At 66.7% G+C, this 57295-nt stretch carries 53 protein-coding genes (2 of these 53 only partly in view); 13 read left to right on the top strand and 40 right to left on the bottom strand.

Going from position 1 to position 57295, the window contains the following annotated elements; all coding sequences use genetic code 11:
- On the top strand, positions 1 to 48 hold the 3' end of the coding sequence (locus PO78_RS13930) for a bifunctional metallophosphatase/5'-nucleotidase (protein ID WP_043744500.1). It extends 1830 nt beyond the left edge of the window; 48 of the gene's 1878 nt are visible here — the last part of the coding sequence; its start codon lies off the left edge, out of view; its stop codon occupies positions 46 to 48.
- Positions 49 to 718: 670 nt separating this feature from the next.
- Here the strand turns inward: PO78_RS13930 and vapC are convergent.
- The 29 genes from vapC to PO78_RS22905 form a co-directional block, all read right to left on the bottom strand.
- Positions 719 to 1135 (bottom strand): type II toxin-antitoxin system tRNA(fMet)-specific endonuclease VapC, encoded by a 417-nt coding sequence (gene vapC, locus PO78_RS13925; protein ID WP_043744499.1) that lies wholly within the window; start codon positions 1133 to 1135, stop codon positions 719 to 721.
- Entirely contained in the window at positions 1135 to 1374 is a 240-nt protein-coding gene (vapB, locus tag PO78_RS13920) for a type II toxin-antitoxin system VapB family antitoxin (RefSeq protein ID WP_043744496.1), read from the bottom strand. The genes vapC and vapB overlap by 1 nt, the downstream gene beginning before the upstream one ends.
- Before the next feature lie 364 nt (positions 1375 to 1738).
- Complete coding sequence (locus tag PO78_RS13915; protein WP_043744493.1) at positions 1739 to 1999, bottom strand: toxin-antitoxin system HicB family antitoxin; 261 nt, start codon at positions 1997 to 1999, stop codon at positions 1739 to 1741.
- A complete protein-coding gene (locus PO78_RS13910; RefSeq protein ID WP_052484422.1) occupies positions 1996 to 2457 on the bottom strand; it encodes a putative toxin-antitoxin system toxin component, PIN family in 462 nt (153 codons plus the stop codon). Before PO78_RS13910 ends, PO78_RS13915 begins: the two co-directional genes overlap by 4 nt.
- 308 nt (positions 2458 to 2765) lie before the next feature.
- The gene (locus PO78_RS13905; RefSeq protein ID WP_043744491.1) at positions 2766 to 3101 is read right to left on the bottom strand and encodes a helix-turn-helix domain-containing protein; all 336 of its coding nucleotides are present in this window, start codon (positions 3099 to 3101) and stop codon (positions 2766 to 2768) included.
- Positions 3076 to 3357 (bottom strand): BrnT family toxin, encoded by a 282-nt coding sequence (locus PO78_RS13900; protein ID WP_043744488.1) that lies wholly within the window; start codon positions 3355 to 3357, stop codon positions 3076 to 3078. The genes PO78_RS13905 and PO78_RS13900 overlap by 26 nt, the downstream gene beginning before the upstream one ends.
- Before the next feature lie 188 nt (positions 3358 to 3545).
- Positions 3546 to 4100 (bottom strand): WbuC family cupin fold metalloprotein, encoded by a 555-nt coding sequence (locus PO78_RS13895; protein ID WP_043744485.1) that lies wholly within the window; start codon positions 4098 to 4100, stop codon positions 3546 to 3548.
- Between the two features lie 290 nt (positions 4101 to 4390).
- A complete protein-coding gene (locus PO78_RS13890) occupies positions 4391 to 4585 on the bottom strand; it encodes a hypothetical protein (protein ID WP_043744482.1) in 195 nt (64 codons plus the stop codon).
- Between the two features lie 4 nt (positions 4586 to 4589).
- A complete protein-coding gene (locus PO78_RS13885; RefSeq protein ID WP_043744479.1) occupies positions 4590 to 4976 on the bottom strand; it encodes a hypothetical protein in 387 nt (128 codons plus the stop codon).
- 19 nt (positions 4977 to 4995) lie between these two features.
- Positions 4996 to 5223, bottom strand: coding sequence for a DUF2281 domain-containing protein (locus PO78_RS13880; protein ID WP_043744565.1), 228 nt, complete (start codon positions 5221 to 5223; stop codon positions 4996 to 4998).
- 210 nt (positions 5224 to 5433) lie between these two features.
- The gene (locus tag PO78_RS13875) at positions 5434 to 6663 is read right to left on the bottom strand and encodes a glycosyltransferase family 4 protein (protein WP_043744476.1); all 1230 of its coding nucleotides are present in this window, start codon (positions 6661 to 6663) and stop codon (positions 5434 to 5436) included.
- 14 nt (positions 6664 to 6677) lie between these two features.
- Positions 6678 to 8564 carry a heparinase II/III family protein gene (locus tag PO78_RS23205; protein ID WP_043744473.1) on the bottom strand — a complete coding sequence of 629 codons (1887 nt, stop codon included), beginning with the start codon at positions 8562 to 8564 and terminating at the stop codon, positions 6678 to 6680.
- A gap of 12 nt (positions 8565 to 8576) precedes the next feature.
- Complete coding sequence (locus PO78_RS13865) at positions 8577 to 9419, bottom strand: hypothetical protein (RefSeq protein WP_043744471.1); 843 nt, start codon at positions 9417 to 9419, stop codon at positions 8577 to 8579.
- Between the two features lie 14 nt (positions 9420 to 9433).
- Complete coding sequence (locus PO78_RS13860) at positions 9434 to 10012, bottom strand: helix-turn-helix domain-containing protein (protein WP_043744468.1); 579 nt, start codon at positions 10010 to 10012, stop codon at positions 9434 to 9436.
- Positions 10003 to 10803 (bottom strand): TIGR04255 family protein, encoded by an 801-nt coding sequence (locus PO78_RS13855; protein WP_043744465.1) that lies wholly within the window; start codon positions 10801 to 10803, stop codon positions 10003 to 10005. The genes PO78_RS13860 and PO78_RS13855 overlap by 10 nt, the downstream gene beginning before the upstream one ends.
- 93 nt (positions 10804 to 10896) lie before the next feature.
- The gene (locus tag PO78_RS13850; RefSeq protein ID WP_043744462.1) at positions 10897 to 11478 is read right to left on the bottom strand and encodes a hypothetical protein; all 582 of its coding nucleotides are present in this window, start codon (positions 11476 to 11478) and stop codon (positions 10897 to 10899) included.
- On the bottom strand, positions 11471 to 12889 hold the full coding sequence (locus tag PO78_RS13845; RefSeq protein ID WP_052484421.1) for an AAA family ATPase: 1419 nt from the start codon (positions 12887 to 12889) through the stop codon (positions 11471 to 11473). The genes PO78_RS13850 and PO78_RS13845 overlap by 8 nt, the downstream gene beginning before the upstream one ends.
- 311 nt (positions 12890 to 13200) lie before the next feature.
- Positions 13201 to 14310 (bottom strand): non-hydrolyzing UDP-N-acetylglucosamine 2-epimerase, encoded by a 1110-nt coding sequence (wecB, locus tag PO78_RS13840; RefSeq protein ID WP_043744459.1) that lies wholly within the window; start codon positions 14308 to 14310, stop codon positions 13201 to 13203.
- Between the two features lie 52 nt (positions 14311 to 14362).
- Complete coding sequence (locus tag PO78_RS21930) at positions 14363 to 14779, bottom strand: serine O-acetyltransferase (RefSeq protein WP_052484420.1); 417 nt, start codon at positions 14777 to 14779, stop codon at positions 14363 to 14365.
- Positions 14776 to 15822 carry a glycosyltransferase family 4 protein gene (locus PO78_RS22340; protein WP_231570718.1) on the bottom strand — a complete coding sequence of 349 codons (1047 nt, stop codon included), beginning with the start codon at positions 15820 to 15822 and terminating at the stop codon, positions 14776 to 14778. Before PO78_RS22340 ends, PO78_RS21930 begins: the two co-directional genes overlap by 4 nt.
- An 11-nt stretch (positions 15823 to 15833) precedes the next feature.
- A complete protein-coding gene (locus PO78_RS22335; RefSeq protein ID WP_082047766.1) occupies positions 15834 to 16949 on the bottom strand; it encodes a glycosyltransferase in 1116 nt (371 codons plus the stop codon).
- The gene (locus PO78_RS22910) at positions 16924 to 18219 is read right to left on the bottom strand and encodes an O-antigen ligase family protein (RefSeq protein WP_156147813.1); all 1296 of its coding nucleotides are present in this window, start codon (positions 18217 to 18219) and stop codon (positions 16924 to 16926) included. The genes PO78_RS22335 and PO78_RS22910 overlap by 26 nt, the downstream gene beginning before the upstream one ends.
- Positions 18212 to 19477, bottom strand: coding sequence for a polysaccharide pyruvyl transferase family protein (locus PO78_RS22330; protein WP_082047764.1), 1266 nt, complete (start codon positions 19475 to 19477; stop codon positions 18212 to 18214). Before PO78_RS22330 ends, PO78_RS22910 begins: the two co-directional genes overlap by 8 nt.
- Positions 19470 to 20897, bottom strand: coding sequence for an oligosaccharide flippase family protein (locus PO78_RS22325; RefSeq protein WP_082047762.1), 1428 nt, complete (start codon positions 20895 to 20897; stop codon positions 19470 to 19472). The genes PO78_RS22330 and PO78_RS22325 overlap by 8 nt, the downstream gene beginning before the upstream one ends.
- Positions 20898 to 20960: 63 nt before the next feature.
- On the bottom strand, positions 20961 to 22238 hold the full coding sequence (tviB, locus tag PO78_RS13835; protein WP_043744455.1) for a Vi polysaccharide biosynthesis UDP-N-acetylglucosamine C-6 dehydrogenase TviB: 1278 nt from the start codon (positions 22236 to 22238) through the stop codon (positions 20961 to 20963).
- A 256-nt stretch (positions 22239 to 22494) separates the two neighbouring features.
- A complete protein-coding gene (locus PO78_RS13830; protein WP_043744453.1) occupies positions 22495 to 24027 on the bottom strand; it encodes an MraY family glycosyltransferase in 1533 nt (510 codons plus the stop codon).
- A 331-nt stretch (positions 24028 to 24358) separates the two neighbouring features.
- Entirely contained in the window at positions 24359 to 26551 is a 2193-nt protein-coding gene (locus PO78_RS13825; protein WP_043744451.1) for a polysaccharide biosynthesis tyrosine autokinase, read from the bottom strand.
- A 297-nt stretch (positions 26552 to 26848) separates the two neighbouring features.
- On the bottom strand, positions 26849 to 28144 hold the full coding sequence (locus PO78_RS13820; RefSeq protein ID WP_043744448.1) for a polysaccharide export protein: 1296 nt from the start codon (positions 28142 to 28144) through the stop codon (positions 26849 to 26851).
- A complete protein-coding gene (locus PO78_RS22905) occupies positions 28141 to 28296 on the bottom strand; it encodes a hypothetical protein (protein WP_156147812.1) in 156 nt (51 codons plus the stop codon). The genes PO78_RS13820 and PO78_RS22905 overlap by 4 nt, the downstream gene beginning before the upstream one ends.
- A gap of 1061 nt (positions 28297 to 29357) precedes the next feature.
- On the opposite strand from PO78_RS22905, the gene PO78_RS13815 reads away from it, so the two are divergent.
- From PO78_RS13815 to PO78_RS23420, 8 genes are all read left to right on the top strand, one after another.
- A complete protein-coding gene (locus tag PO78_RS13815) occupies positions 29358 to 29573 on the top strand; it encodes a hypothetical protein (protein WP_012584858.1) in 216 nt (71 codons plus the stop codon).
- A 286-nt stretch (positions 29574 to 29859) separates the two neighbouring features.
- Positions 29860 to 32598: a hydrogen gas-evolving membrane-bound hydrogenase subunit E gene (gene mbhE, locus PO78_RS13810; RefSeq protein ID WP_043744444.1), complete on the top strand. Its 2739-nt coding sequence runs from the start codon at positions 29860 to 29862 to the stop codon at positions 32596 to 32598.
- A gap of 2 nt (positions 32599 to 32600) precedes the next feature.
- Positions 32601 to 32981: a sodium:proton antiporter gene (locus PO78_RS13805; protein WP_043744441.1), complete on the top strand. Its 381-nt coding sequence runs from the start codon at positions 32601 to 32603 to the stop codon at positions 32979 to 32981.
- Positions 32978 to 34531: a proton-conducting transporter transmembrane domain-containing protein gene (locus PO78_RS13800; RefSeq protein WP_043744438.1), complete on the top strand. Its 1554-nt coding sequence runs from the start codon at positions 32978 to 32980 to the stop codon at positions 34529 to 34531. The genes PO78_RS13805 and PO78_RS13800 overlap by 4 nt, the downstream gene beginning before the upstream one ends.
- A gap of 2 nt (positions 34532 to 34533) precedes the next feature.
- Positions 34534 to 35046, top strand: coding sequence for a Na+/H+ antiporter subunit E (locus tag PO78_RS13795; protein ID WP_043744436.1), 513 nt, complete (start codon positions 34534 to 34536; stop codon positions 35044 to 35046).
- Positions 35043 to 35453 carry a monovalent cation/H+ antiporter complex subunit F gene (locus PO78_RS13790; RefSeq protein WP_043744432.1) on the top strand — a complete coding sequence of 137 codons (411 nt, stop codon included), beginning with the start codon at positions 35043 to 35045 and terminating at the stop codon, positions 35451 to 35453. The genes PO78_RS13795 and PO78_RS13790 overlap by 4 nt, the downstream gene beginning before the upstream one ends.
- Positions 35450 to 35821, top strand: a complete 372-nt coding sequence (mnhG, locus tag PO78_RS13785) for a monovalent cation/H(+) antiporter subunit G (protein ID WP_043744430.1) — start codon at positions 35450 to 35452, stop codon at positions 35819 to 35821. Before PO78_RS13790 ends, mnhG begins: the two co-directional genes overlap by 4 nt.
- 1414 nt (positions 35822 to 37235) lie before the next feature.
- Entirely contained in the window at positions 37236 to 37958 is a 723-nt protein-coding gene (locus tag PO78_RS23420) for a pseudouridine synthase (RefSeq protein WP_231570717.1), read from the top strand.
- A gap of 566 nt (positions 37959 to 38524) precedes the next feature.
- Here the strand turns inward: PO78_RS23420 and PO78_RS13775 are convergent.
- From PO78_RS13775 to PO78_RS13750, 6 genes are read right to left on the bottom strand one after another with little or no spacing between them, the layout of a single operon-like run.
- A complete protein-coding gene (locus PO78_RS13775; RefSeq protein WP_043744427.1) occupies positions 38525 to 38932 on the bottom strand; it encodes a Na+/H+ antiporter subunit G in 408 nt (135 codons plus the stop codon).
- 13 nt (positions 38933 to 38945) lie between these two features.
- Positions 38946 to 39215: a K+/H+ antiporter subunit F gene (locus PO78_RS13770; RefSeq protein ID WP_043744424.1), complete on the bottom strand. Its 270-nt coding sequence runs from the start codon at positions 39213 to 39215 to the stop codon at positions 38946 to 38948.
- A complete protein-coding gene (locus PO78_RS13765) occupies positions 39212 to 39739 on the bottom strand; it encodes a Na+/H+ antiporter subunit E (RefSeq protein WP_043744422.1) in 528 nt (175 codons plus the stop codon). Before PO78_RS13765 ends, PO78_RS13770 begins: the two co-directional genes overlap by 4 nt.
- Positions 39739 to 41262, bottom strand: a complete 1524-nt coding sequence (locus PO78_RS13760; RefSeq protein WP_043744419.1) for a monovalent cation/H+ antiporter subunit D — start codon at positions 41260 to 41262, stop codon at positions 39739 to 39741. The genes PO78_RS13765 and PO78_RS13760 overlap by 1 nt, the downstream gene beginning before the upstream one ends.
- Complete coding sequence (locus tag PO78_RS13755) at positions 41259 to 41675, bottom strand: Na+/H+ antiporter subunit C (RefSeq protein ID WP_043744416.1); 417 nt, start codon at positions 41673 to 41675, stop codon at positions 41259 to 41261. Before PO78_RS13755 ends, PO78_RS13760 begins: the two co-directional genes overlap by 4 nt.
- Positions 41675 to 44536, bottom strand: coding sequence for a monovalent cation/H+ antiporter subunit A (locus tag PO78_RS13750; protein ID WP_043744412.1), 2862 nt, complete (start codon positions 44534 to 44536; stop codon positions 41675 to 41677). Before PO78_RS13750 ends, PO78_RS13755 begins: the two co-directional genes overlap by 1 nt.
- A gap of 223 nt (positions 44537 to 44759) precedes the next feature.
- Between PO78_RS13750 and PO78_RS13745 the strand changes: the two genes are divergently transcribed.
- Complete coding sequence (locus tag PO78_RS13745; RefSeq protein WP_004303946.1) at positions 44760 to 45560, top strand: IclR family transcriptional regulator; 801 nt, start codon at positions 44760 to 44762, stop codon at positions 45558 to 45560.
- A gap of 648 nt (positions 45561 to 46208) precedes the next feature.
- Here PO78_RS13745 and PO78_RS13740 read toward each other — a convergent pair.
- The 5 genes from PO78_RS13740 to PO78_RS13720 all read right to left on the bottom strand — a co-directional run bounded on the left by PO78_RS13740 (position 46209) and on the right by PO78_RS13720 (position 54320).
- Positions 46209 to 46823, bottom strand: a complete 615-nt coding sequence (locus PO78_RS13740; RefSeq protein WP_043744409.1) for an indolepyruvate oxidoreductase subunit beta — start codon at positions 46821 to 46823, stop codon at positions 46209 to 46211.
- Between the two features lie 10 nt (positions 46824 to 46833).
- A complete protein-coding gene (locus tag PO78_RS13735; RefSeq protein ID WP_043744407.1) occupies positions 46834 to 48708 on the bottom strand; it encodes a thiamine pyrophosphate-dependent enzyme in 1875 nt (624 codons plus the stop codon).
- Between the two features lie 240 nt (positions 48709 to 48948).
- Positions 48949 to 50115 carry a D-alanyl-D-alanine endopeptidase gene (pbpG, locus tag PO78_RS13730; protein ID WP_043744403.1) on the bottom strand — a complete coding sequence of 389 codons (1167 nt, stop codon included), beginning with the start codon at positions 50113 to 50115 and terminating at the stop codon, positions 48949 to 48951.
- Between the two features lie 160 nt (positions 50116 to 50275).
- On the bottom strand, positions 50276 to 51421 hold the full coding sequence (locus PO78_RS13725; RefSeq protein ID WP_043744400.1) for a patatin-like phospholipase family protein: 1146 nt from the start codon (positions 51419 to 51421) through the stop codon (positions 50276 to 50278).
- A 625-nt stretch (positions 51422 to 52046) separates the two neighbouring features.
- Positions 52047 to 54320, bottom strand: coding sequence for an NADP-dependent malic enzyme (locus tag PO78_RS13720; protein ID WP_043744397.1), 2274 nt, complete (start codon positions 54318 to 54320; stop codon positions 52047 to 52049).
- 387 nt (positions 54321 to 54707) lie between these two features.
- Here PO78_RS13720 and PO78_RS13715 point away from each other — a divergent pair, with 387 nt between their 5' ends.
- From PO78_RS13715 to PO78_RS13705, 3 genes are all read left to right on the top strand, one after another.
- Positions 54708 to 56555 carry a phosphoenolpyruvate carboxykinase (GTP) gene (locus tag PO78_RS13715; protein WP_004303938.1) on the top strand — a complete coding sequence of 616 codons (1848 nt, stop codon included), beginning with the start codon at positions 54708 to 54710 and terminating at the stop codon, positions 56553 to 56555.
- A 122-nt stretch (positions 56556 to 56677) separates the two neighbouring features.
- Positions 56678 to 56974: a hypothetical protein gene (locus PO78_RS13710; RefSeq protein ID WP_004303936.1), complete on the top strand. Its 297-nt coding sequence runs from the start codon at positions 56678 to 56680 to the stop codon at positions 56972 to 56974.
- Positions 56964 to 57295 carry the 5' portion of a nucleotidyl transferase AbiEii/AbiGii toxin family protein gene (locus tag PO78_RS13705; protein WP_012584844.1) on the top strand. Its footprint extends 184 nt past the window's final position, so 332 of the gene's 516 nt are visible here — the first part of the coding sequence; it begins with the start codon at positions 56964 to 56966; its stop codon lies beyond the right edge, outside the window. The genes PO78_RS13710 and PO78_RS13705 overlap by 11 nt, the downstream gene beginning before the upstream one ends.

Here is a 57295-nt window from a genome sequence, read left to right as displayed (position 1 = left end):
CCCGCCACCGCGGATTTCAGCACCCAGATGTTCATCGACACCGAGTAAGCCCACCGCCCCTGCATGGGAACCGGCGCCGGGAATTGCGTGGGCGGTCCGGCCAATGTAGGAGCGCCGCAAGGCGCGAATGCGGCCGTGCCGCACGCGACCAGCGGCGGCACGTACGTGACCGCCCTATTCGCGGCTTGCGCCGCTCCTGCATGGGAACCGGCGCGGGAAATGGCGTGGGCGGTCCGGCCAATGTAGGAGCGCCGCAAGGCGCGAATGCGGCCGTGCCGCACGCGACCAACGGCGGCACATGCGTGACCGCCCTGTTCGCGGCTTGCGCCGCTCCTACAGGAAAGCCGTCGCGCGGGATGCAGAGCCAATGTAGGAGCGCCGCAAGGCGCGAACGCAGCGGCGCCGCACGCGACCAGCGGCGGCACATGCCCGACCGCCCTGTTCGCGGCTTGCGCCGCTCCTACAGGAAAGCCGTCGCGCGGGATGCAGAGCCAATGTAGGAGCGCCGCAAGGCGCGAATGCAGCGGCGCCGCACGCGACCAACGGCGGCACATGCCCGACCGCCCTGTTCGCGGCTTACGCCGCTCCTACAGGAAGACCATCGCGCGGGATGCTGCGGCGCCAATGTAGGAGCGCCGCAAGGCGCGAATGCGGCGGCGCCGGACGCGACCGTCGCCGGTGAGGGCGCGAGCAAATTCGAGAACTGGCGCCTACCAACCTACCAAGCCCCGCCCCCATCCGCCCAATTCTCCAGCCGCAAGCCCTCGACGCGTTCGAACTCGCGCAGGTTGTTCGTCACCAAGACCAGGCCCTCGCTACGCGCGTGGCCCGCGATATGGAGGTCGTTCACCCCGATCGGCCTCCCCTTGCGCTCCAGGTCGGCGCGGATGTCGCCGTAATGCGCGGCCGCCTTGGGAGGGTAGTCCAGCACCACCAGGCGCGACACGAAATCCTCGACCTGCGCCAGGTTGTGCGCCTTGCGCGCGCTCTTCTCCGCGCCGTGGATCAGCTCCGCCAAGGTCACCGCGCTGATGCACATCTGTCCCGCATGCTCGTTGAACACGCCGAGCATCTGCGGCGGGCGGCGCTTGATCACGTAGATCGCGATATTGGTGTCGAGCATGTACTTGAGCATCAGAACGGCTCCCGCTCGCGCTGTTGCTGGCTGGCGCGCTCGGGCAGGAAGTCCTCGGACACGCCCTCTGCGGCGGCGAAGAAGCTGTCCCAGGTCCTGTCCACCGGCGCCAGAATCCGCTCCACCCCGAGCACCCGCACCGAAACCTTGCGCACCTCCGGCGGAAACCGCGTCTCGGCCGGCAAGCGCACGGCCTGTGTGCGGTTGTTCTCGAAAATCGAACCGGTCGCAATGGTCATCGTCAGCCTCCGTAATCGGCGCGGTGCGCTATACATCCATTGTATATAGCATCGATTCCAGCGCTGCGCTTTCGTCCTCGCAAGCGACGCTTCACCGCCCTGTTCGCGGCTTGCGCCGCTCCTACAGGGGAACCATCGCGGAGATCTGCCGCGGCGCCAATGTAGGAGCGCCGCAAGGCGCGAACACAGCCGCGCCGCGCGCGATCACCGGCGGCGCGGGCGTGACCGCCCGGTTCGCGGCTCGCGCCGCTCCTACAGGGGAACCATCGCGGAGATCTGCCGCGGCGCCAATGTAGGAGCGCCGCAAGGCGCGAATCGGGCCGCTCAGCCCCGACCGAGCAAATTCAGGAGCCGCCTCTGTCGCTCAAGATGCGCCTCTGTCCCCCACACCCATCTCGTCATCCGGCGCCGCAGGCACATCGGGGACGGCGGCCAGCGCGGCGTCGAAGGCGGCGTCATCGGCGCGTCCTGCGCGGGCCTGGAGATAATCCTCGGCCGCCAGCGCCGCGAGCTTCTCTGCCAGGGCGGTCGCCACCAACTGGTTGAGGGACGTCCCCTCCCGCTCCGCATAGATGCGTGCATTGCGGTGGATCGACTCCGGCAAGCGGACGCTGAGCGTGCTCATCGAACATCTCCTTCGAGCAGGGCCAGAAGGCGGCCCGGGGTAACGACCTCCAGCCCGGCAAAGCGGACGGCCGAAAAATCGCGGACGTTGTGCGTAACAAGATACGCCGCACTCGCATTGACCGCCGCCTCCAGGACCAGTTCGTCCTTCGGATCCCTGAGCTGCGGGCGCCACAGAAAATGCACCGGCTGCTGCACCGACTCCCGGCAAATCATGTCGAGCACCGCGTCGACCGCCGTCGTGGGCACCGGCACCAGGCCCGGCCGCGCCAGCACCTCGGCGTACTCCATCACCAAGGGCACGGTCACGCACATTCGATAGGCACGCGAGCGAATCATCGCAAGCAGCCGAAACGACGCCCCCCGCCTCGAGCGCAGCGCGGCGACGAGCACATTCGTATCGAAGACAACGCGAGGAGGAAGCATCATGGTTGCGCCGATAATACCACTCAGACCCATCGCCGCCGACGCCTCCACCCACCCGATGTTTCATGCAGGAGCGCCGACACCCCAGCAAGCGCCGCGCCCATGTAGGAACGCCGACACCCCAGCAAGCGCCGCACCCATGTAGGAGCGCCGCAAGGCGCGAATGCGGCGGTGCCGAACGCGACCACCGCCGGCGAGCACCCATCCGCCGATGTTCGCGGCTTGCGCCGCTCCTACAGGGGAACCATCGCGGAGATCTGCCGCAGCGCCCATGTAGGAGCGCCGCAAGGCGCGAATCAGGCGCTGCAGCATGCAACGCGCAAACTAAAGACCTGACCCCATCAATGCAGCGCCGCCAGCGCCGCCTCGGGGGCCTTGTCCAGCACCTTGAGCAGCGCTTTGGCCGCGCCGGTGGGGCTGCGCTTGCCCTGCTCCCAGTTACGGATCGTCTCCACAGGCACGTCGATCCGCTCGGAAAACTCCGCCTGGCTCAAGCCCAGGCGCTTGCGAACGCGTCGTGCGAACTTGGCCGCGTCCTGCATGGCGTCGGCCTCGTCGGACGCCGCCTGCCTGGCGAGGTCCGCCTCGGTCGTGGCATCCACGCGTGCGGCATCGATGCGCCCCGTGGCCAGTGATTCGGGACTGGCGGGATCAATCTTCACGCGTACGGTTTTCATAGTCTCGGACCTCTCGCTGGTTGGCCTTACGTGCGGAAATGATGCGGATGGCGTCGCGCCTGGGCGTATAGACGATCACGAACAAGCGCTGTTCGATCCGGCCCATCACCTGAAAGCGCTCTTCACCATAACTGTGCCGGGTGTCGGCCTGGACCACACGATCCGGATCGAAGAAGGCCCGGGCCGCATAGGCGAAATCGAAACCGCGCGCTTGAAAGCACGCCTCGCTCTTGGCCTCGTCCCATTCGAAATCCATAGGAAGAGTGTAGGCCAATGACCCACTGCCGGCAAACTCGGAAAGAAAGGGCCGGCGGAGCCGTGCGCGACCAGCGTTGGTGAAGGGCGTGACCGCCGCCCTGTTCGCGGCTTGCGCCGCTCCTACACGAAAACCATCGCGCAAACCGCCGCGCCCTGCAGGAGCGCCGCAAGGCGCGAACTCGTCCCCTACCCGCCCACCAACGCCCGCAATCGCGCGAAATACGCCCCCGCTTCCACCGTGCCCTCCGCGGGCGCCCAAGGCGCGGGCTCCTTGGGGGCGGCGGGGTCGAAGGGGCCGGCCTTGGTCTCGAAGAGGATCGCGTCGTCGTCCAGCGCCAGCACGGTGTGCCAGGTGCCCGCGGGAACGAGGACGCCAGCCGCGGGGCGGTCGGTTGGCCCGAGCACGTTCATGCCGGAAGATCCACCCGCGCAGCCTTGCGCACCGAGGTACCCGCCCTCGCCGCCTTGCGCGCCGAAGTGCACCACCTCCACCACCTCGCCCGCCTCGTCGAACACCACCAGCGCCAAGCGGCCGCGCACGGCGAGCATGGTCTCGTCGCGCGGACTCAGGGCGTGGCGATGTGGCACGAGATAGCTGCGCGTGGTGATCGCGTTGAACACGCGCTGGCAGGGGTCGGCGTAGTCGGTGTGGACGTTGCGGTGCTGGCGCAAGCGCGGCGAGGCTCGGGCCTGGGTGCAGAGGGTGTCGAGATAGGCGTGGTCGAAGCGGGTGATCGTCATGGTTGCTCCTGGATACGGCAAACACGGCTGGACGGTGGAGGCAGTGCGGCGTCCGACCGACGTCGGCGCGGGGGGCGCGGCCGGAATCGCGACTTGCGTCGCTCCCACAAGCCAGCCCAGACGCCCGGCGCGAAATCGACCGCGGCGGTCCTTGTAACGCGGCCACCGGCGCAAAATCAACCGCGGCGGTTCTTGTGGGAGCGACACAAGTCGCGATCGGCCTGCGCCGCCGGCAACCAAGGTCGGCAATTGCGGCACGGCTGCTGATCGCGGCTTGCGCCGCTCCTACATCAGGCCAAGGCGGACACGATCTGGCGGACGGCGGTTTCGGCGGAGAACAGGCGCGCGGACAAGGCCTTGCAGCGCTTGGCAAATCCGTCGTCCGACGAAACCGCATCCACCAGCTCCACCGCCGCGCGCGCGAGCGACTCCGCCGACGCGTCGGTCACGGCGCGCCCGACCCGCTCCTGCTCGATCAGGCCCACCAGATCATTTCCCGCGGCCCGCACGCGCGTCGTCGCGCAGGCGCTGGGCGTCGCTGCCGCGGCCCACGAACAGGAAACCCACGTCCGTCCGCCCACGCAGGCGCTCGGCCAAGTCGAGCAGGATGCCCATACCCTGCGCCACGCCCATGTGGCCCGCGTACACGAACACCTTGCGTTCGGCCAGCGCGGTCTCGCCCACCACGATCGAGCTCGGCGCATCGGCCGGCGCACCCAGCCAGTTCTGCAGCACTTCCAGCCGGCGGCCCGGGCCCCGGACCCATTCCGCGAAGTACCCCTTGTTCCCCGGCGTCTGCACCCCGATCACATCCGCCACCGAATACGGGTAGCGCGCCACCGCATCGAAGAAGCGATACGGCAGCCCGCGCCCCACTCAAGGCAATCTTCGCAACTCAATTCCACGCGTCGCGCAGCCGCCGTTGAATCAGTTCCGGAGCACCCTGGAAGGTTTCCGAACCCGCCAGGCCTCCGCACAAATCCAGTAGATCGAGTCCGCCAGCTCCCGAGGCCGTGCTCGCATGCCGGGCCCGCAGGAACTCTGCGAAATCCAGCACCTCGCCCAGCAGCGGCTCTGGCAACGCCTGCGCAATCTCCAGCAATCGCTCGGTCGTGGTTGGCATCATGAACCTCCTCGCGTCGAGCCCGCCCCGCGGACTCACCGCGTGTTGATCCCTATCGCACACACGCCCACGTTCGGCACGAATCAGCCGCCCCACCAACCGCCGCGCCCCTTGTAGGAGCGCCGCAAGGCGCGAATGCGGCGGTGCCGCACGCGACCAACGCCGGCGAGGGAACAAACGCCCTGTTCGCGGCTTGCGCCGCTCCTACATTTAGCCGCGTGCGACGCGCTCCAGCACCGTCAGCATCTTCGCCGCCAGCGTGCTGCGATCGTAGTTTCGCGCGCCGACCAGCGCGTTCTCCCGGCACTTCGCATACAAGCCCGGATTCTCCGCCAGCGTCACCAAGCCCTCGCACAGCGCGTCCGCGTTTTCGGGCTCGAACACGATCCCCGCGCCTTCCTTCTCCACGATGCCGGCCGATTCGCCCGCCACGCCGTGCAGCACCGGAATCCCCATGCCCATGCACTCGAACAGCTTCGACGGGATCACCGTGGTGAACAGCTCCGTGCGCCGCAGGTGGATGATCGACACATCCAGCAGCGACCAGTAGCGCACCACCTCGTCCTTTGACACCGAATCCACGAACAGCACATTGTCCAGGCCCATCGAGCGCGCCTGCGCCACCAGCTCGGCCTTGCGGGCGCCGTCGCCCAGCAACAGGATGCGGTAGCGGTCGCCGTCCGGGCGCGCCTTCAGCTTGGCGGCGGCCTCCAGCAAGGTCTCCAGCGCGTGCGCCATGCCGTGCGTGCCGATGTAGCCGGCGACGAACTTGCCCTCCAGCCCCAGCGTGCGCACCAGCTCGGCGTCCTTCTCGCGCGGGTTGAAGCGGCTGATGTCCACCCCGTTCGTCACCACGTGGATCTTGCCGCCCTCGATACCGCGGCCGATCAGGTTGTCGCGGAACGCGCTGGTCACCGACACCACCGCGTTCGCCTTGCGGTACAGGAACAGCTCCACCTTCTCCAGCCAGTCGAGCGCCTTCGACTCCTTCATCGCCCCCACCGCGCGGATCGACTCCGGCCACAGGTCGCGCAGCTCAAACACCCACGGCACCCGCTTCATCCGGCTCACCGCATACGCCGCGCACGCGGTGAAAAACTGCGGCGACGTCCCCACCACCAGATCCACCCCGCGCACGAAGAGGCTCGCCAGCACCGCCGACAGCATGAAGCTCTGGTAATCCAGGATGCGCTTCACGAAACCCTCGTTGGCCGTGATGTACGACCACACGCGGATCACCCGCACGCCCTCGATCACCTCCGACTGCCACAGCTTGTTGCGGTAGCCGTCGAACACCTTGCCCTTGGGAAAGTTCGGCGCGCAGGTGATCACCGTGATCTGGTGGCCTGCGTTCTTCCACTCGCGGCAGTGCTCGAAGGTGCGGCTGGCCGGGGCGTTCACCTCGGGCGGAAAGTTGTCGGTCAGAAAAAGAATGTGCATGAAGAGGAAGCCTGTCAGTTAGTCCGTTCGCCCCACCCGAAGCGAACGCGCGCACGCCCGCCGGCCAGCCGCACCCGCAGCAGCGAGCACGGCATCGACACGCCGAAATGCGGATGCCACGACGACGACACCAGCTCGCCGTCGCCGTGTTCGATCACCCAGCGCACGCGCTCGCCGCCCAGCAGCGCGGCCGTGCCGCTGCGCCCGTCCGCCTCGATCGACACTGCCACGCCGGGATGAAAACGGTATTGCGCCACCGCCGCGCGGTAGTCGCCGGCCAGCTCATCGTCCACCACCAGCTCCGCTGCATGCAGCGTCCACTGCCGGGTGTGGCGCGGGCGACCGGGCAGCCAGCGGTAGCCGTCATGGCTGCAGCGCACCACCGCGCCCTGCCCGTCCGCGCGCACCTGCAGGCCATGCGGATATGCCCGCCGCGCCACGCGAAAGCCGCCCCACACCTCGGATGAATCCTGCCCGTCCACCACCACCGTGTTGTGCGCCGCCGTACCGCGCTGGCGCAGACGCTCCGCGCTCGTGCCGTAGCACGAGGTCCCGCCATTCACCAGCAGGCGCCGCCCGAACACCGACAGCTCGAAGCTCAGCGAATCCGCATGCGCATGCCCCGGCAGGTAGTCCGGCCCCACCCGCGCCACATCCAGCAGCGCCACCGCCGCGGGGATGATCTCCCCATTGTTCGCGCCTTGCGGCGCTCCTACAGAAGCGTCGATGCCGCCCCCGGTAGGAGCGGCGCCAGCCGCGAATGCGGCCGTCCCGTCATCGACGGCAGCGCCGCCACCCGCCGCCTGGTTCGCGCCTTGCGGCGCTCCTGCAGGGCTTGATGCGGTGAGACGGATGTAACCGCTGTCCGCGAGGTGCTCCACCGTCTTCAAGCCTGGCGCCGCCACATCCGGCGCGCAGCGCGCGAAGTAGGCCTCGAGCTCAACAACCGAAGGTGCGATGCCGATCGCCGCGTCGTTGAACAGCGCGATCTCGCCATCCGGATGGCACATCACCCGCAGCCAGTGCCGCATCGCCCCCACCCGCGGCGCCAGCAAGCCGCGCACGCGTGCGCAGTCGTCCATCGCCGCGTCGGACGCAGCGCCCCCTACAACCAAATCCGACGCAGCGCCTCCTACCGCAGCCCTACCCCCGCCGTAGCACGCCGTCACATCCAGCAGATCGAGCGCATCCTCCAGCGCCAGCGCGTGGTACATCGTGCTCAGCTCGAACTGCCCGCCGTCGGGCAAAAACTGCTCGGGAATCTCGCGCGCGAGGATCGCCAGCGCCGTCTTGCGCCAGCCGTCCGCCTCCGCGCCCTCGAAGAACAGCCCGGCAAACAGCAAGGCCTTGCCGTTGGCAAACAGATGGTTGCCCAGCAGGTGAATCTCGAGCCGCCCCGTCAGCCAGCGCGCCTGCACCGCCAGGCTGTGCAGCGCCGCCGGCGACAGCTCGCCGCCCGACAGCGCCCACTTCACCCAGTTAACAACACGCAGCGACAGCGGATACGGCTCCCAGCCGTTGCCCTGTCCCGGCGGGTTGTGCGCGATCCAGTCCTCGATCAGCGCCAGGTGCCACGCCCGCCGCGCCTCGGCGTCGATCGCGTTGAGGTCGTCGAAATAATGCTGGTTGTAGCGCCACAGCTTCTCGCGCTGCTCGCCGTCCCAGCCGATCTCGTCCAGCCCTCCCGGCTCATTCAGAAACACGAAGCTGCGCGGCCCCGTCATGCTCGCCAGGCGCCGGGCCGGCGCCTGCCACACGCCCGCGCGCAAGCGCAGCGCGGGCGCCGCACGCAAATCGGGCTTGGGCCGCGAATAGCGGAACCACACCCGTCCGTAAAACTGCACCGGCCGCAAATGCCGCAGGGTGTGCCAGTAGCGCCCCGCCTTGTTCAATAAACCCATGGATATTCAGCTCTAGCCGCGCCGATCACCGGCCGACAGCTCCAAGGGCATCGGATCGGGCGGGTCGCCACGCAGCGAAAGGTGTTCAAGAGGAAAACGCCGGAAGGAGCGAACGAGACCATACGAGACCTCGTCCTCCATCCGAACATTGCCGCGGACATCGATACCGGTCGCCCGAATCGAATCGATGAGCGCCTGTACGCTCTTGCTCACGGACGAGAGTTCGTCCCTACGAAACTCCGGCACCAGCGCGAGCAGGTCCAGAACGTAACGCTCTCCCTCGAGCAGATCACGATCGGGGTTCAGGCGTGCATAAAGCCCCGATACATCGGGGGAAAGACGGACGTGCAACTTCTTCTGCTTACTTCGGGTGGCGTCGAGAAGCGTGTTGAAGTCATCCGGAAACGCGGCACGCACATAGCGCTGAGCCAACCAGTTGGCCATAACGTCGAGATCCGCCTGCAGAACCACCCACTCATCATGCGGGATACAGTCGGCCAGTGCCGCACGATCGACGAGAACGCGATCCCACGGCAAGAACGCGAACCAGACCTCGTCGCGCCCCTGCCGGATCGGCATATGTAAACACCGCGGGTGCTTCCCGGCAGAGCGGTTTCCGCGCAGTTTCAAGGCCGCCTCATCGTCGGCCCGAAACCCGATCAGGATCTCGGCAAACGGCTCGCCTTCGAGCGATTCATGGGTCAGATCGCAGGATTGGCTGACCACCAGGCCGATCACATCTGCTTCGGGCCGCCCCTCGCAATAACGCGCGCCCAGCAACCTGTAATCATCGCAGCGTAAAACGCTGCCCTGCCGCCAGCCCCGATCCGCAATCTGTTTCCCAATATCCGCCATCGATCAACCGCCTCTCAGCGAAACGGGTCGACAAAGGTGCGCTTGCTCGTCATCTCGTGCTCCATCGCAAGACGTCCGCCTGCAAACTGGATCGCGGCGAGGTCCAGCGGATCGGCACACAGCAGATCGAACAGGCTCCTTTCGTAGATCACCGGTGCGGTCATCGCGCTACCAGGCACACCAAATCCCGAACGCTCCCAATCGAGTGCAGCACGACGCAACTTGTGAATGCGAGCCAGCTTCGCGGGCCGGGGCACCGCGCCATTACGCCAGGCATAAACGGTCGGTCGGGTCACACCGCCGCAGATCTCGGCAATCTGCGCCGTATTCAAACCGAACACGCGCGCAATCAGGTCCAGATCGGCCGCCACCCCCTTGCCTGGCCGGTCCGGGTCGTACACCAACCCAGGCTCCGGAAGCGAGGGAAGAACACGCAGCCTGTCTGTACCGCCCGACGTATCCGAAAAGAAACGCATCACAATCCCGCCGCTCGCCTTGGTGACGATACTCGCCCGTTCATCGCCGGGCCCGCCGACAACGAACGCCAGAAACCCCTGCGGCACGACTGCAACCCCGCTTCGCATCAATTCCATCGCTGCGTCCTCGCAAACTCCGTCGTCACTTTCCAGAAAGCCTCGCGGGCCGGCTCATGCAGCCGGGCGAGCCGGTCGCCCGCAGCATCGACATCGAAGGCCACGCCTTCGGCCTCCGCCACTTCCCAGTAGTGATCGAAATCCAGCACCGCGACGGGCCGGTCGGTCGGCACATCAATCTGCAGCGGCAAACCGAACTGGCCCTGCAAGTCGGGCATCATGCCCAGCCCATGCACCCCGGCCAGCGCCCGCACCACCAGCGCCCCGGCCGTGGTCTGCACCACCGTCTCGCTCAGGTGGCGCACCACCGCGCCCGCTTCGGCCGCCAACGGCGAAAAGGCGAGCAAGGGCGCCTCGACATAGTGTTCCAGCAATTCATCCGGCATCGGCACGACGGCGTCATTGTAGCGCAGCCCCACGCGGTGCAAGCTCGGCGGGCGCAGGGTTTCGAGCAAAGCCCGCACCACCTCGAGGCAATCCTTTGCAAACCCCTCGAATCGCGGGTACATCGTCGTGGCATAGGCGATCCGATCCACCTCGAGATGCACCGCAGCCCCCGCCTCCGGCGCCCGCCAGACCACATAGGGCGCCTGCGTGATCGTCACCCCGGCGTCGCCAAGCTGCACCTGCTGCGCCACACCCTCGCGCATGTCCGCAAACCGCGGCGCCATCCGCTCCTTGAGTGCCGCCAGCGCAGCCGGCTCGAACGCCACCCGCCCAAAGCGGAACTCCGCCAGCACCAAAGTCAGCGGCTGCCGTGCGAGCTTCGGATAAGCCTCGTCGCGCACCATGTCGTTCTCCCCTCTGCGAAGCGTTTCTATACACCAAACTATACACACTTCGACCGCAATTCCCCGGGGAGTTCTAGACGCCGTCTCCCACCATCAAACCTCAACGCGCACCCGCGCATTACCCCTCGCATCGCGCTCGTGCCGGAAATGCTTCAAGGGCGGAAAACGCCGATCGATCTCGATCTCGCCGCTGAACCAATCGGCAAGGTCTTCGCTCACCTCGACCCGAATCCCCGTCTGCGCCTTCAGCAGCGCCGGGTTCTGGCTCAGCGCATCCTGTTTGTAGGCGGTATGGCAGACGATCCGCTCAGGGCAATCCAGGCCGAGCACCCCCAGCAGCGCGTGCGCGTTATGCAACGCCCCCTGCAGTTGAAGCTTCACATCGCGCCACTGAGTGGCGCTCACCTTGCTCTTCAACTCGACCAGATGCAGCGCTCGCAGCGACTTGTCACGGCCAAAATGCAGGATCACGCCGTCGGCGGCCTTGCCCTGCTTGATGCAAGGAAAGCGCCCGTTCTCGGAGAGCTTGAACCGCAGCGCGATCTCGCCCTCACCCACCTCGAAGCTCACCTTGCCCTCGCCACCGTGCTGCTTCTCCACCACCTCGACTTGCTGCCCCTGCGAGAAATGCTCGCGGTGGATCCAGTCGAGCCGGGCCTGGTCCAGGTCAAGCATCCTCGCCCCCCGCATCGCCATCCAAGCCTTCCTGCAGGCGATAGATCTCCTGGGTCAGCGCCGCCAGCGGCTCGTTGAACGTCGGCACCGCAACACCGTACGCTGTCACCGGCAAGGCCGTCACCGTGGTCTCGGCCGCCTCGCGGCGAAACTGGAACACGCTCAACAGCTCCTCCGCGAGCGTCTCCCCGGCCTCATAGCCCAGCTCCGCGGACAAAGCCTTGCGTTGCGGATGACCGTGCAACTGCACCAGGTTGTTGATCTGCTGGAACAGCGTGTCGCCATGGGTGGTCGCCACCACCGGCAAGCCGGCATTGACCAGGCGCACGACCGCCCGCGCCATCGCGCGCTGCGCCTGCGGATGCAGATGCGCCTCGGGCTCCTCGATGAACAGCGTCCGAAATGACGGCCGATGCTTCAGGAAATGCACGATCGGTGCGAGCTCGGCCACCAGCGACGAACTCAGGTACATCGGCAGACTCGCAGCCCCCTCGCCGAACGGCTGATACCGATAGTCGGGCGCGCCGCCTTGCTTCACCTGCTGGATTCCGCCCTGCAGCAGGGTCTTTTCCAGCCAGCCTGCCGTCTTTGCATGGACCGCCCCTGCGGTCGGCGGCGTACTGTTGAGCGCCTGCAGAAAACGAACCACCGGCAGGGTGAACTGGCTGGGTGGCACCGCATCGTCCGCCGCCGCGTCATAAAGGGTCAGCGCCTCGCCCACCAGCGCCCGGAAGGTCAGCATGAACCCCGTGCGCGAGGCGGGCAGAAACAGGGGCTCGCCGTCGACCCGCTGCGATGCCCCGGGCGGATAGAGCGGCCCGGCGATATCGCCACCGATCAGCTTCCAAGTCACGTAGCAAGCGACCCGGTGGAACTCGCCCGCATTCGGCCAAGCGACGCCGTCGCCCAGCGGCACGCCAATGTGGTGCTCCCGCCGCGCCGAAAGTCGCACCGCCTCGTCGTCCGTGCGGAACACCAGGGTAATGGGCTTCGCGCGAGAATAATCCAGCAGGCGAAGATCGCCGATCGGAAGATCGCGGTTGCCAAAGATCCGCCCCACCAGCATCTTCTTGTGCTTCGCCAGCAGTTCATTGAACCACTGCACGAACAACTGCGTGTCTTCGGCCGCCAGGACGACCTCGCCGCAACCGCCTTGGGCAATCTGAGTTTGCGCCCGCGCCCGATGCTGCATCAGCACATCGATGCACGCCTTGTACGCCTTCGACTCCCCCGGTCGCGCCGGAAACAACGACCGCCCCAACGCCAGTACGCCCCACAGCAAGCTCGCCATGTAGCTCTTGCCGCTGTTGTTCTCCCCCACGAACAGCGTCAAGGGCCGCAGTGCCACCTCTGCATGCTTGAACCGGGCGAACCCTTCCACGCGAAGCGCCCACCGCTGATGCATGGCCATCCGACCCCCTCCCGATTCACAAATGGCGACACCCTACACCGATCACGACGCGCTCACACCCCCCGCGCCCTCGGGCTCCAAGCCCCCCCTGTAGGAGCGGCGCAAGCCGCGAACACCACCGCGCCGAAACCTACGCGCTCCAATCCACAACGCCCGCATTCGCGCCTTGCGGCGCTCCTACAAAAACCGCATCGCCCGAAGCACCCTGTAGGAGCGGCGCAAGCCGCGAATACAACCGCGCAGGAACCTACGCGCACCAATCCACAGCGTCCGCATTCGCGCCTTGCCGCGCTCCTACAAGAACCGTGCGATCAATTTGCGCCGCGCTTACCGGCCAGCAGCTCCTCCAAAATCCCCACGATCCGCTCCCCGGTCTTCCCGTCCCACATCTCCGGAATCCCGCCCTTCTTCCACTGCCCGGCAAACAGGGTCTCCAGCGCAGGCGCCAGCGCAGCGGGGTCGGTGCCAATCAGCTCGTTGGTGCCGGTGGTCACCGTCTCGGGGCGTTCGGTGCTGTCGCGCAGCGTCAGGCAAGGCACGCCCATCACCGTGGTTTCCTCGGTGATGCCGCCCGAATCCGTGATCACCGCCTTGGCGTTCTTCACCAGGTAGTTGAATTCCAGGTAGGGCTGCGGATCCACCAGGCGGAAGCTGTCCGGTACCTCATTGAGGTCGCGCAGCGTCTTGGCCGTGCGCGGATGCACCGGGAACACCACCGGCAGGCCGCGCGTGCCCTCGGCGATCGCGCGCAGCAGGCGAGCAAAGCCGTCGCCCTTGTCCACGTTGGCCGGGCGGTGCAACGTCACCACAAAGTACTCGCCCGCCTGCAAGCCCAGCCCGTCCCAAAAGTCCGGCTTTTGCAGCCGGTCGATATTGCCGAGCAAGGTGTCGATCATCGTGTTGCCGACGAAGAAGATGCGCTCGTCGCCCACCCCGGACTTGCGCAGGTTGGCGTTGGCCACCTCGCTGGTGGTGAAGAACCAGTTGGTAATGGCGTCCGTCACCATGCGGTTGATCTCTTCGGGCATGGTCCAGTCGCCCGAGCGGATGCCCGCCTCCACATGCGCCACCGGCACATGCAGCTTTTGTGCGGCAATTGCGCAGGCCATGGTCGAGGTCACGTCGCCCACCACCAAGCACAGGTCGCTCGGCGAATCGAGCAGCAGGCGCTCGTAGCGGCTCATGATCGCCCCGGTCTGCTCGGCCTGCGTGCCCGAACCCACCTCCAGATTCACGTCCGGCTCGGGAATACCGAGTTGGCGGAAGAACTCCCCCGACATTCGCGGATCGTAATGCTGGCCGGTGTGGATCAGCCGATAACGCAGCGGCCCTCCCGCAGCCTTGCGCGCCTCGAAGGCGCGAATGATCGGGGCGATTTTCATGAAGTTGGGGCGAGCGCCCGCGATGATATCTACCTGCATAGACGTGGCCCTCTACAGCGCATTGTGTCAACTCCCATTCCCGAAAGAAAAATCAACGCACAATCTGTTTAGCTGGCACGCCAACCACCGTTGCACCTTCTGGTACATCCTTAACTACCACAGCATTAGCCCCCACTACTGAGTTACGCCCCACCCGCACTGGCCCCAAAACTCTCGCACCAGCGCCAATGTAGGCGCCGTCCTCAATTATCGGCACTTCGTATTTCCGAGATCGCCCGCCTATCGTCACTTGTTGGGCAACAACGACATTATCACCAATTTTGGCCCTAGCATGGATAACCACTCCCAACCCACCATAGCCCAATTTCACACCTTTCCCAAGCACGGCAGTCGCGGGGAGTACGCAGTGGAAGATCAAATACGATAGGGCATACATCACCTTCGGGACCAGCGGGATATTTTTTAGATAGCAGTACCTTCCAATTCGGTAAAAAAAAATTGCACTCACTTCCTAACTCCTCGAACCTCAGACATCCATTCAATCCATGCTTTCTTGTGCCATACATCCGCGTCAAAAAATTGATAACCTTCACGAGCCCCCATGCTTAGCTTCGCCCATAAGTTCTCGTCAAACAAAACTCGCCTAAGAGCATTAACTAAAGCCAATGTATCCCCAACCGGAACCAACAAACCCGATTCTCCATCCACAACAATTTCTGGAATGGCTCGCCAGCTATTTGCGACTACAGGGGTTCCTTGAGAAAACGCTTCCAAAACAACCCCTGGATATCCTTCACCCTCATAGACCGTTGGCAAAACGAGCGCCGTATACTTACCTAAAAGCTCAGGAACATGATCTGACGGCACCACTCCGCCATATCTCACACCCGGCTGGCTATTTAGATAATCGGGAGTATATCCATCATCCAGAGGCCCAAAAAAATCCACCTTTAACCAATCCTGCCCACCAACCTTTACAGCTTCCAAAATCGCCTCAACACCCTTATCTCGCGATATCCGGCCAACGAAAACAAATGCGCCATTTCGCCCCCCCTCTGTTTTCGCCCTATCCTCAGAAAAATAATTAACATCCCTGCAGTTGGGCAGCCAATGAATATTAGATACAGGGAAATTTTCCTGAAAATATCTCATCAGATGCCGAGTTTCGAGCAAAATCAAATCCGCTCGAAATAAAGCCGAAAAAGCAAACCGACCGATCAAGCCCGCGCGGTCAAAAAAAAGATCTAATGCTCCTCCAAATACTCGAACAACAAGTCGTTTTCCAGACATCCGAGTCAAGAGATAAAGCACTGCACCGCTAAAAACCGCCCTTCTGGCTGAAGCATGTAGGACAACAACATCCACACCCCAAAGTGCACGGAAAATCAAATACCACTGCGTCAGCATCTTTGTGCAACGTGCTATAAAAGCACCGGCCACCTTGTCATTAGTATCAACAACTTCGAATTTCTCGCAAACACCGCCAAACCTTCGAACAAAATCTTCAAACAAAACCGTCGTACCACCCAAAGGCGGCGGAAGCGGCCCCAAGACAAGTATTCTCACCCCCGCCCCCCATTCCCAAAATACAAAGCCTCATACTGCGCCGCGCAGATATCTATCGAAAACCTCTGATCAAACACAGCACGAGCCACCCCTTCCCTTTCTCCGTTACGCTGAAAAATTGCCTCTATGAGACACCGCTTGAAATCATCGTCACTTTGAGCTTCGAAAAGCCAACCGCTGCACTCATCTATCGCATCAGGAATTCCGCCGACAGCAGAACAAACACAACGCTTTCCGATTGACATGGCTTCAAGAAGAGCCAGAGGCAGCCCCTCATAGCGACTACATAGAACAAAGACATCAGCCGCATCTAGAATACTACCGACATCGCTCCGCGCCCCAAGAAAACGCACGCGACGTCGAACATCCTCAGACAAGCCTTCTACAAACTGATTCATCTTCGCAAGATACGGTGCCCCAGAAACAGGGTCGTCACCAACAAAAAGGCAAAAAACTCTTGGATCCTCCTCAGCAATTTCCGAGAAAACTCTCAAGAGTCGCAACTGATCCTTCACTTCGTTTAGACGACCAACATGAGCCAAGACCGCCGCATCCGAGGGTATATCCAGGAGGCACCTATAGTCGAAAGACGAGGGCGAGTCTATCTCCAGCTTTTCCACTCCGTTCACCACTATAGGAGCCTTCAAACCGTAAGCCCGGCAGATAGACTCGCGCACCACTTCTGAGATAGCAACGGGCACCCAGCCTAACGCAAACAGTATACGTTGAAAAAAGCGCACCTTCGCTGAGCACTCCTTTTCAGCGAGACTGTGAATAGTATGAAATTTCTTATATGACCTAAAGGTTAGAAGGCTTGCGTAAGACAGAGCCCGCAAATGCGTATGTACGACATCCGGTTTCCACTGACGAGCTAAACGCTCCAATCGAAAGGGCAGCTTAAGATCTACCCCGGCCCCACTCTGCTTATCCAGTGAAAAAAACTCGAATCCCACGTTTTGAAGTCTTGCGGTTAAAAGCCCGTCCGCTGCGGGCTTAGTAACTGAAACCAATGCCACCTCGTGACCACGCCGTGCAAGGGCGTCAGCCAACTGAAAAGCAAAAACCTCTCCACCACCATTATATAAACTAGGAGAAACCTGCAGTATCCGCATTTACTAGATCGCTTCTGTGAACGTATCCGAGAACAACACACGCGGCAGCCAGCCAAAAAAAATCACCCAACCGCCCATTAAAAAAAGTAGGGTATGAAACACCGTTTAACAAAAAGACGAGCGACAGTACGCCAAACTCAGCCCCCTCCTTGTCTCTTAATTGGAAAAACTTACTAGCTAACCGCAGCACGATATATAGATAAATCAACGCACCAAATAGGCCGAGCGCCGCCACCCACGCCAACTGGAGGTTGTCCGTGGGCGGCATTAGATAACCAGGCACACCCCACAAGAGCCGCAGTGGTTTCTGGAGAAAAAGATCAATCATCATTGACCAATACGGAAGCCGTGTAGTCGCTAGACCAGGATCGCCTCCAGAACCTAGGCCAAGAGCGGATATCAACCGTCCTGTTTGCGCCTCTGGCAGCACCCCTTCGAAGAGAAAAAAAACCCCCGCCAGGACAAATAGCAAGAAGCCGGCATACACGATAAATGAAAAACCTTTTGAAACCACCATCCAAGCCATCCCTGCAATCAGGAGAGCAAGCATGGCGCCGCGAGAACCGGAAAAAATTAAACACAATACAGCCAACCCAAGCAGTGGCACTAGCGCTACCAGACGCCATGAGAAACGCAGATAATTTATCAAGAAGAGAATATAAATAGCACAAAAAGTGCCAAAGACATTGGGCTGCCCATCAAAAGTGCCGTAAGCACGCCCATACATCAAGACCACATCAAAATTTGAGCCACGAGAGTAGTAATTAGCTGAAAAATCCACTACCGACGGAACACCTAAACCCTGCCCTAAACCCACCATCAAAGGAAATGCACCAATAACCAAGAAACAAACCACCAAGTCACGATATGCCTTATCAAACGCCTCTAAGAAATATAACCTGGTTATCAAAACACCCAATACAATCACAAACGCGGGCCGCATTACTCCGTATAAACGTGCCAACTCTATTGCCGGCTCTAGCTGCGAAGAATCTACAACTATTCTGAAAGCTACCGCCACAATCGCAACCGCCACAACAGCCGCGTATAAATACCCAACAAAGAAGCCCCGACGAAAGCAGTCGCGCAGTGCCTTTCCAAAAAATCTAGGCCCAACAAAAGCAAAACCAGCCAGCGCTATGAAAACTAAAAACTGATCAGCGGTAAACCCTCGCATCCCGGGCATACCAGAAAGCCTGAGCGGGGGCGACAGCAGCAGAGCCCCAACATAAACAAATAGTATTAGTCTAGCCGCGACCACGCTATTCATTTTCTGCGAACAAAACGCTGACATCGGAGGAAATTTGCTGAACTATCTTCGGAACTACCGTCTGAATACTCTTTTGAATTTCCTTATGCAGCCCTAGAACCTCGTTACATCGATCCCGAATGTCCCCGCTCTTGACTGCTTTGATATCCACAACATAATCTGCCAACCCGAGCTGTTCCATGATCCCAGTAGCCTTTGGGCCATGATAAGAAATTGCAACAACAGGCGTACCTGCACTCAACGCCAAAATAACAGAGTGGAATCGGGTTCCTACAAGTACGTGAGCTTTCCCATAGACTACCTTTAGCTGCCCAGGCGACAAATCTTGATCAATTACTACAGGCTCAAGCCCCTTCTGGCGCAACCGCTCATTGAGCAAGCGATTGACAACCCGATCATCCTCATGTGCCGTTGGTCCAATTACCTGTGCAACGAGGACAATCTCATACCCTTTGTCCGAAAAAAGAAAACATGCTTGCTCAATAGCACTAAGGTAGTTTTCGTATTGCGTTTCCTTATTAGCTTCGCCATAAGGGAAGTCCCACTGCCGGCATGTCACTGCCACAAATTGAGCGGGCAGATCTAAATCGACCGACAGGGGCTCTTCAGGTATCACGAAAGCTGTGTCAAAGGTTTCTTTTGAACGAATCCCGAGGCTGTTCAACTCTTCCTGTGAGCGCTTTTCACGCACCTGAATGGTATTAACCGTACTAAAAAAAATCTTCGCAAGAACACGTGCAAAACGACCTACGAAGGGCCCTACGCTGTTGGCCGATAGAGCCGTCGTAACGCCTAACCGACGCGCTAACAGTAAAGTGTAGAAATTTCGATAGAGCGTAATAAATCCACTGAAATTACTTGTTCCGAACAAATAATGCCCGCCTTTCCCAATCACAATATCTGCATCTTTTATTGCATCAACCGTATACCGCCTCGAATCATCGAGAATAAGACGGGAGATAGGCGGATAAGCAAGAACAAGAAAAGATTTAAACAACTCAATCATTGATTTTATACGCGCCGCCTTTGTGGAAGGGCAACGAGTAAAAACCGGATTCGGATAAACTTGCAAGTCAAATTTTCGCTGCAAATGTCTCATCGAATTCGCAAAATGCGCCGAATTGCTCGAGAAACTTGAGACAACACCTATTGATTTCAATTCAGCCAGACCCGAACTCTCAATCAGGCCCTCAACAATGGCGGAGTCGCCTTTATTATCATCAGACCAACCATTTGATATCAATATTTTCTTATACATGATCGCCCTTAATCGCCATATTCCGGAGAATGAGCAGAGAAACAAGAATGGCAGCAACCGCCCCAATAGAAGCAACACCTACCTGATTAACCCAAAACGCGCCGTCAATGAAATCACTACTTAGCGCAATTACAACGACGGCTAAAATTACAATATACGGCAGCGCTACTTTATAGACTTGAACAACAAAACCGAATCGACCAGCGCGATAGAGGGCATAACTATATAAAAAGACCTGAGACAGCTCCGAGAGCAACGCAACAACTGCGACCCCCTGCATATTCTCGTCACTCGCAAAAAATACAAAAGGCGGAACCATCAGCAAAATCGAAAACGCGAAAAGCTTTGCACGCAAACCTTCAAGACCCGAAGTCATTAATATATAAGCCAAAGGCTGGACCAGTGCCTGAAGAAGTAGAACCCAAATCAAAATTTTGAAAAGGCTAAGAACTAAATCTATCCCTTCGTCGTAATTCCCAAGAAGGCTTTCAATCACAAAGGACGAGAACGTATAAAGCATAATCACTACTATCGCCGTCAAGCAGAATGTGATTGCCGCTTGAGATCTGAGCAACCGTATGTAGCGAACTTCGTCCCGCACAGCCGAAAACAATTTCGGATAGAAAGACTGCGCCACTGACATTGGCACAAGCAGAAGAACGAGTGGCAGGCGATAAGCTAAAGCAAATGCACCAAAAGCTGCTCCGCCTGAAAAATACTGAAGGACCAGCAGTGGCACCTGGGGCGACAGCACGAACAAAAGCCCCGTCCAAAAGAACGCGCCAACTCTAGAAACTATTGATCGAAAGTTCGATAAGATCCGTTGAGGTTTTATTCTTAACTTCGAGCTAACGAAAACAAGGGCGGCGCCTGCGATGATGGAGCTTAGCCCATATGCCGAAGCGAGGTTGATAGCAGCTTCACCTGGCCCAATTATAAAAATAACAAAAGAACAACACAGCAAGATAAAAAACGTATTTGCCAATCGTTGCAACGCAACGTATTTCATCTTAGACGACGCTAGATACAACCCTTGCGAAAAATTAAAAAAACTCACTCCAAAAATAAATGGGAGTACCAGCACAACAGTTGAAACCCAGTATTCTTCGCTGATGATAAATGTTGATAGAACCCAAAAAACGGCGGAAACAAGGGAAGCAACCAAAAATCGCAGCCAAAAATACGCAGCAATGTCGGGAGGCTTCGAATCTGCATTCTGGCTGTAGTCTTTTATGTATAGCTGCTGCAACCCCAACTCAGCAACTTGACTAAAAATAGCTCCATATGTTAACGCTATTACAAAGGCGCCATACGAATCTAAGCCTATGTATCGAGCTAAGACAATGGTAAACACACCTGACGCCAATCGAGACAGAGAGTTTCCAAATAGGATCCATACCGCATCCCGAACTTGCCGCATCGATTAGCGTCCTTTAAGCATCAAAATAAATCGCGTCTTATACCTAAGCTGACGACGAAAAGTTCAAAGCCGTAGATCCGCCGCATTCCTCGGCATCACATATTTCAGGTCATACACCACATGCTCCGGCTTGCCGAGCGCGCGAATCGCCTCGGCCCCCATGTCCTTGAACTGCTGGTGCGCCACGCCGACGATGATCGCGTCGTAGGTGCCCGGCTGCGGAGCATCGATCGGGGTGAGGCCATATTCGTGCTGGGCCTCGGCCACGTCCACCCACGGGTCGAAGACGTCGGCGGTGATGTTGTAGTCGCGCAGTTCCTTGACGATGTCGACGATGCGGGTGTTGCGCAGGTCGGGGCAGTTTTCCTTGAAGGTGAGGCCCAGCACCAGCACCCGGGCGCCTTCGACGGTGATGCGGCGCTTGAGCATGGCCTTGACGAGCTGCGACACCACGTAGGCGCCCATGCCGTCGTTGAGCCGCCGGCCGGCGAGGATGATCTCGGGGTGGTAGCCGATCTCCTGCGCCTTGTGGGTGAGGTAGTAGGGGTCCACGCCGATGCAGTGGCCGCCGACCAGGCCCGGGCGGAAGGGCAGGAAGTTCCACTTGCTGCCGGCGGCCTGGAGCACGGCCTCGGTGTCGATGCCCATCTTGTTGAAGATGATGGCGAGCTCGTTGATGAGGGCGATGTTGACGTCGCGCTGGGTGTTCTCGATGACCTTGGCGGCTTCGGCCACCTTGATGCTCTCGGCCTTGTGGGTGCCGACGACGATGATCTGGCGGTAGAGCTGGTCGACCAGCTCGGCGACCTCGGGGGTGGAGCCGGAGGTGACCTTCTTGATGGTGGAGACGCGGTGTTCCTTGTCGCCCGGGTTGATGCGCTCGGGGCTGTAGCCGGCGTAGAAGTCGACGTTGAATTTCAGACCCGAGAATTTTTCCAGGACCGGGACGCAGTCTTCTTCGGTGGCGCCGGGGTAGACGGTGGATTCGTAGATGACGATGTCGCCCTTCTTGAGCACCTTGCCGATGGTCTCGGAGGCCTTGACCAGCGGGGTGAGGTCGGGCTGCTTGTGCTCGTCGATGGGGGTGGGGACGGTGACGATGAAGGTGTTGCAGGCGGCGAGGTCCTGCAGGTTGGCGCTGTATTGCAGGCCGGTGGCTTCGCGGAGTTCTTCGTCGGAGACCTCGAGGGTGGCGTCGTGGCCGGTCTTGAGGGCGTCGATGCGGGCCTGGTTGATGTCGAAGCCGACGACGGAACGCTTCTTGGCGAATTCGACCGCGAGCGGCAGGCCGACGTAGCCGAGGCCGATGATGGCGAGCTTGAGGGTGGCTAGGGTGTGCATGGTGGGTAGGTGGCTAGTGAGGAGATGGAAGGGTTGGGGTTTTGGGTTTTGGGTTTTGGGGTTCTGTAGGAGCGACGCAAGTCGCGATTCAGGCGATTCAGTCCGTTCCGGGCGCGGCCACGTTCGGCGTGGGCGGGGTCTCGGAGGCAGCTATCGCGACTTGCGTCGCTCCCACAGGGGTGTAATGGGCGGTGTCGGGGGGGCGGCTATCGCGACTTGCGTCGCTCCTACAGGGGTGTAATGGGCGTGGGCGGGGTTACGGGCTTGTGACGGTTCTGGGGTGGTGGATCTGCTGGTCGACGATGCGGCCGTTGCGGACGTAGGTGTAGGACTCTTCGACGAGGGCGCAGTCGGCTCGGCGACGCTCGGCAAGGCGGCGGTCGCGGTCGACCGGATGCGATTGATTGCGGCGTTCGTTGTGGGGATCGCGTTGGACGTAGCTGCGCACGTAGATGCCCTTGACCGGGCGGGAGGCGCGGCGGATGAGGCGCATGTAGAGGTCCTGGTAGCGCAGCGGGGCGACCTCGTCGTCGATGATGATCTGCACGACCGCGTAGCGCGTGCCGGCCGGGCCGGCGGTGCCCTTGCGCTGGTAGAGCCGGGTGCGGAAGACGGTGTTTTCGTCGAGCTGGGGGGCGACGAGGGCGTTGATCTGCTCGACGTGCTCGAGCGTGCAGTTGCCCATGAAGACGCCGAGGTTGCGCGCGGGGGTGAGGCCGAAGGCACGATGGAAGCCGCGCAGCATGGGCACGAAGCGCCAGGGGCGCGCGGTGAGGCGGAAATAGGCCAGGAAGACGACCAGCCAGCCGATGGCGAGCACGCCCTCGGGCACGCCCAGCCAGGCGCCGGCGATGCCGGTGGCGCCGAGGGCGAAGTGCAGCGTGCCCATGATGCCGACGGTGTTTTCGACGCGGAAGCCGGCGCGCTGCAGCAGGTGGTGCAGGTGGTTGCGGTCGGGGCTGAAGGGCGACTTGCCCATCCACATGCGGCGGAACATGACGCTGAGGGTGTCGACCAGCGGCAGCGCGAAGATCCACAGCGCCACGATCGGCGGCACCAGCGCATTCGGCCCCTGGGTGATGGTGATGAGCAGCCAGCACAGCAGCAGGCCGAGCGTCATGCTGCCGTTGTCGCCCATGAAGACGAGGGCGCGGTGCTGGTTGCCGAAGCGCAGGTTGAACCACAAGAAGCCGAGCACGCCGCCGAGCAGGCAGAGCGCGAGCAGGAAGGTGGCGCCGTCGCCGCCCAGGCCGGCGACCAGCGCGATGAGGGCCAGGGTGCCGGCGGCGATGGTGCCCGAGAGGCCGTCGATGCCGTCGACCATGTTGAGCGCGTTGATGCAGCCGACGGTGCCGAAGACGGTGAAGGGCACGGCCGCGGCGAAGCCCATGGTGAGCGCGCCGACGAAGAAGGCGTCGCCGACGTCGGCGAGCACCACCCCGCCGCCATAGACCATGAGCAGCGCGAGCCCGGCCTGGATGACGAGGCGGATGCGCGCCGAGAGCTTCCAGCGGTCGTCGGCCAGGCCGACGCCGAACATGACCACGCCGCATACCAGCAGCGAGAGCCAGGCGACGAGCCTGTCCGGGTACTCGAGGATGAGCAGCGCCACCGCCACCAGCAGCGCCGCGAGCACGCCGAAGCCGCCGACGAAGGGGGTGACCTGTTCGTGTTGCTTGTGTTCGCCCGGGAGGTCGACCAGGCCGACGCGGGGGGCGATGGCGATCATCGCGCGGATGACGAGCGCGGAAAGGCCGGCACCGGCCAGCAGTGCGATCAGACCTTGCATGGGCGGCGAGCCTCGGTGGAGCGTGCGCGCGTTGTAGGCGGCGTCATGGCGATGATTGTCCGGGTAAGCGTGGTCGGGCAGCGTATTTGTAGGAGCGACGCAAGTCGCGACTCGGGCGGTTCAGGTTTACGGCTACGGTGGGCGTGGTCGGTGTCTCGGAGGCGGTGATCGCGACTTGCGTCGCTCCCACAGGGGGTGCGGTTCTTGTAGGAGCGACGCAAGTCGCGATTAGTGTGTGCTTCTCGTAGGAGCGACGCAAGTCGCGATTTGTGGGAGCGACGCAAGTCGCGATTTGGGCCGCCCGGGTCGATTCGGGCGCCCCCATCGGTCCTCACGCCTTGTACTTGTACTGGTAGTGATACCCCTCGTACCCGAACCGATGCCGCTGGCGGGTGAGGTCGAAGCCGTTGAACACGAATCCCTTGACCTCGACCCCGGCCTGGTCGAAGCGCTTGATGGCCTGCTCGAGCTCGCGCACCGGGTGGCGGCCGGCGCGGGCGACCAGGAGGGTGGCGCCGACCTGGCGGCCGATGATGGCGGCGTCGGACACGGCGAGCACCGGGGGCGCGTCGATGATGAGCACGTCGCACTGCTTTTCGAGCTCGGCGAGCAGCGCGGCGAAGCGCGGGTGCATGAGGAGCTCGGACGGATTGGGCGGGATCTGGCCGGTGGTGACGAGGGCGAAGTTGTCGATGCCGGTGGGCTTGACGATCTGCTCGATGCTGGCCGCGCCCATGATGTAGTCGGACACGCCCACACCGCGGCCGATGCCGAAGGCCTTGTTGATGTGGCCCTTGCGCAGGTCGCCGTCGACCAGCATGACGCGCTTGCCGGCCTGGGCGAGCACGGCGCCGAGGTTCTTGCTGATGAAGCTCTTGCCGACGCCGGGCGCCGGGCCGGTGATGAGCACCGAGCCCTTCTCGGCGCCGAGCAGCGCGAAGTGCAGCGTGGTGCGCAGGCTGCGCAGGCTCTCCATGGCGTCGTCGTCGGGGTGGGCGGTGGCGAGGAGCTGGCCCTTGTCGGTCTTGCCGCGGGCGATGGCGCGCGACAGCACGGCCTCGTCCTTGCTGTCGGGTACGGTGGCGTACACCGGCAGCGAGAGCTCGCGCTCGATGGTCTGCGGGTCTTCGACGACCACGCGGAGGCTGCGGATGGCCCACACCAGGCCGAGCGCGCCGAGCACGCCGAGCACGCCCGAGAGCAGCAGGATGAGCGCCTTGCGCGGGGCGACCGGCAACGGCGCGGTGGCGGCGGCGTCGATCACGCGCACGTCGCCGACGGTGCCGGCGCGCGCCACGCGCAGCTGCTGGGCGCTGTTGAGCAGGTTGGTGTACAGCGCGGTGGCGACCTCGACGTCGCGGCGCAGGCGCAGCGCGGTCTGCTGGGTGTCGGGGAGGCGGTTGACGTCCTTGTCGAGGGTGCCGCGCACGGCGCGCAGGCGGCCGAGCTGCGAGTCGATGGCCTTGACCTGGGGGTGCTCGGGGGTGAAGCGCTGGCGCAGCTCGTCGCGCTTTTGCTGGAGTTCGACGACGTCGGCGTCCACCTTGACGATGGAGCTGAGCACCGACTGGGTCTCGAGGGTGAGGTCGACCGAGCCGCGGGTCTGGCGGTAGTCGTTGTAGGCGGCTTCGGCGGTGTCGAGCTGGGCCTTGAGCTCGGGGAGCTGCTTTTCGAGGAAGGCCAGGGTGGCGTCGGCCTCGGCGGAGCGGTATTCGACGTTCTGGCGCACGTAGGCGTTGAGGACTTCGTTGAGCAGGCGCTCGGCTTCGGCGCGGTCGGCGTCGCTGTAGGCTGCTTCGATCACGTTGGACTGGCGCGCGCGCTCGCGCACCTCGAGGTCTTCGCGCAGGGCGGCGATGGCCTGGATCTGGCTGATGCGGGCGAGATCGAAATGGGTGCCGGGGCGGGCGACGAGCTCGGCGACGAAGAGCGTGGTCTTGCCGTCGGCGCTGCTGGCGGGCTGGCCGACGCTGCCGTCGAGCAGGGGCTGGTCCTGGTCGTCGTAGAGGGTGAAGCCGCCGTTGTCGCCGGCGATGAGGGTGAGCGGCAGGCCGACCAGGTAGGACGGCACCTCGAGGGTCTGCACGGTGATGCGCTCGCCGCCCCAGGCGTAGCTGCCCAGGCCGAGCAGCGGCGCGGCGGGCTGCTCGCCGTTATAGCGGCGCGCGAGGGCGCGGCCGAAGATGGGGAAGTAGTCGGGGGTGGCGCGGATGTCGAGGCGCAGGCGCTCGACCACGCGGCCGAGGATCATGCGCGAGCGCAGGATCTCGAGCTCGGCGGTGACCGAGCTGTTCTCGCCGAGCACGGCCTCGACGTCGCGCAGCGCGGCCAGCCCGCCCTTGGGCCCCTTGCTGTCCTGCACCTGCACCAGCCCGTCGGCGCGGTAGATGGGCGTGGACACGAGGGCCACCACCGCGCCGATGAAGACGGCGAAGAAGGTGACGGCGAGGATCAGCCACTTGTATTCGAGCAGGACGGCGATGATCTCGCCCAGGTTGATGAAGTCGTCCCGGTCGTCGCGCATGGACTTGGCGCGGACAGGATTCCCGACTTCAGCCACGGCGGAGGGTGCAGTTTCTCGACGCAAGGGTGTAGGTTCCTGTTGTGTAGTTGTGTGTTGCCAATCAATTTCCGTAGGAGCGACGCAAGTCGCGATCCCAGCGCCCCATCCGACTCCCCGTGGGAGCGACGCAAGTCGCGATCCCAGCGCCTCCATTGCGCGCTGCGGCTCATCGAACGCGACGATCGCGACTTGCGTCGCTCCTACAAGAACCGTGCGAAGCCCGTTCCGTTGCGGGAATCGGGCCGGCACGGTTCCTTGTTACTGCCGGCCGCCGAACAGCGGATACCGCGTCTCGCTGGTGAGCTGCAGCATCTGCGAGGTCGGCAGGATGTTGCTGACCACGCGGTTCCAGCGCGCGATCGCCGCCACATCGACATACACCACATCCCGCGGCAGCAGCGGGAAGCGCTCGGCAAGCAGCAGCGCGTCGGGCGAGCGGGCGTTGAGGTGGAAGAGCTCGGCGCTGCCGTTGTCGCTGCGCATCACATACACCCACGCCGGGTCGGACGTGCTCTGGTTGACGAAGCCGGCGTCGGACAGCGCCTCGGCGAGCGTGGTGCGGCGCTTGTTCATGACGAACGAGCCCGGGTTGCGCACCTCGCCGAGCACGAAGACCTTATTGAGCTGGCGGTCGGGCACGTTGATGATGTCTCCCGGCTGCAGCAGCACGTTCTGGCTGACGTCGCCCTCCTCGTACAGCGCCTGCAGGTCGACCCGCCAGGTCTGCCCGTTGCGGGTGAGCAGCACGTTGCCGTGGTCGGCCTCTTCGGTGATGTTGCCGGCGCGGTTGATGGCCTCGACCAGGGTCATGCGGATGTCGTCGATCGGCTGCAGGCCGGGCTTGGCGACTTCGCCGACGACATACACGCGCTTGCTGCGGAAGGAGACGATGCGCACGTCGAGCTGGACGTTTTCGATGACGCTGGCCATGCGCTTGGCGAGGACCTGACGCACCTCGCGGGTGGTGAGGCCGGCGACCTTCACCACGCCGGCGAAGGGGAAGAAGATGGTGCCGTCTTCGGCGACCAGGGTGCCGGACTGCTCGGCCGAGCGGTAGGAGCCGGCCGGGATGGTGATCTCGGGGTGGTCCCAGACGATGACGTTGATGATGTCGCCGGGGCCGAGCTTGTAGTCCTGGTAGTCGAAGCCGGGGATCTTCTTGGGATCGCTCGCGCGGGTGGCGGTCTGGCCGCCGGCCTTGCCGCTGCGGAAGCGCGACTCCTTGGCCTGGTGCTGTTCGATGATCAGCTCGGCGGTGATGGGCTTGAGCTTGACGTTGGCCGGGACGGTGTCGGTGCCCTCGGTGACCGGCAGCGGCACGCTGGACTCTTCGCGCATGAGGCTGCCGCTGGTGCCGGGGATGAGGGTGCAGCCGCCGATGGCCGCGGCGGCGAAGGCGATCACGGCAGTGCGGACGAGACCGCCGCTGCGGGTGGCGTCCGCGCGGGTGGCGGGACCGGCCGCACGGGCGTCAAGGCCACTGGCGTCGGTGGCGCGCACGGCGCCATTGGATGCGCCGCAGTGGGCGATCCGGTCGGTGGTGAAGCGACTCATCGAAAACCCCGTTCGAGTTTTGCGGCTTGCCCCGCGCGCGCCTCGGCGGCGGCGTCGCGACATGCCGGCATGTTTGCTTGCACGATATGCGTTTCGGGTGCCTTGCCGATGATGCCCGGATCGAGGCGTGGAGCCGGTTCCAGGGAGGTCATCGCAGGCAACTCGGCGCCGTGGTTTACAGCAAAAAACGCGCCAGCAAATAATGCATTGCACCAAACCAGTGTCGAGTCAGTGCGTTACGGAGAGGTTAAAGCCCCCGCGCCGCGCCGCTCCGATCTGTTGTCCGAGCAAAGTGTAAAGATTCCCGACACCTTGTGGACCATGCCACGCGCAGCCCCTGAGGAACTATTCCTCATTGCTGCATTGCAACACCCAAGTTGGGCGAATTGTAGGGGATTACGCCAGCATGCGCAAAACCGCCCCGCCCGGATCGCGTCTCCCGCCGCCCGATCGCGACTTGCGTCGCTCCTACAACGCTTCCCGAAGCGCCCCGATTTCCCGTAGGAGCGACGCAAGTCGCGATTGCAGCCTTCCCGCCCCGACCACGCCCACCACCACCGCACCGCCTGATCGCGACTTGCGTCGCTCCTACAGCCCCTCCCGAAGCGCGCCGGTTTTCGTGGGAGCGACGCAAGTCGCGATTGCAGCTTTCCCGCCCCGACCACGCCCAGCGCCACCGCACCACCCGATCGCGACTTGCGTCGCTCCTACAGCCCCTCCCGAAGCGCGCCGGTTTTCGTGGGAGCGACGCAAGTCGCGATTGCAGCCTTCCCGCCCCGACCACGCCCCTCGCCACCGCACCGCCCGATCGCGACTTGCGTCGCTCCTACAACACCTGCGGAGGCGCGCCGGTTTTCGTGGGAGCGACGCAAGTCGCGATTGCAGCTTTCCCGCCCCGACCACGCCCACCACCACCGCACCGCCTGATCGCGACTTGCGTCGCTCCTACGAAAACCATGCCAACGCCTGTGGCCCGATGTCGTTCAGCGCCGGCGGCGATCTACGGCCGTGGCACGGTGCGGTTCGGCGCTGGCGGGGCCGATAGGCGGCCTTGGCGACAAAATTGGCTGAAGCTTGATCCTGGTCAACCTTTGTCCATATTCACGCTGCGTTTGCGCAACAAGCACCTAGATTGGAAGCGAACAGTTCGTGAAATAAGTCACGGTTTTCCGACTCTACCGAGAAGAGACCGCGACATTGGAAGGAGACCATCATGTGTACATTCGACGCCCCGATCGCCCGTTGCGAAGCCATGAATCAAATGGTGCTGCTGGACGAAACCCGTAGGGAATGCGCTTTCGAACATGGCTGCCCGCCCGGTCAGAAATGCCCGCTGAACGGCTGCTTCGCTCGCCAGAGCGGCCTCTACGACGCCCACCCGGAAATCGGCGCGCACGGCCAGCCGCGCGTTGCCCACCACGCACACTAGGGCCCGGCCCGGCATCCGCGCTCCCCGCCGCAAGGAGGGGGAGCGCGTTGCCGCCTCCCTCCCCGCCTCCCCGCCTCCCCGCCTCCCCGCCTCCCCGCCTCCCCGCCTCCCCGCCTCCTCGCTTCCCCGCTTCACCGCTTCCCCCGCTACCCCTCCCTCCGTTTTGCGGAACCCCGCCCGCAAGCCGACGGTCAGTCTCCGGACAGAAACACGCAAGGCGTGCCCGATCGGCGCGCTGGCTTTGTTTGGGAGACGTCATCTTGACCAGCACCCGCCGGGGTAGGACGTGCTTGCCAGCATCGGCCTGATCGCCTTCGCGATGCTGGCCGCGGTGCCGCTGGTCGGCCGCCTCGGCGACCGCGCGGGCTGGGTGCTCGCGCTGGCGCCGCTGGCGGCCTTTGTCCACTTTCTCGCCCACATGCCGACCGTCGCCGGCGGCGGGGTCGTCACGTCCAGCCTGGCGTGGGTGCCGGCGCTCGGGGTGGAGCTCGCCTTCCGGCTCGACGGGCTGTCGCTGCTGTTCGCGCTGCTGATCACCGGCATCGGCACGCTGATCGTGCTCTACGCCGGCGCCTATCTCTCCGACCACCACCACCTCGGCCGCTTCCACGCCTACCTGCTCGGCTTCATGGCGGCGATGCTCGGGCTGGTGCTGGCGGACGACCTGATCGCGATGTTCGTGTTCTGGGAGCTGACCAGCGTCTGCTCCTTCCTGCTCATCGCCTTCCAGCACGACAAGGCGGAGTCGCGCCGCGCGGCGCTGCAGGCGCTGCTGATCACCGGTGGCGGCGGGCTGGCGCTGCTCGCCGGGCTGATCCTGCTCGGCAGCGTGGGCGGGAGCTGGCAGTTCTCCGGGCTTTCGGGCGAGGCGATCGCCGAGCACGCGCTCTACCCCGCGATCCTCGCGCTGGTGCTGATCGGCGCCTTCACCAAGTCGGCGCAGCTGCCCTTCCACCTCTGGCTGCCCAACGCGATGGCGGCGCCCACGCCGGTGTCGGCCTACCTGCACTCGGCGACGATGGTGAAGGCCGGGGTGTATCTGCTCGCGCGCCTCAACCCCGCGCTCGGCGGCTCGACGAGCTGGGGGACGATCCTGATCACCGTGGGCGCCGCCACCGCGCTGGTCGGCGCGGTGCTGGCGATCCGCCAGACCGACCTCAAGCGCGTGCTGGCCTACACCACGGTGACCGTGCTCGGCCAGCTCGTCATGCTGCTCGGCACCAACACGCACTACGGCCTGCAGGCCTTCGCGATCTACCTGGTGGCGCACGCGTTCTACAAGGCGGCGCTGTTCATGGCGGTGGGCGCCATCGACCACGCCACCGGCACGCGCCAGATCGCGCTGCTCGGCGGGCTGATCCGCCACATGCCGCTGACCGGCTTCGCGGTGGCGCTGGCGGCCTTCTCCAACGCCGGGCTGCCGCCCTTCTTCGGCTTCATCGCCAAGGAGTTCAAGTACGCCGGGCTGATCGAGCTCGGCGTGGCGGGCGGGGTCACCACCGCGGTGATGATCCTCACCAACGCGCTGCTGCTGACCGCCGCCGGCCTCGTCTTCGTGCGCGCCTTCCTCGGCCGTGAGGGGCGCTACCCGCAGCCGCCGCACGAGGTGAGCCTGCCGATGTGGCTGGGGCCGATGCTGCTGGCGATCGGCGGCTTCGTGTTCGGCGCCTTCAACAACCTCGCCGAGGTGTGGCTGATCGACGCCGCGGTGCAGGCGGTGTCGCGCGCCACGGTGCCGGTGAACCTGTATCTGTGGGGCGGCGTCACCCCGGCCCTGCTCGCCAGCCTGCTCACCGTGGCGCTGGGGGTGTTCTTCTACCTGCAGCGCACCCGCCTGCGCCGTCGCCTGTCGCTGTGGCGCGTGCTGTGGCGGGTGAGCGGCGACCGCATCTGGGACCGCCTGCTGAAGCGCGTGTTCGTGTTCGCCGGCGGCGTGGCCGACCGCTTCCAGCACGGCTCGCTGCGCCAGCACATCAGCGCGCTGGTGCTGGCGATCGCCGGCTGCGCGCTGATCGGGCTGTTCGCCTCGACCGGCGACGGCCTCGCCTGGCCGCAGGCCACCAGCCCGATCAACCTCGCCGCGGCGCTCGGCTGCGTGCTCGCGGTCGCGGGCGCGGCCGCCGCCGCAGTGAGCCCCGGCCGCGTCGCGCTGGTCGCCACGCTGGGGGCGAGCGGGCTGGGCATGGCGCTGTTCTTCCTCGCCGCGCGCGCGCCCGACGTGGCGATCACGCAGCTGATGGTCGAGACCCTGACGGTGATCTTCCTCGCCCTGGTGCTGCGCCGCCTGCCGCCGACCCGCCTGGTGGGTTCGCGCAAGCCGGCGGCGAAGCGCTTCCACGCCGTGGTGGCGATCGTGATCGGCGCGGTGGTGGCGGCGATGATGCTGACCACGGTGAGCCAGCCGCTCCCCGGCGACATCGCGCGCTGGTACCTGGACAACAGCCTGCCGGGCGGCCACGGCGCCAACGTGGTGAACGTGATCCTGGTGGACTTCCGCGCGCTCGACACGCTCGGCGAGATCCTCGTGGTGGGCCTCGCCGGGCTGGCGGCGGCCGGGCTGCTCGCCGGCGGCGACCGGCCCGATACGCCGACGCGCGGCGCGACCGCAGGCAGCGCGGACTTCGGTTCGGTGCTGCTGCGCCAGGGCATCCTGCCGCTGTCGGCGCTGCTCGCCCTGGTGGCGCTGATGCTGCTGTGGCGCGGCCACAACCTGCCGGGCGGCGGCTTCATCGGCGGCCTGGTGGCGGCGAGCGCGGCGGTGCTGGTGGCGCTCGCCTTCGGCACCACGCGGGCGCGCGCGCTGCTGCGCGTGCCGCCGCTGGCGATGCTGGCGGGCGGGCTGGGGGTCGCGGCCTGCGCCGGGCTGGTGGGGCTGTTCCACGGCGGCCCCTTCCTCGCCGGCCACTGGATCTTCCCCGCCGGGCTGGCGCTGGGCACGCCGCTGCTGTTCGACCTCGGGGTGTTCCTGACCGTGCTCGGCGCGGTGCTGCACGTGCTGCTCGGCGTGCTCGAGCGGGAGGACTGAAGATGGAAATCGTCGTTGCGCTCACCGTCGGCGTGCTGGTGGCGATCGGGATCTGGATGATGCTCGACCGCGGGCTGCTGCGCGTGGTGCTCGGGGTGGTGGTGCTCGGCAACGGGGTGAACCTGGCGGTGTTCTCCGCGGGGCGGCTCGACGGGCTCGCCGCGGCCTTCGCGAGCGCGGCGGGCGCGCCGGCGCTGGCCGCGAATCCGCTGCCCCAGGCGCTGGTGCTGACCGCGATCGTGATCGGCTTCGCGCTCTTCGTGTTCGCGCTCGCGGTGCTCGAGCGCAGCTGGGCGCTGCACGGCCACGTCGAGACCGACCGCATCACCGCGGTGGCCGAGGAGCCGGCGCCGGACCTGCCCGCGCCGCGAGACGCCGCATGAACGCGCTCGTCGTCGCCCCGCTGCTGATCCCGCTCGCCACCCTGGTGGCGACCCTGTTCGCGCGCCCTTGGCCGCGCGCGGTGGCGGCGCTGAGCCTGGCGGGCGCGCTCGCCCTCACAGGCGCCGGGCTCGCGCTGGTGGCGCTGGCGGCGCAGGGCGGGATCCTCGCCAGCCAGGCCGGCGGCTGGGCAGCCCCCTACGGCATCACGCTGGTGATCGACCGGCTCTCCGCGGCGATGGTGGCGATCACCGGCATCGTCGGCAGCGCGACCATCGTGTTCGCGCTGGCACGCGACGAGGACCCGGCGCGCGGACGCGACTTCCACGCGCTGGTGCATGGGCTGCTGGTGGGGGTGTGCGGCGCCTTCATCACCGGCGACGTGTTCAACCTCTACGTGTGGTTCGAGGTGCTGCTGGTGGGCTCCTTCGCGCTGCTGGTGCTCGGCGGCGGCAGGCGCCGGCTGGCGGGCACGGTGGTGTATGTGGTGCTCAACCTGGTGGCGACGATGATGTTCCTGCTCGCCGCCGGCCTGCTCTACGGCGCCAGCGGCAGCCTCAACATGGCGCTGCTGGCGCAGGCCTTCGCCGCCGGCGAGGTGCCCGTGACCGCGCACGCGGCGGTGGTGCTGATGCTGACCGCGTTCTCGATCAAGGCCGCGCTGTTCCCGGTCTTCGGCTGGCTGCCGGCGTCCTACCACGTGGCGTGGACGCCGGTGTCGGCGCTCTTCGCCGGCCTGCTGACCAAGGTCGGCGTGTATGCGCTGATCCGCCTCGTCACGCTGTTCTGGCCGGAAGCGGGCATCGCCCACGAGGTGCTGCTGTGGGTGGCGTGCGCGACCATGCTGATCGGCGTGCTCGGCGCCGCGGCGCAGGTCGAGGTGCGGCGCATCCTGTCCTTCCACATCGTCAGCCAGGTCGGCTACATGATCCTGGGGCTGGCGCTGGCGACGCCGCTCGCGCTCGCCGGAGCGGTGTTCTACCTGATCCACCACATCGTGGTGAAGGCCAACCTGTTCTTCATCGGCGGCATCGCCGCGCGCCTGACCGGCTCGGAGCGCCTGGCGGCGATGGGCGGGCTGTACGCGCACGCGCCCTGGCTGGCGGTGCTGTTCGCGATTCCCGCGCTGTCGCTGGCCGGTATTCCGCCGCTGTCGGGCTTCTGGGCCAAGTTCGTGCTGGTCGAAGCCAGCCTGGACGCGCGCGCCTGGGTCGCCGCCGGGGTGGCACTGGTCACCGGCCTGTTCACGCTGCTGTCGATGAGCAAGATCTGGAACGAGGCCTTCCTGAAGCCGCATCCGGCCGGCGAGGGGAGCGGGAGCGCTGGGAGCGGGAGCGCTGGGAGCGGAAGCGGGGGCGACGGAAGCGGGGGCGGCCTGCGCAGCGCGGACGGGCTGCGGCCCGCGCTGTGGGCGGTGGGCGCGCTGGCGGCGATGACGGTGGCGATCGGCCTCGCGGCCGGGCCGGTGATGGACTACGCGGTGGCCGCGGCGCAGCAGCTCGCCGCCCCGGCGGCCTACATCGACGCGGTCGTGCGCGCGGGAGGAAACTGAACATGCTGGGCCTGCACCTCCTGCTCGCGATCGGCCTCGCGGCCTATGCCGACGCGCTGCGGCCGCTGGGCGTGTGCGCCGCCTTCGTCGCCGTGTATGTCGCGCTGCGCCTGGCGATCGACCTCCTGGGCATCCGCCGCTACCTGCGCCGACTCGAGCTCGGCAGCGCGTTCGCGCTGTGGTTCGTCGGCGAGATCTTCCGCGCCAGCGTGGGGGTGACGCGCATCGTGCTCGGTCGCGCGGCGGCGCCGCAACCGGCGGTGGTGGCGATGCGCCTGGCGCGTCCGGACGATCGCTTCGCCACCCTGCTCGGCTGCCTGCTGACGCTCACGCCGGGCACGATGGCGCTCGACTACCGACCGGAATCCGGCCTCATGTACATCCACGCGCTCGACGCGCGCACGGCCGCCGAGGTCGAGGCCGGGGTGCGCGAGATCGAGCGCCGCCTGCTGCGCTGGCTCGACGCCGGCGCGCCTGCGGATGCCGGGGATGCGACCGGGAGGGACACGCCATGAACGCCGGCATCGCCGGGGCGGCGTGGGTGCTGCCGCTCACCTTCGCGCTGCTCGCCCTCGCCGCCGCGCTGATCCTGCTGCGCCTGGTGCGCGGCCCGCGCGCGCCCGACCGCGTGGTGGCGATCGACGCGCTGAGCATGATCGCCATCGCCACGATCGCCCTGCTCGCCCTGTCCACCGGCCAGCCCATGCTGCTCGACGCCGCGGTGGTGCTGTCCCTGGTGTCCTTCCTCGGCACCACCGCCTTCATCCTCCTCTTCCACCGCCGCGGCCGCGAGGCCGACCCGGCAGCGGGCCCGCAGGGTCGCGCGCCGGGGGGTGGGGAGGCGGCGGGGACGGAGCGGGAAGCGAGCGGCGGCGCGGTCGCGGAGCGGGAACCTTGCGCGAACGGGGAGGCTGCGCGATGAGTGGATTCCTTGCCTGGCTATCCTCGGCGCTGCTGCTGCTCGGCGCGTCGATCGGCCTGATCGGCGCGATCGGCGTGCTGCGCCTGCCCGACAGCTACACCCGCATGCACGCCGCCAGCAAGGCCGGCGCGCTCGGCGCCGCGCTGATCCTCGCCGGCGTGGCCGCCGCGAGCGAAGGCGGCTTCGCACTCGCCGCGCTGTTCGCGATGCTCGTCCTCCTCGCCACCGCCCCCCTCGCCGCCCACGCCATGTCCCGCGCCGCGCACCGCTCGAGCATCGCTCCGATCACCGGCGCACTCGGAGACGCGCTCGCGGAAGCCGAAGGGAACGCGTCTCCGCCACACCACAACGCCCAAGGCAAGATGTAGGAGCGACGCAAGTCGCGATCACAGCCTTCCCGCCCCGACCACGCCCCTTGCCACCGCACCGCACGATCGCGACTTGCGTCGCTCCCACAACACCCCCCGAAGCGCCGCGGTTCTCTGTCCGATCGCGACTCGCGTCGCTCCCACAACACCCCCTGAAGCGCGGCGGTTCTCTGCCCCATCGCGACTCGCGTCGCTCCCACAACACCCCCTGAAGCCCGGCGGTTCTCCGCCCCATCGCGACTCGCGTCGCTCCCACAACACCCCCCGAAGCCCGGCGGTTCTCCGCCCCATCGCGACTTGCGTCGCTCCCACAGCCCCGCCCGAAGCACGGCGGTTTCCCGTAGGAGCGACGCAAGTCGCGATCACAGCCTTCCCGCCCCGACCACGCTCCTCGCCTCCCCACCGCACGATCGCGACTTGCGTCGCTCCCACAGTCGCGATCAGCGGCCGCTCACGCGCGTTCGTGATCGCCACGGCCATCGGCGATAATGCGCTCTCGAACCGTCGGGGAATCACGTTGAACACCATCCGCAGAAAGCCGCCCACCCCTCAACCCTCGCGCATCCAGGGCACGCTCGGCGTGCGCAAGCCTGCGGACGACGAAGCGCCTGCCGAGGAGGCGTCTTCCGGGCGCGAGTCCGCGGCCGAATCGCGCTCGCCGCGGGACCCGGCCCCCGCGAGGCCCACCGCCGGCGAGCGGCCCTCGCGGCGCCCCGAGCGTGCCGCGAAGCCGGAACGGAACGAACGCGGCCCGCGTCGGGACGAAGGCGCCAAACCCGCGCGCCGCGAAGACGGAGCCAAGCCGGCACGTGGCGATCGCACACCGCGTACTCCAGGCACCGTCCCGCGTGACCAAGAACGCACACCGCGTACTCCGGGCGCCGCTCCAGGCGACAAGGAGCGCACGCCGCGTACTCCGGGCGCCGCTTCACGTGACAAGGAACGCACACCGCGTACTCCGGGCGCTGCCCCACGCGACAAGGAACGCACGCCACGTACCCCGGGCGCTGCCGCACGCGACCAGGAGCGCGCCCCGCGTGGCGACTTCGCGCCGCGCCGCAGCGCCGAGGATCGCGCACCGCGCGGAGATGCACGTCCGCCACGCCGGGACGGGGCGCCGGCACGCGGTGCGGACGAACGCGCCCCGCGCCGGGAGTCCGCCCAGGGCCGCCGGGACGATGAACGTGCACCGCGGCGCGACTTCTCCTCGAATCGCGAGGATGGCGGACGCGTCGCGCCGCGCTCGTCGGGTCCGCAACGCACGGGCGAGGAGCGTCCCCAGCGCCGGGAAACCGCGCCGGAGCGCAGAGGCGACCAGCGCCCGTCTCCCCCCGCCGCGGCCACGTTCGAAGCGCGCGCCGCCTCCGCGGCCGCCATCGCCGAGGCCGCGCAGGCGCGGGCCGCCGTCGAGGGTGTGCGGCTGTCGAAGCTGATGGCCGAGCGCGGCCTGTGCTCGCGGCGCGAGGCCGACGAGTTCATCGAGCGCGGCTGGGTCTTCGTCGATGGCCGGCGCGTGTCGGAGCTCGGCGTGCGCGTCGGCCAGGACGCCCGCGTCACCCTCGCCCCCGAGGCCACGCGCACCCAGCAGCAGCGCGCCACCATCCTGCTGCACAAGCCGGTGGGCTATGTCTCCGGGCAGCCCGAGCCGGGCTATTCCCCCGCGGTGAGCCTGATCGGCCCCGACAACCAGGCCGACCGCGACGTCGCCCAGCGCTTCCACCCCAGCCACCTGAAGAACCTCGCCCCCGCGGGCCGGCTCGACATCGACTCCACCGGCCTGCTGGTCCTCACCCAGGACGGCCGCATCGCCCGCCAGCTCATCGGCGAGGACTCGAAGGTCGAAAAGGAATACATCGTCCGCGTCGAGGGCTCGCTGGCCGAGAACGGGCTGGCGCTGCTCAACCACGGGCTGTGGCTGGACGACCGCCCGCTGCGCCCGGCCGAGGTCGAATGGATCAACGACGACCAGCTGCGCTTCGTGCTGCGCGAGGGCCGCAAACGCCAGATCCGCCGCATGTGCGAGCTGGTGGGGCTGAAGGTGGTGGGCCTCAAGCGCGTCCGCATCGGCCACGTGAAGCTCGGCGACCTGCCGCTCGGGCAGTGGCGCTTCCTGCGCGAGGACGAGCGCTTCGGATGACATCCGAGCGCGCCCGGCCGCGTGCCAGGGCGCGCCCGCCGCTCCTGCGGAGAACCGCCGCGCTTGCGGGGGCGCTGTAATCGCGACTTGCGTCGCTCCTACGGGGAACCGCCGCGCTTCGGGGGGCCCTGTGGGAGCGACGCGAGTCGCGATCGGGCAGAGAACCGCGGCGCTTCGGGGGGCGTTGTGGGAGCGACGCAAGTCGCGATCGGGCAGAGAACCGCGGCGCTTCGGGGGGCGTTGTGGGAGCGACGCGAGTCGCGATCGGGCGATGCGGCGGCGAGGGGCGCGGTCGGGGCGGGAAGGCTGTGATCGCGACTTGCGTCGCTCCTACGGGGAACCGCCGCGCTTCGGGAGGGGCTGTGGGAGCGACGCAAGTCGCGATGGGGCGGGGAACCGCGGCGCTTCGGGAGGTGTTGTGGGAGCGACGCGAGTCGCGATCGGGCGATGCGGCGGCGAGGGGCGCGGTCGGGGCGGGAAGGCTGTGATCGCGACTTGCGTCGCTCCTACGGAGAACCGCGGGGCTGTGGGAGCGACGCGAGTCGCGATCGGGCGACTGGCGGGGCTCAGTCGTGGGCGCCGCGGCGCTCGTCTTCGTCGTCGGGCTCGCTGGGGCCGGGGGCGGCGTCGAAGGTGCTCCAGCCGCAGGGGCGGCCGGTGGGCGGGAGGCCGTCGCGCAGCTCCGTGTGCTCGTGCAGGTGGGCCTTGGCGATGAAGTGGGCGCTGATCGGTGCGGTCATGAACAGGAAGGCGGTGATCAGCACCTCGTGGATGGACAGCGTCCCCTCCAGCCCGGCGAAGAACACCATGGACGCGGCCAGCGCGCCGCCCACGCCGAGCGTGGTCGCCTTGGTGGGCGCGTGCAGGCGGGTGAGCAGGTCGGGCAGCTTGACCATGCCGATGGAGCCGATGAGCAGGAAGGCGCCACCGGCGACGATCAGCAGCGAGACGAGGAGTTCGAGCACGAAGGTCATGAGGGGTCTCCGCTCACTCGATGACGTCGCCGCGCAGGATGAAGCGGCAGTAGGCGACGGTGGAGATGAAGCCGAACATCGCGAACAGCAGCGCGGCCTCGAAGAAGTGGGTGGCGCGCTGCTGGATGCCGGCGAGCACGATCAGCGCGATGATGTTGATGACCATGGTGTCGACCGCGAGCACGCGGTCCATGAGCGCGGGGCCGCGCAGCAGCCGCCACAGGTTGAGCAGCAGCGCGAGCGAGGCGGTGGCGAAGCCGAACTGCAGGGCGTATTCGATCATGGGAAGATCTCCTGGAGGCGGTCCTCGTAGCGTTCCTTCATCTGGCGCACGGCCTCCTCGGCGTCGGGCGCGTCGAGGCAGTGCACGAGCAGGCTGCGGCCGTCGGCGGAGAGGTCGCAGGACACCGTTCCGGGCGTCATCGTGATGGTGCCGGCGAGCACGGTGATGGCCTCGGGCGAGCGCAGCTCGAGCGGCACCACCACCCAGCGCGTGGCCAGGCTGTCGACCGGGCGGAACAGGATCAGGCGGGTGACCTGCAGGTTGGCGACCACCACGTCCCAGGCCACCACGCCGAGGTAGGCGAAGGCCCTGGACCAGGACTTGACCGGCGGGCGCTCGGGCCAGAAGTTGCTGGTGATGCGCGTGATCACCACCGCGAGCACCACGCCCACCACCAGCCCGCCGAAGCTGAAACTGTTGAGCAGCAGCATCCACAGCAGCACCAGCACCGCGCTCATCAGCGGATGCGGCAGCCAGCGTTCGGCGAAGCTGCGCTGGTCGAGCTTGTCGTGCTTCGCGCCCATCAGCGCACCCCCTGTGCGGCGCCGAGCACCGCGTCGATGTAGCCGGCCGGGGCGTAGAGCTGCGCCGCGACGAGCTCCAGCCAGGCGTGCACCGGGCCGGCGAACACGGTGAGCAGCACCAGGCAGGCGAGCAGGCCGCCCACGGCGACGAAGGCCAGCGCGCCGTCCGGGCGATAGGCGGACGCGGGCGCGGCGGGCAGCGCGTGCGCCTTCCAGAACACGAAGCTGCCGGCGCGCGCGAAGCCGACGATGGCGATCAGCGAGGTCGACAGGATCAGCGCCCAGAACCAGGCCGCGTGCGCCGAGGCGCGCACGCCGTCGAGCACCAGCAGCTTGCCGATGAAGCCGGACAGCGGCGGCATGCCGGTCATGGCGATGGCGGCGATGAAGAACAGGCCGCCGACCAGCCCGCCCTGGGCGATGCGCGGCGCTGCGGCGAAGCGGTCGCGCTGCGCGCCGCGGCGCTCGGCGACGAGGTCGGCGACGAGAAAGAGCGCGCCGGCGGCGAGCGTGGAGTGGATGAGGTAGTACAGCGCGGCACTGGTGGCCTGCGGGGTGAACACCGCGACGGTGGCCAGCAGCATGCCCATCGAGCCGATCACCGCGTAGCTGGCCATCTGGCCGAGGCTGCGCGCGGCGAGCACGCCGGTCATGCCCAGCACCAGGGTGAGCAGCCCCGCCGGCAGCAGCCAGGGCGCGGCGAGCCAGGCCGCGGCCCCGGCGTCGGCGCCGAAGGCGAGCACGTACAGGCGCAGGATGGAGTAGGCGCCCACCTTGGTCATGATCGCGAACAGCGCCGCCACCGGGCCGGGCGCGTTGGCGTAGGTGCCGGGCAGCCAGAAGTGCAGCGGCACGAGCGCGGCCTTGACCGCGAACACCAGCAGCAGCAGCACCGCGCCGGTCTGCAGCAACGCCTGGTCGGCCGCCGGCACCTGCGGGACGATGCGCGCGAGGTCGGCCATGTTGAGGGTGCCGGTGACGTTGTAGATCATGCCGACCGCGATCAGGAACACCGAGGAGCCGACCAGGTTGGTGACCACGTACTGCACGCCCGCCTTCACCCGTAGGCCGCCGCCGCCATGCACCATGAGACCGTAGGAGGCGATCAGCAGGATCTCGAAGAACACGAAGAGGTTGAAGAAGTCGCCGGTGAGGAAGGCGCCGTTGATGCCCATCAGCTCGAACTGGAAGAGCGGGTGGAAGTGCTTGCCGCGCTGGTCCCAGCCGCCGATCGCGTACAGCAGCACGCCGAGGCCGAGGACGGCATTGAGCACCAGCATGAGCGCCGCCAGGCGGTCGAGCGCGAGCACGATGCCAAAGGGCGCGGGCCAGGCGCCGAGCGCGTAGCTGCGCACCTGGCCGTCGCTGGCGAGCACCAGCAGCGCGACGGCGATGGCGAGCAGCAGCACGGTGGAGGCCACCGCGAAGGTGCGCGCGAGCACGCCGTCGTGGCGCGCGGCCAGCACCAGCAGCGCGCCGACCACGGCCGGCAGCAGGATGGGCAGGATCAGCAGGTGGTTCATGCGCGCTCCCCGCGGCCGCCGCGCGCCGCTGCCGGCGCCGGCTTGCGCGCGCGCAGCTTCCAGTCGTCCTCGGCGGCCTCGGGCGAGGCGTCGCCGGGCAGATCGACGTGGTCGTTGCCGGTCTCGAGGTAGGCGCGCAGCGACATCACCACCACCACCGCGGTCATGCCGAAGGAGATCACGATCGCGGTGAGCACCAGCGCCTGCGGCAGCGGGTCGATGTAGCCCGCGGCAGCGGCGGAGATCACCGGCGGCTGGCCGATCGCCAGGCGGCCGGTGGCGAACAGGAACAGGTTGGTGGCGTAGGTGAGCAGCGACAGGCCGATCACCACCGGGAAGGTGCGCGCGCGCAGCACCATGTAGATGCCGGCCGCGGTCATCACGCCGATGGCGCTGGCGACGAGGAATTCCATCAGCCCTGCTCCTTGCCCGAGGCGGCGCGCGGATCCACGTCCATCGCGCCGGTGTTGATGGTGTAGGGGCTGGTCCAGCGCCCCATGCGCGAGAGGTTGGCGAGCGCCAGCATGACCGCGCCGACCACGGTGAGGAAGACCCCGGTGTCGAAGGCCATCGCGCTGGCGAGCTCGAACTCGCCCACCAGCGGCAGGTGGAAGTGGCCGAAGGTGGAGGTGAGGAAGGGCTGGTCGAGCACCATCGCGCCGATGCCGGTGGCGGCGGCCACCAGCACGCCGAGGCCGATCATGGCGTGGTAGTTGACCTTGACCCGATGCGCCGCCCAGCCGAAGCCGCTCGCCATGTACTGCATGATCAGCGCGATCGACACCACGAGCGCGGCGATGAAGCCGCCGCCCGGCTGGTTGTGGCCGCGCAGGAAGATGTAGGCGCCGACCAGCATCGCCAGCGGCAGCATGACCCGGGTGGCCACCACCATGATCATCGGGTGGCGGTCGGCCGACTGCGGACGGTCGGGGGACCACGCGCCCAGACGACGGCCGGTGCGGCCGAAGAGCGCGCCGTCGAGCAGGGCGTAGATCGCCAGCGCGGCGATGCCGAGCACGGTGATCTCGCCGAAGGTGTCGAAGCCGCGGAAGTCGACCAGGATCACGTTGACCACGTTGGTGCCGCCGCCGCCCGAGACCGAGTTGTCGAGGTAGTAGCTCGACAGCGAGCTGCCGTCGCGGGTGAGCATCGCCCAGCTCGCCCCGGCCATGCCGATGCCGGCCACGATGGCGAGCACGCCGTCGCGCAGGTGGCGCAGCGGATCGGCGCGCACCGAGGAGCTCTGCGGACCATCCTTGGGCAGGAAGTAGAGCGCGAGCAGGATCAGGATCACGGTGGCGACCTCGACCGAGATCTGCGTCAGCGCGAGGTCGGGCGCGGACAGGTAGATGAAGGCCAGGCACACGATCAGCCCCACCGTGCCCACCACCAGCACCGACAGCACGCGGCGGCGGAACAGCATCACGGTGAGCGCGCAGCCACCCACCAGCAGCACCCAGGCGGCGATCGCGGCCGGGTGCGCCGGCAGCAGCGCGCGCGTGCCCGCGGCGTGGGGCGCGGAGAGGAAGGCGGCGAAGCCGGCGAGCGTGAAGGCGGTGAGCGCGAAGGCGAGATAGCGCTGCAGCGAGCCGTTGTGCAGGCCGTGGGTGATGCCGCGGGCGAGCGCGGCGGCGCCCTCGATGAAGGCGTCGAACATCGCCTTGGCCTCGGGGTGCGGCCCCGCCTGCCAGAGCGCGCGCACGCGCCGGTAGGCGACGAGCGCGCCCAGGCCGACCGCGACCGCGATCGCCGACAGGCCGAGCGCCGGGGTGAAGCCGTGCCAGAGCGCGAGGTGGTAGTCCATCACCGCCCCGCCGGTGACGGCGCGCGCCACCACCGCCACCAGCGGCCCCGCCACGCTGTCGGGGAAGAGCCCGATCGCCACCACCAGCACCACCAGCAGCGCCGGCGGCAGCCACATGCCGGCGGGCGGGTCGTGCGGCGTGTGCGGATCGTCGTCGCGGCGCGCGCCGAAGAAGACGTGCACGATGTAGCGGAACGAGTAGGCCACCGAGAAGCACGCCGCCAGCGTGGCCAGCGCGGCGACGATCCAGCCGTTGCCCAGCCAGGTGGTGTCGACCGCCTCGTGCAGCATCATCTCCTTGGAGAGGAAGCCGTTGAGCGGCGGCAGTCCGGCCATCGAGGCGCCCGCCACCATCGCCATGGTGGCGGTGATCGGCATCAGCTGGAGCAGGCCGCCGAGACGGCGGATGTCGCGCGTGCCGGCCTCGTGGTCGACGATGCCGGCGTTCATGAACAGCGCGGCCTTGAAGGTGGCGTGGTTGAGGATGTGGAACACGGCGGCCACCGCCGCGAGCGGCGTGCCGAAGCCGAGCAGCATGGTCACCAGGCCGAGGTGGCTGACGGTGGAGTAGGCCAGCAGGCCCTTGAGGTCGTCCTTGAAGAGCGCGATTCCAGCTGCGACCAGCATCGTCACCAGGCCGGTGGTGGCCACCAGGTAGAACCACTCGGACGTGCCGGCGAGCACCGGCCACATGCGCGCCATCAGGAAGAGGCCCGCCTTCACCATGGTCGCCGAGTGCAGGTAGGCCGACACCGGGGTGGGCGCCGCCATCGCGTGCGGCAGCCAGAAGTGGAAGGGGAACTGCGCGCTCTTGGTGAAGCAGCCGGCGAGGATCAGCAGCAGCGCCGGCAGGTAGAGCGGCGAGGCCTGGATCGCTTCCTTGTTGCGCAGGATGTCGCTGAGGTTCCAGGAGCCGGCGATGTCGCCCAGGATCAGCATGCCGGCGATCATCGCCAGCCCGCCGGCGCCGGTGACGGTGAGCGCCATGCGCGCGCCCTGGCGGCCCTCGGGCAGGTGCTTCCAGTAGCCGATGAGCAGGAAGGACGACAGGCTGGTGAGCTCCCAGAACACCAGCAGCAGCAGGATGTTGTCGGACAGGACGACGCCCACCATCGCGCCCTGGAAGAGCAGCAGATAGCTGTAGAACACGCCCATCGGGTCGCTCTTGGCGAGATAGAAGCGGGCGTAGACGATCACCAGCAGGCCGATGCCCAGGATCAGCCCGGCGAAGAACATGCCCAGCCCGTCGAGGAAGAAGCCCGCCTGCAGGCCGAGCGCGGGCACCCAGTCCCAGGCGGCGACGAGGACCTCGCCGCGGAACACCGCCGGCGCCTGCGCGAGCAGCAGCACGAGGGCGAGGAGCGGAAAGACGAAGGCGGTGGTCGCGCAGGCGCTGCGGCCGGCGCGGATCATCAGCGCGGGAAAGAGCGCGCCGATGAAGGGCAGCAGCACGATCAGGGCGAGGCTCATCGGGGGGCTCCTCGGGCGTGGTCGATGGGAAAGGCGACGTGAATCGCGGGTGGCGGGGGCCACCCACACCCCGCATGAGGACGAATTCCGGGCGGAGTATATCGGGGATGCGACCCCCGCCAAATCGGGGTTGATTTCACTAGGCGAAATCGGATCGCACGGGTACCATTCGCCAGATCTCCTTGCCGGCCCCGGCAAGCTTCCGATCCTTCCCCGAACCTCCGTGCAGCCGAAGAAGACCGAATCCGCCCCCAGTGCCGAAGGCAAGACCTCGATCCAGGTCATCGAACGCATGATGAAGCTGCTCGACGTGCTGGCCGAACATGCCGATCCGGTCCAGCTCAAGCAGCTCGCGATCGAGACCGGGCTGCATCCGTCGACCGCGCACCGCATCCTCGGCGCGATGACGCACAGCGGCTTTGTCGAGCGCTCCGAGGCCGGCGCCTACCGGCTCGGGATCCGCCTGCTCGAGCTCGGCAGCCTGGTGAAGTCGCGCATCTCGCTGCGCGAGACCGCGATGCCCTACATGCTCAAGCTGCACGCCGCCACCGGCGAGAGCGTGAACCTGGGCGTGCGCGCCGGCGACGAGATCGTGTATGTCGAGCGCACCTCGAGCGGGCGCGCCTCGGTGCGCGTGGTGCACATCGTGGGCGCGCGCGCGCCGCTGCACACCACCGCCACCGGCAAGCTCTTCCTGGTCGAGGACGGCCTCGAGCGCATCCGCGACTACGCCCGCCGCACCGCCCTGCCCGCCTCCACCCCGGCCTCGATCACCGCGCTGCCGGCGCTGGAGAAGGAGCTCGACCGCGTGCGCCGCCACGGCGTGGCCTTCGACCTCGACGAGGTCGAGGCCGGCGTGCGCTGCATCGCCGCGGGCATCCGCGACGACAGCGGCGAGCTGATCGCCGGCCTGTCGCTATCGACCCCTTCCGAACGCTTCAACCCCGACTGGGCCCCACTGGTGCGCGAGACCGCCGACGAGATCTCCCGCGCCCTCGGCCACCTTCCGCCAAAGGCGGGATAAGCCCGCTTGCGGGCAGCCCCCCTCGCAGCGGCGAAAGCCGCAAGGTCTGCACGCGGACACCGATGCCCCGAGGCCGGGTGCGGGAAGACCACGGCCCCCGGGGTGGGAGGTGGAAAAACCACGGCGCCCGGGGTGGGATGTGGGAGCGACGCAAGTCGCGATCCTGCGCCGCGGCGGCGACGGGCGTGGTCGAGGTGGAAAGGCTGCAATCGCGACTTGCGTCGCTCCCACGGCAAGACACCGAAGTCGAGGTGGAAAGGCTGCAATCGCGACTTGCGTCGCTCCCACGGCAAGACACCGACACCCGGACGCGTGGCGCGAACGCCGACACCCGGATGCGTTGCGACCGAACACCGACGCGCCGAGGCCCGGTGCGGGAAGACCACGGTGCCCGGGGTGGGAGGTGGGAAAACCACGACGCCCGGGGTGGGAGGTGGGAGCGACGCAAGTCGCGATCCCGCGCTGCGGCGGCGACGGGCGTGGTCGAGGCGGAAAGGCTGCAATCGCGACTTGCGTCGCTCCCACGGCAAGACACCGAAGGCCGGATGCGGCTGCAATCGCGACGTGCGTCGCTCCCACGGCAAGACAACGACACCCGGACGCGTGGCGCGAACGCCGACGCCCGGATGCGTTGCGCGCCGCGATGGGTCAGGCGGTGGCCGGGGCGGGGGCGGGCTGGGCGACTGCGGCGCGGCCGAGCTCGAAGGCCTGGCGGTTGAGCTCCAGCAGCTCGGGCTTGCGTGCGCCGAAACGATCGAGCACCGCCTTGCGCAGCACCTCGGCCGGGAAAGGAAGGCGATCGGACATCGCGCCCAGCATCACGGTGTTGCCGAGGCGGATGTTGCCGAGCTGCAGCGCGAGCGCGCTGGCGTCGAAATCGAACACCGCCAGCCCGAGCTTGCGCATCTCGCCGATCGGGTCCTCGGGGTAGTCGTAGAGGCCGATCGTCACCACCGGCGGCACGAAGCGACCCTGGTTGACCAGCGCGATCCCGCCCGGCTTGAGCATGTGCGCCCAGCGCAGCGCCTCGGCGGCCTCGAAGCCGACGAGCAGGTCGGCCTCGCCCGGCATGATCTGCGGCGACAGCACCTGCGGACCGAAGCGCAGGTGCGAGGTCACCACCCCGCCACGCTGGCTCATGCCGGCGACCTCGGTCTTCTTGACGTCGAAGCCGAGCGACAGCGCCGCCTCGGCGAGGATCTCGGTGGCGGTCATCACACCCTGGCCGCCGATTCCGCAAACCGCGATGTTGGTGATGGTCATGGCGGCCTCCTCAGACCTTGGCGTGCAGGAACTTCACCGGATGCTCCGGCAGGGCATGGACGATGGCTTCGGGCGCACATGGCTGCACGCACAGGCCGCAGCCGGTGCAGGCGGAGGTCTCGATGCGCACGAAGGCGAGCTCGACTTCCTTGCCCGAGGGCTTGACCTGGGTCTCGCGCCGGGTGACTTGGATCGCCGGGCAGCCGACGTCGATGCAGTTGGCGCAGCCGGTGCACTTATCCGCGATCACCTTGTAGGGCTGGGTCGGCTTGTAGTGGTCGATCAGCACGCAGGGGCGGTCGGTGATGATCACCGAGGGCTCGGGGATCTTGATCTCCTCGCGCAGGGTCTTGAACAGCGTCGGCAGCTCGTAGGGGTCGAGCGTGTGGATGCGCTCCTTCTTCACCCCCAGCGCCTCGCACAGCTTGGCGAAGTCGACCCGCTGCGCACTCTCGCCGTGGATGTCGCGGCCGGTGCCGGGGTTGTCCTGGCCGCCGGTCATGCCCACCGCGCGGTTGTCGAGCAGCAGCACGGTGACGTTGCCGCGGTTCCAGGTGATGTCGAGCAGGCCCTGCATGCCCATGTGCATGAAGGTGGAGTCGCCGATCACCGCGATCACCGCCTTCTTGGCGTCGGCCTGGCCGCGGCCCTTGTCCATGCCGAGCGCCACGCCCATCGAGGCGCCCATCGAGATGCAGGTGTCGAGCGCGTTCCAGGGGTGGCCGGCGCCCAGGGTGTAGCAGCCGATGTCGCCCGAGATGGTGAGGTTGCGCAGCTGCGCGAGGGTGTAATAGATGCCCAGGTGCGGACAGGCGACGCACATGGTGGGCGGGCGCGGGAAGACCTGCTGCGGCACCAGGCGGGGCTGCGCGGCGGCGGGGACTTCCTCGCCGCGCAGGCGGGCCACGGCCGGGCGCAGGCGGTCGGGCGAGAGCTCGCCGACGCGCGGCAGCACGTCCTTGCCCGCGCAGGCGATGCCGCCGGCACGCAGCTCGCTCTCGACCAGGGGTTCGGTCTCTTCGACCACCAGGAGCTGGTCGACGCCGGCGGCGAACTCGCGCAGGCGCTCGAGCGGCAGCGGGTAGGACTGGCCGAGCTTGAACACCGGCGCGTCGGGGAAGGTCTCGCGCACGTGCATGTAGGCCGGGCCCGAGGTCACGAAGCCGATACGGCGGTCGCTGCCCTCGACGAGCAGGTTGAACGGGCTCTGCGCGGAGGCGGCGCGCAAGGCCTCCTCGCGCTCGTACATCAGCGCCACGCGCGGCTTGGCGTGGCCGGGCACCATGACCCAGCGCTGCGGATCCTTGACGAAGCCGGCGGGCTCGTGGGCCTCGCGCTCGCCCGCGACGACGCGGCCCTTGACGTGGCAGATGCGGGTGGTCAGGCGCACGATCGCCGGGCAGCGGAAGCGCTCGGACACCGCGAAGGCCTCGCGCGCCATGTCGTAGGACTCCTGCGCGTCGGCGGGCTCGAACAGCGGCAGGTGGGCGAAGCGGGCCCAGAAGCGGGAGTCCTGCTCGTTCTGCGACGAGGACATGCCGACGTCGTCGGCGACCGCGATCACGAGGCCGCCTTCGGTGCCGGTGACGGTCATGGTCATCAGCGCGTCGGCGGCGACGTTGAGGCCGACGTGCTTCATCGCGCAGAAGGCGCGTGCGCCCACCATCGAGGCGCCGAGCGCGACCTCGAGCGATACCTTCTCGTTCACCGACCACTCGGTGTACAGGTCGGGAAAGCGCGACAGCTCCTCGAGGATCTCGGTCGCCGGCGTGCCCGGATAGGCGGCGGCGACGCGACAGCCGGCGTCGCGCACGGCGAGCGCCACGGCCTCGTTGCCGGACAGGAACAGGCGGCTCGGGGCGGTTTCGGGCAGGGCAGCACCCATGGGGAGATCCTCTCTGGTGGGTTCGGGGTCGGAACCCGCGAGCTTAGTGAGCGCCCTGCCCGGCTCCATTGACGAAGATCAACCGCCCTGCAGTCGTGGTCGCCACGGGGCGCCCGCGAGCGCCGCATTCGACGCCGCCTGCACCGTGCTGCCCGGCGCGGACGCGCGCGCCCGCAAACGCGACGCGGGGCCTGCCCCACCGGGCGGCCCCGCGTCGTTCGACCTGCGTAATCGGGAAGCTCAGCCGCCCGCGCCCTGCGGTGCGGCCGCCAGGCGCTGGGGAGCAGTCTGTTCGAGCCACTTGCGCACGCGCTTGGCGTCGGCGGTGCGGGTGTAGCGGCCGGAGGAGTCCATCAGCACCATGACCACCGGCTGCTGGTGCAGCCAGGTCTGCATGACCAGGCAGCGCCCCGCCTCGGAGATGTAGCCGGTCTTGGACACGCTGATCGTCCATTCCGGGCTGCGCACCAGCGAGTTGGTGTTGCCGAAGCGCAGCATGCGGCCGTGCACCGGCACGTAGCGCTCGTGCGCGGTGGAGAACTCGCGGATCAGCGGGTAGGACGCCGAGGCCGCGACCATCTTGGCGAGGTCGCGCGGGCTGGAGACGTTGGCCGGGTTGAGCCCGGTGCTGTCATGGAAGCGGGTGTTCCACAGCCCGAGCAGGCGCGCCTTGACGTTCATCGCGTCGACGAAGGCGGCCTCGCCGCCCGGATAGTGGCGGGCCAGCGACGAGGCCGCGCGGTTTTCGGACGACATCAGCGCGAGCTGCAGCATCTCTTCGCGCGACAGCGTGGTGCCGAGCGCGAGCCGCGAGCCGGTACCCTTGAGCTGGTCGATGTCGGCGTCGTTGATCTCGATCGGCTCGGACAGGCTCAGCCCCGCATCGAGCACCACCATCGCGGTCATCAGCTTGGTGATCGAGGCGATCGGCAACACTTCGGTGGCGTTGCGCTCGAGCAGCACCTCGCCGGTGCGCTGGTTGATCACGTAGAAGGCGTTCGAAGCGAGCACGGGCATGCCGCTGCCGTCAAGCGTGACCGGGGTATCCGGTTCGTCGGCGAGCACCGCGGCGGGGGCGGCGAGCGCGGCGGCGGCGACCGCCGGCTTGCGCAGGCTCACCCGCATCGTCGGCGCCTTGCCGCGGGCGTTGGCGGACGCACGGGTCGCAGCCTTGGCGGAACGGGCCGCCTTGGTGTCGGACGCCGCGGCCTTGGCCACGACGCCCTTCTTCGGCGCGGGCTTGACGGCGGCCTTGCGCACCGGGGCGGTGGCCGCGGCCTTCTTCGCGGCCGGCTTGGAAACCTTGCTCGTCGCAGCCTTGCCGGATGCCTTCGGGGCTGCGATGGCCATGCCGGACTGCAGCGCGAACATCGCGGCAATCGCGGCGATCAGGGGGCGAACTTTCATGATGGCGACGGGACGGAGAGCGGTGGAAGGCGGATGCGAAGCGTTCTGCTTTAAAAAATAGGCAGATACGAAATGGATTTCAAGTTGTTTCCAACTCTGGCGGAATTCTACTCCCGCAGCGGCGTCGCCGGCGAGTCCGCTCGCCACCCCCCGCCCCGGGTCAGGAGTCGATGCGCAGGAAGCGGCGCAGTTCGCCGGCGCGCGTCATCGCGTCATGATAGCCGAGCTCGATCAGCGCGCGCGTGAAGCTCGGTTCGAAAAGCAGGTAGGAGAGCAGGGTCGAGCCCTCGCGGCGAAAGGTGCCCAGCCCGCGCAGCACGATGCGCAGCTGTGCCGGCAGGCTGTGCGCATGGCGCGCGGCGATGATGTCGAGGCGCTGCGAGGGCTGGATCACCAGGCACTCGAGCGGACGCAGCGCGATCCCCGCCTCGGCGCGGCGGGCCTCGTCGAGCCGGCCCACCGTGTCGTTGATGCGCGCGAGGCGCTCGAGATCGACCTCGAGGGTGTCGAGGAAGATGCTCGACAAGGCGTGGCCGGCGATCTGCGCCGGCGAAGGGTAGCCGCCCGCTGCACGCACTCTCCCCTCCTCGGCGGTGCGTCCGGCGCCGATCACCAGGATGCGGTCGGCGCCGAGGTGGATCGCCGGGCTCACCGGCGCGAGCTGGCGCATCGAGCCGTCGCCGAAATACTCGCGATGGATCTTCACCGCGGGGAAGACGAAGGGCAACGCCGCGCTCGCCAGCACGTGGCAGACGTCGAGCTCGGCGCGCACGCCGAGGCGCTGCGCGCGCCGCCAGGGCTGCAGCTCGGGCGCGCCCTGGAAGAAGGCGAGGCTCTCGCCGGAGGAATAGCCCGAGGCGGTGACGCTGAGCGCGCGCAGGTCGCCGCGGCCGATCGCGGCCTCGATCGCGGGGAAGTCGAGCACGCGCTCGAGCAGGCCGCGCAAGGGCGTGTTGTCGAGCAGCGAGCGTGGCGTCTGCCGGACCAGCCAGCCGCCGAACAGCGCCGCGCCCCAGCGCAGGCCGCTGCCGAAGAGCGCGAGCGGATCGACGCGGTACACCTGATCCACGTGCAGGCTGCGCCAGACGCGCTGGATGTGCCGCACCGCGCGGCCGAAGTCGCCCGCGTGCACGGCGAGCGCGACCGCGTTGATCGCCCCCGCCGAGGTGCCGCACAGGATCGGGAAGGGGTTGCCGGGGCGCTTGCCGCGCAGTTCGCGGACCGCAGCCAGCACGCCGACCTGGTAGGCGGCGCGCGCGCCACCCCCGGTCAGCACCAACGCCGCCCGCCCTTCGTCCGCGCTCATCCGCCCGCCTCCGGCTATGGGATGGCGTCAGCTTCGCGCAGCGCAGGCCGACCGGACAAGGAAGGAATGCGCGGGCGCGGTGCGGTAGCGAGGGGCGTGGTCGGTGCGGAAGCGCCGCGATCGCGACTGGCGTCGCTCCTACGGAGAACCTGCGCGGTGGGAGCGACGCAAGTCGCGATCGGGCGGTGCGGTGGCGAGGGGCGTGGTCGGTGCGGAAGCGCCGCGATCGCGACTGGCGTCGCTCCTACGGAAAACCGGCGCGGTGGGAGCGACGCAAGTCGCGATCGGGCGGTGCGGTGGCGAGGGGCGTGGTCGGTGCGGAAGCGCCGCGATCGCGACTGGCGTCGCTCCCACGGAAAACCGGCGCGGTGGGAGCGACGCAAGTCGCGATCGGGCGGTGCGGTGGCGAGGGGCGTGGTCGGTGCGGAAGCGCCGCGATCGCGACTGGCGTCGCTCCCACGGAAAACCAGCGCGGTAGGAGCGACGCAAGTCGCGATCGGGCGGTGCGGTGGCGAGGGGCGTGGTCGGTGCGGAAGCGCCGCGATCGCGACTGGCGTCGCTCCCACGGAAAACCGGCGCGGTGGGAGCGACGCAAGTCGCGATCGGGCGGCGGGCGCGGCTTCGCTCAGCCCGCCTGCCCGGCCTCGACCACGGTGAGCGCGGTCATGTTGATGATGCGGCGCACGGTCGCCGAGGGGGTGAGGATGTGCACCGGCTTGGCCGCGCCGAGCAGGATCGGGCCCACGGTCATGCCGCTGCCGGCCGCGTTCTTGAGCAGGTTGAAGGCGATGTTGGCCGCGTCCAGGGTGGGGAAGATGAGCAGGTTGGCGTCCTCGCGCATCTTCGCGTTGGGGAAGATCTGCAGGCGGTGGCGGGCATCGAGCGCCGAGTCGCCGTGCATCTCGCCTTCCACCTGCAGCTCCGGATGGTGCTCGTGCAGCATGCGCATTGCCGTGCGCATCTTCTCGGCGGTGGGCGAATCGGCCGAACCGAAGGACGAGTGCGACAGCAGCGCGATGCGCGGCTCGATGCCGAAACGCTTCATCTCCTCGGCGGCGAGCAGCGTCATCTCGACCACCTGCTCGGGCGTGGGGTCGTAGTTGACGTAGGTGTCGGCGAGGAAGAGCGTGCGGCCCGGCAGGCTGAGCAGGTTCACCGTGTACAGGTGATCGACGCCCTCGCGACGGCCGAGCACGTCCTCGACGAACTCGCGGTGCAGGCGGTGCATGCCGTAGGTGCCGCAGATGAGGCCGTCGCCGTAGCCGAACTTGAGAAGCAGCGCGCCGATCAGCGTGGTGCGGCGGCGCACTTCCTTCTTGGCGTACTCCACCGATACGCCGCGGCGCTCCATCAGGCCGTGGTAGTGCTGCCAGAGCTGGTTGAAGCGCGGGTCGGAGTCGGGGTTGACCAGCTCGAAGTCGCGCTCGGCGGCCAGGCGCAGGCCGAAGCGCTCGATGTTCTTGGCCACGACCTCGGGACGGCCGATGAGGATCGGACGCGCCAGGCCCTCGTCCACCACCTGCTGCACCGCGCGCAGCACCTTCTCGGATTCGCCCTCGGAGAAGATGATCCGCTTCGGGTTCTTGTGCGCGGCGGCGAACACCGGCTTCATGATCAGGCCGGAGTGCCAGACGAAGTTGTTGAGCTGGCTGCGGTACGCGTTCCAGTCGGTGATCGGGCGCGTCGCCACGCCCGAGGCCATGCCGGCCTCGGCCACGGCGGGGGCGATCTTGACGATCAGGCGCGGGTCGAAGGGGCGCGGGATGATGTATTCGGGGCCGAAGCCGCCCACCTTCTCGCCGTAGGCCGCGGCGACGATGTCGCTCTGCTCCACGCGCGCCAGTTCGGCGATCGCCTTCACCGCGGCGAGCTGCATCTCGTCGGTGATGGTGGTCGCGCCCACATCCAGCGCGCCGCGGAAGATGAAGGGGAAGCACAGCACGTTGTTGACCTGGTTCGGATAGTCCGAACGGCCGGTGGCGATGATCGCGTCGCTGCGCACCGCCTTGACCTCGTCGGGGAGGATCTCCGGGGTCGGGTTGGCGAGCGCGAGGATCAGCGGATTCGCCGCCATCTTCGCCACCATCTCGCCCTTGAGCACGCCGCCGGCCGACAGCCCCAGGAACACGTCGGCGCCCTCGATGACCTCGGCGAGCTTCCTGGCGTCGGTCTTCTTGGCGTAGCGCGCCTTGATCGGGTCCATCAGCGCGGTGCGGCCTTCATAGACCACGCCCTCGAGGTCGGTGACCCAGATGTTCTCGACCGGCACGCCGAGCTTCACCAGCAGCCCCAGGCAGGCGAGCGCCGCGGCACCGGCGCCGGAAGTCACCAGCTTGACCTTCTTGAGATCCTTGCCCTGCAGGTGCAGGCCGTTCAGGACCGCGGCGCCGACCACGATCGCGGTGCCGTGCTGGTCGTCGTGGAAGACCGGGATCTTCATGCGCTCGCGCAGCTTCTGCTCGATGTAGAAGCACTCGGGCGCCTTGATGTCCTCGAGGTTGATGCCGCCGAAGGTGGGCTCGAGCGCGGCGATCATGTCGATCAGCTTGTCGGCGTCGGGCTCGTCGATCTCGAGGTCGAACACGTCGATGCCGGCGAACTTCTTGAACAGCACGCCCTTGCCTTCCATCACCGGCTTGGCGGCGAGCGGGCCGATGTTGCCCAGGCCGAGCACCGCGGTGCCGTTGGTGACCACGCCGATCAGGTTGGAGCGCGCGGTGAGCTCGGCGGCCTGCGCCGGGTCCTCGACGATCGCGTCGCAGGCCGCGGCCACGCCGGGGGAGTAGGCCAGCGACAGGTCGCGCTGGTTGGACAGCACCTTGGTGGGCGTCACCGAGATCTTGCCCGGGCGCGGGTAGCGGTGGTAGTCGAGGGCCGCACTGCGGATCAACTCGTCCATGGTCTTCCTCCTTGGTCTTTTGGGTGTGGGACGGGCGCCATGCCGGCGCGCCGCGCGTCAACGGCGCAAGCATACCGCGGACCCACTTATTTTCGCATTACGAAAACAAAATCTGCGATGTGAAAAATACGTATACCGCGCCCGTCGGAGTCCGTCGCAATAGCCCGAAGCATCACACCGATCGTTACGATCCCGTTCATGGCCGCGTGCCGGCCATGGCATAATTATGGGCTCAACCGTTGGCGATCTGCCCGAGTGGCGCTCGCAAGCGGAAGTCGGAGCGCCCGCCTCGGGCGCCCATGCAGCCCGCCGGCCAGGCAGCCCCTGCAACAACGATGGCCGACCGACGGGAATGGTTTCGCATCACAGCACGGGAGAGCTGTACACATGTCTCAGAACCACGCCCAGGCGGCCATCGCCGCTGCCCCCGAATACGTCCGCCACGAAGGCCTGAAGAAGTGGGTCGGCGAGATCGCCGCGCTCACCGAGCCCGACCGCGTGGTCTGGTGCGACGGCTCGCAGGAGGAGTACGACCGCCTGTGCGCCGAGATGGTCGAATCCGGCATGCTGATCAAGCTGAACCCGGAAAAGCGCAAGAACTCCTTCCTCGCCTGGTCCGACCCCTCCGACGTCGCCCGCGTCGAGGACCGCACCTTCATCTGCTCGCAGGACAAGGCGGACGCCGGCCCGACCAACAACTGGGAAGCCCCGGAAGTGATGCGCGAGACCCTGAACGGCCTGTTCAAGGGTTGCATGCACGGCCGCACCATGTACGTGATCCCGTTCTCGATGGGTCCGCTCGGCAGCCCGATCGCCCACATCGGCGTCGAGATCTCCGACAGCCCCTACGTCGTCACCAACATGCGCATCATGACCCGCATGGGCCGCGGTGCGGTCGAGGTGCTCGGCACCGACCGCGAGTTCGTGCCCTGCGTGCACACCGTGGGCGCCCCGCTCGCCCAGGGCGAGAAGGACAGCCGCTGGCCGTGCAACCCGACCACCAAGTACATCGTGCACTACCCCGAGACGCGCGAGATCTGGTCCTACGGCTCGGGCTACGGCGGCAACGCCCTGCTCGGCAAGAAGTGCTTCGCGCTGCGCATCGCCTCCACCATGGCGCGTGACGAGGGCTGGCTGGCCGAACACATGCTGATCCTCGGCGTCGAGTCCCCCGAAGGCGAGAAGTCCTACGTCGCCGCCGCTTTCCCGTCGGCCTGCGGCAAGACCAACTTCGCCATGCTGATCCCGCCGAAGTCCTTCGACGGCTGGAAGATCACCACCGTCGGCGACGACATCGCCTGGATCAAGCCCGGCCCCGACGGCAAGTTCCGCGCCATCAACCCCGAGTACGGCTACTTCGGCGTCGCCCCCGGCACCTCGGAGAAGACCAACTTCAACGCGATGGCCACGCTGAAGGAAAACATCATCTTCACCAACGTCGCACTCACCGACGACGGCGACGTGTGGTGGGAAGGCATGACCAAGGAGGCCCCGGCCCACCTGGTCGACTGGCAGGGCAAGGACTGGACGCCCGAGATCGCCAAGGAAACCGGCCGCAAGGCCGCGCACCCGAACGCGCGCTTCACCGCGCCGGCCAGCCAGTGCCCGTCGGTCGATCCGGCCTGGGAAGATCCCGCCGGCGTGCCGATCTCGGCCTTCATCTTCGGCGGCCGCCGCGCCACCACCGTGCCGCTGGTGTACCAGGCCTTCAACTGGAACTTCGGCGTGTACATGGCCTCGACGCTCGGCTCCGAGACCACCGCCGCCGCCTTCGGCGCGCAGGGCGTGGTGCGCCGCGACCCGTTCGCGATGCTGCCCTTCTGCGGCTACCACATGGGCGACTACTTCAACCACTGGCTGCGCATGGGCCACGTGGTCGAGGACACCCCCAAGATCTTCTGCGTGAACTGGTTCCGCATGAACGAGCAGGGCCAGTTCATGTGGCCGGGCTTCGGCGACAACATGCGCGTGCTCAAGTGGATCGTCGACCGCTGCAAGGGCAAGATCTCCGCGAAGGAAACCGCGCTGGGCTGGATGCCGCGCTTCGAGGACCTCGACTGGAACGGCGCCGACGTCGGCCGCGAGGAGTTCGAGGCGCTCACCAAGGTCGACGCCGACGCCTGGCGTGCCGAGCTGAACTCGCACAAGGAGTGGTTCGACAAGCTGCAGGACCGCCTGCCGCGCCAGCTGGTGCTCAAGCGCGAGCTGTTCGAACTGGCGCTGAACGCGGACTGAGCCTGAGCTTGCCCGCTCCGAAAAAGCGCCGCAGTCCGGCGCTTTTTCTTTTTCAAGCCCGAAATTGAAGCGGCTGGGGGGACAGGCTAGACTAGCTGCTCCCGAGGCCAGGGAAGACGATCATGACGGTTCGACACTTTGCCGACCTGGAGTCGATGTCGCATCACCAGCGCGAGCAGGAGCTGATGCAGGCAATCCGTGTTCAGGGCATGTCGGTCGCTGCCTTCAGCGCCTGGCTCAGGCAGGCCCTCGACCCGCTCCAGCAGCTTGCCGGCCCCGCGCTCGATTTCGATATCGACGCCGGCCGGGCGAGGGCGCGCCACTTCACCAGCCGCGAAGAAAAGCAGCGCTTCGACGAGGCGCGCGAACTCGATCGCGCGCTTCGACTTGCGCTCGACCGGCGTCGTGATGAGCACTGAAAGGAGACGGGCTCCACGGACCAGCGACGTCCGGCGAGTCGCACGAGCCCTGCAGGAACACGGCGTCGAGTATGCGGTGATCGGCGGAATCGCGATGGCCCTGCACGGCTTTCCGCGTGCGACGAAGGACATCGACCTTTTCCTGCCCGTCGCGGCCGAGAACAACAAGCGCTTGCTGGCCGCACTGGCGACGATCCCGGAAAGCCGCGAGGTCTTGCGAGAGCTCAGGCAGGAGTGGCTGGATCAGGGCTTTTCGACCGCTGCGGACGGCGAAATCAGCATCGATCTCCTGTTCGTCGCGGCGGGCCACACCTTCGAAGC

The organism is Thauera sp. SWB20 (assembly GCF_000831325.1).
GTDB lineage: Bacteria > Pseudomonadota > Gammaproteobacteria > Burkholderiales > Rhodocyclaceae > Thauera > Thauera aminoaromatica.
This window is presented reverse-complemented; position numbering and strand designations above follow the sequence as displayed.

Coding starts and splice junctions, on each gene's coding strand:
- vapC (WP_043744499.1), bottom strand. CDS start 1,135: ATGCTCAAGTACATGCTCGACACCAATATCGCGATCTACGTGATCAAG.
- vapB (WP_043744496.1), bottom strand. CDS start 1,374: ATGACCATTGCGACCGGTTCGATTTTCGAGAACAACCGCACACAGGCC.
- PO78_RS13915 (WP_043744493.1), bottom strand. CDS start 1,999: ATGAGCACGCTCAGCGTCCGCTTGCCGGAGTCGATCCACCGCAATGCA.
- PO78_RS13910 (WP_052484422.1), bottom strand. CDS start 2,457: ATGGGTCTGAGTGGTATTATCGGCGCAACCATGATGCTTCCTCCTCGC.
- PO78_RS13905 (WP_043744491.1), bottom strand. CDS start 3,101: ATGAAAACCGTACGCGTGAAGATTGATCCCGCCAGTCCCGAATCACTG.
- PO78_RS13900 (WP_043744488.1), bottom strand. CDS start 3,357: ATGGATTTCGAATGGGACGAGGCCAAGAGCGAGGCGTGCTTTCAAGCG.
- PO78_RS13895 (WP_043744485.1), bottom strand. CDS start 4,100: ATGACGATCACCCGCTTCGACCACGCCTATCTCGACACCCTCTGCACC.
- PO78_RS13880 (WP_043744565.1), bottom strand. CDS start 5,223: ATGCCAACCACGACCGAGCGATTGCTGGAGATTGCGCAGGCGTTGCCA.
- PO78_RS13875 (WP_043744476.1), bottom strand. CDS start 6,663: ATGCACATTCTTTTTCTGACCGACAACTTTCCGCCCGAGGTGAACGCC.
- PO78_RS23205 (WP_043744473.1), bottom strand. CDS start 8,564: ATGGGTTTATTGAACAAGGCGGGGCGCTACTGGCACACCCTGCGGCAT.
- PO78_RS13865 (WP_043744471.1), bottom strand. CDS start 9,419: ATGGCGGATATTGGGAAACAGATTGCGGATCGGGGCTGGCGGCAGGGC.
- PO78_RS13860 (WP_043744468.1), bottom strand. CDS start 10,012: ATGGAATTGATGCGAAGCGGGGTTGCAGTCGTGCCGCAGGGGTTTCTG.
- PO78_RS13855 (WP_043744465.1), bottom strand. CDS start 10,803: ATGGTGCGCGACGAGGCTTATCCGAAGCTCGCACGGCAGCCGCTGACT.
- PO78_RS13850 (WP_043744462.1), bottom strand. CDS start 11,478: ATGCTTGACCTGGACCAGGCCCGGCTCGACTGGATCCACCGCGAGCAT.
- PO78_RS13845 (WP_052484421.1), bottom strand. CDS start 12,889: ATGGCCATGCATCAGCGGTGGGCGCTTCGCGTGGAAGGGTTCGCCCGG.
- wecB (WP_043744459.1), bottom strand. CDS start 14,310: ATGCAGGTAGATATCATCGCGGGCGCTCGCCCCAACTTCATGAAAATC.
- PO78_RS22335 (WP_082047766.1), bottom strand. CDS start 16,949: ATGCGGATACTGCAGGTTTCTCCTAGTTTATATAATGGTGGTGGAGAG.
- PO78_RS22910 (WP_156147813.1), bottom strand. CDS start 18,219: ATGAATAGCGTGGTCGCGGCTAGACTAATACTATTTGTTTATGTTGGG.
- PO78_RS22330 (WP_082047764.1), bottom strand. CDS start 19,477: ATGTATAAGAAAATATTGATATCAAATGGTTGGTCTGATGATAATAAA.
- PO78_RS22325 (WP_082047762.1), bottom strand. CDS start 20,897: ATGCGGCAAGTTCGGGATGCGGTATGGATCCTATTTGGAAACTCTCTG.
- tviB (WP_043744455.1), bottom strand. CDS start 22,238: ATGCACACCCTAGCCACCCTCAAGCTCGCCATCATCGGCCTCGGCTAC.
- PO78_RS13830 (WP_043744453.1), bottom strand. CDS start 24,027: ATGCAAGGTCTGATCGCACTGCTGGCCGGTGCCGGCCTTTCCGCGCTC.
- PO78_RS13825 (WP_043744451.1), bottom strand. CDS start 26,551: ATGCGCGACGACCGGGACGACTTCATCAACCTGGGCGAGATCATCGCC.
- PO78_RS13820 (WP_043744448.1), bottom strand. CDS start 28,144: ATGAGTCGCTTCACCACCGACCGGATCGCCCACTGCGGCGCATCCAAT.
- PO78_RS22905 (WP_156147812.1), bottom strand. CDS start 28,296: ATGACCTCCCTGGAACCGGCTCCACGCCTCGATCCGGGCATCATCGGC.
- PO78_RS13815 (WP_012584858.1), top strand. CDS start 29,358: ATGTGTACATTCGACGCCCCGATCGCCCGTTGCGAAGCCATGAATCAA.
- PO78_RS13805 (WP_043744441.1), top strand. CDS start 32,601: ATGGAAATCGTCGTTGCGCTCACCGTCGGCGTGCTGGTGGCGATCGGG.
- PO78_RS13800 (WP_043744438.1), top strand. CDS start 32,978: ATGAACGCGCTCGTCGTCGCCCCGCTGCTGATCCCGCTCGCCACCCTG.
- PO78_RS13795 (WP_043744436.1), top strand. CDS start 34,534: ATGCTGGGCCTGCACCTCCTGCTCGCGATCGGCCTCGCGGCCTATGCC.
- PO78_RS13790 (WP_043744432.1), top strand. CDS start 35,043: ATGAACGCCGGCATCGCCGGGGCGGCGTGGGTGCTGCCGCTCACCTTC.
- mnhG (WP_043744430.1), top strand. CDS start 35,450: ATGAGTGGATTCCTTGCCTGGCTATCCTCGGCGCTGCTGCTGCTCGGC.
- PO78_RS13775 (WP_043744427.1), bottom strand. CDS start 38,932: ATGACCTTCGTGCTCGAACTCCTCGTCTCGCTGCTGATCGTCGCCGGT.
- PO78_RS13770 (WP_043744424.1), bottom strand. CDS start 39,215: ATGATCGAATACGCCCTGCAGTTCGGCTTCGCCACCGCCTCGCTCGCG.
- PO78_RS13765 (WP_043744422.1), bottom strand. CDS start 39,739: ATGGGCGCGAAGCACGACAAGCTCGACCAGCGCAGCTTCGCCGAACGC.
- PO78_RS13760 (WP_043744419.1), bottom strand. CDS start 41,262: ATGAACCACCTGCTGATCCTGCCCATCCTGCTGCCGGCCGTGGTCGGC.
- PO78_RS13755 (WP_043744416.1), bottom strand. CDS start 41,675: ATGGAATTCCTCGTCGCCAGCGCCATCGGCGTGATGACCGCGGCCGGC.
- PO78_RS13750 (WP_043744412.1), bottom strand. CDS start 44,536: ATGAGCCTCGCCCTGATCGTGCTGCTGCCCTTCATCGGCGCGCTCTTT.
- PO78_RS13740 (WP_043744409.1), bottom strand. CDS start 46,823: ATGACCATCACCAACATCGCGGTTTGCGGAATCGGCGGCCAGGGTGTG.
- PO78_RS13735 (WP_043744407.1), bottom strand. CDS start 48,708: ATGGGTGCTGCCCTGCCCGAAACCGCCCCGAGCCGCCTGTTCCTGTCC.
- pbpG (WP_043744403.1), bottom strand. CDS start 50,115: ATGAAAGTTCGCCCCCTGATCGCCGCGATTGCCGCGATGTTCGCGCTG.
- PO78_RS13725 (WP_043744400.1), bottom strand. CDS start 51,421: ATGAGCGCGGACGAAGGGCGGGCGGCGTTGGTGCTGACCGGGGGTGGC.
- PO78_RS13720 (WP_043744397.1), bottom strand. CDS start 54,320: ATGGACGAGTTGATCCGCAGTGCGGCCCTCGACTACCACCGCTACCCG.
- PO78_RS13715 (WP_004303938.1), top strand. CDS start 54,708: ATGTCTCAGAACCACGCCCAGGCGGCCATCGCCGCTGCCCCCGAATAC.
- PO78_RS13710 (WP_004303936.1), top strand. CDS start 56,678: ATGACGGTTCGACACTTTGCCGACCTGGAGTCGATGTCGCATCACCAG.